Raw genomic sequence first — 57,671 nt, 5'->3', positions numbered from 1 at the left:
GCTTCTCTAAATAAGTTTTTGATGAGTAATCAACATCCATGGATAATACCATTTCTTCCACTCCCCAAAATTTTTTCTGTGTCTACATTGCCGTAATTTCTTCCACAAGTACATCATACCGCCGCCAAAAATTAATTCAACCTTTTCAACAAATGATACGGTCCAATTTTGTGAAAATATGAACATAGTATGAAAAACGGTGTCAATTGTCTGTAAAAATACGTCAATATTAATATATATGTAAAAATATGGGCTGAAGTTTGCGGGAGATATTTGCTGCTTTTCCTTCATCTATTTTGCGCAAAATAAAAAAAATAAGACCGAGAAAAATTCCCCAGTCTTACTTTTAATGAACAGACACAAAGGTATTAAATTTTAAGTATTTATAGTGGAAACGCATATGGGAGAATTCAAAGGGTGTGCCATTATCTAAAAAGAAAATCCCTTCCATAATGCTTACTGGCTCATTCGCCTGCAAATGCAGCAGCTCTTGATCCGTAGCCTCAGAGGGTTCTGCGGATATCGATAAAAAGGATTTGGTTACCGCCAGGTTCCGTGAATCCTCCAAATAATTAAAGATAGATCCTTCAATAATAGTCTGATTTAAGTTCTGCACGATTTTGATTGGGATATAACCTGTTTCAATCATAAAGGGTTCATCATCAAAAAGACGCAAGCGAACGATTTTGTATACAAAATCATGTGGTCCTAAAAACAGATCCCGTTGCAGTTCTTCCGTTGGTGGAATGACCTCGAATTTCAGAACTTTAATCTTTGGCTTCTTCCCATTCATTTGAAAATTGTCGGTGACACCTAAATTAGAGCCTTCGTAGTTAAAAATAGATTCATTTTTTATGTATAAAGGATTTATAAATGTCCCTGAGCCACGCTTTTTAAAAATAATTCCGGCATTTGCCATTTTAGTCAGAGCACTTTTAATAGAACTACGACTCACTTGATAAGTTTCACTAAGCGTTCGTTCATCCGGTAATTTCATATCGGGGAACTGCCCAGCAAAAATTTTCATTTTTAAGTCATCAATAATTTGTTTGTAGACAAACTGTGTCATGAAGTACTCCTTTTCAGGTCGATACAAGTTTTATTTCAATCTTTACTATAACATAATAACCAGACGTTTATAATCTATCCGGCCAGCTTATTTACGTCGGCGATTTGTCATGCGATTGTACATCACTAAACCGGCAATGACCATGCCCAGCGTCCCCATACTACTTGCTGATTCAGCCTGCATACCAAACAAAATACACAGGTTAGTGACCAAGCTTTTTGTAAGTACAGCAACAATAATTAACATCAACGGGCGCCAAATGTTGTATCTTCTCATCCAGGCAACACTCCTAATCCAATTTTCTCAAACTATCGATCGATTTCATCTATTATATCACAAGATGGTAACCGCATTCATTTCCTATAACCGTAAAGGAATCGAAGCCGACCTGCTATTTTTTATTAATTCTATATCTTAAAATGGTTTTCAACTTATCGTGTTCTACTTTTCTAGCATCCGACAGATAAATTTCTCTATGAACAAGCGTTTTTAGCACATAATTGTTTTCATCTATAAACATTTTTAATTGTTGGAATGATTCAGGTTCACTATCATATGAACCAATATGCAAGATTTGCACCGATAAGCCATCTTCTAATTCATCAAAATATGCCTCTTTCAATAGGGGGTGAGGTTTCTTTTTATTTACTATCTCAAAAGCTCTTTCTACCGTCTCTCTTGTTACAAAATCCGGTTGTCTTATCATTATTGTATATAGTAATTCATCTTTTATTAAATCCTTGTGATTTCTACCTTCCTCTGTCAAATCCCATAATCCTTCGAGTGGATATACCGTATAATCAAAATAACCCTCCGGAGTAAATCCATTTTTAGGCATCATTTTCACCGCATAGGACAGAGAGTATAGAACCCCGACTCTTTCTAAAAAATCCTCATGATTAGGATTACCTTTACCTTTTATACAGATGAATTTCTGTTTCCCAACTTCTAATAATTGCGGCTTAGCTTTGGGTTGATATAACTCCTTTTCATGCTTTCTATATTCATGTTTTGGCATTTTGCTTCCCCCTATCTTTTTCTGTATTCTAGCATAGCGAACATGACGTCTATGCGTCATATTCGGTTTCAATTCCTCCGCTCCTCCTATCCGTCAATTACGCCTTTATTCGACTTTTGGTCTGGACTTATCCTTTTTCACGGATTATAATAACGAATGCACACCAAAAGACGAACATTAAGGCGGAAATTATGAGAAAATATATGCAAATATTCCTAGGCACTTCATTTTCTAGCCTATCCCCAAAAGAAATTCAAATTTTAAAGGACCATCTCTTCTGTATCAACACGGATGGGATGATAGAAATGATTGTTGCACCGAAGCACCCCGACTATCAACCCTTGCTTGATGCTTATCAAGGTCAGGACAATTTTCATGTATTAGCTGAAGGCCAGTATTTTTTGCCCGGCTTTATCGACCTGCATGTTCACGCGCCACAATGGGCTCAATCTGGAACTGCATTAGATATTCCACTCTATGATTGGCTAAATACTTATACCTTCCCACTGGAGTCTAAATTCTCGGACCTGGCTTTTGCAAAAAAAGTCTACGATGACGTGGTTGGCACTTTGCTCGCAAACGGAACAACTACAGCACTTTATTTTGCAACGGTGCATAAAGAGGCCAGTTTATTATTGGCTAAAATATGTGCGGAAAAAGGGCAACGTGGACTCGTTGGAAAAGTGGTTATGGACGATCCGCAGGGAAATCCTGAGAATTACCGCGACTCCGACACCCACACCGCACTAGTGGATACGGAAGAATTTATACTAGCTGTACAAGAACTCGCTAAATCTACTAAACAAGGCGTATATCCGGTAGTGACACCAAGGTTCATTCCAAGCTGCACTAATGAGGCTTTACAAGGCTTGGGAGAACTAGCCGCTAAATATGATACGTATGTTCAATCGCACTGTAGTGAAAGTGATTGGGCGCACGGTTATGTGCAAGAACGGTTCCAGAAGAACGATGCTTTTGCCTTGCATGATTTTGGTCTGCTCAGTGATAAATCTGTAATGGCACATTGTAATTTTTTAGATGAAGATGATGTGAATTTGTTTGCAGAGACAGGAACAGCTATTGCTCATTGTCCGATATCCAACGCGTATTTTGCCAATAGTGTTATTCCGATCGCTGACTTCCATGCCAAAGGCGTGGAGATTGGTTTAGGCTCTGATATTTCCGGAGGTTTTTCACCTAGTCTCTTCGATAACATTAGACAAGCCGTAATGTCTTCAAGAATGCTGGAGGATGGTGTGAATCCTTCCCTGTCTGCACCAAATCGCGGAGTACCCGGATCACGGATTACGATCCATGAATCCTTTTATCTTGCTACCGCTGGCGGCGGGGAAAGCTTAAGCTTACCTATCGGCCGGTTACTAGAAGGTTATACCTGGGATGTTCAAATTATTGATACGAAATTACCGTCGGCGAAATTGCCCATCTTTGATGAGAATGAGGATTTGCAAGATATTTTTCAAAAGATAATGTATCTGGCCCGGCCTGAAAATATCCGTGAAGTCTGGGTACAGGGTGAAAAAGTTCATTCGCGTTAAAGATTAATTAAACTAAAAAACTTAAGGTGGGCATCGGAGTGAAAACACAAGCAAACGTACAAGAGCAAGCACATTTGGAATCACAGCTATTAACTGTCCTACCCGATGAAAAAGTTTCATTTAGTAAATCCGTCATTCTCGGTTTTCAACATGTATTGGCTATGGATGTCTATGTAGTGCCATTCCTTATTGCGATGTTAATCGGCTTACAACCCAATCAGTCCAGCGCGTTAATCCAATCCACCTTTATTGCCGCAGGACTTGCAACGATTGTGCAAACCTATTTCTGTATGAAGCTGCCTATCGCTCAAGGTCCTTCTTATGTTCCGCTTGGTGCGATCGTCAGTATTTATGCGGCTAGTGGTGGCGGGGAGCTCGGTTGGAGCTCCGTGTTAGGTGCCAGCTTAATCGGGGCCATCCTGGTTATTATTTTGGGCTATGCTGGAATTTTTAATAAAATCGTCAAAAACTTTATCCCACCTATCGTAGGCGGCACAATCATTTTCATTGTAGGTCTATCTTTATTGCCTGTTGCGATCAGAGATAATATCTACGGAGCCTCCGGCGCTTCAATTAATCAAAACGTATTATTAGCCCTTATTTCAGGCGCTACACTGCTTATTTTTGTGATTCTCGGTACTTTGTTCCGTAATAAAGGATCTATCTTCCGAATTCTTTCCGTAATGATGGCGTTAGTAGTCGGATGTATTTCGGCTAATATTATGGGCGTTTTAGATTTCTCAGCGATAAGCAACGCTAAATGGTTTAGCATGCCGCGGATCGCTTTTGTTGATTTCGGCTTTTCCTTCAACTTTTCAGCTATTATCACCATGGTTATTATTTATATCGTGCTGCTGGCTGAAACAACAGGCACCTGGTTTGCGGTCAGCAATGTAATCAATAAACCTTTGACAGACAAAAATATTAACCGCGGCGTAATTGGAGAAGGAATTGGCTGTCTTATTGCCTCTGTGCTCGGTTCGACTCCTGTTACAGGTTATTCAACTAATGCAGGGATCATCTCCATTACAGGTGTTGCCAGCCGCCGGGTCTTTCTCGCTGTAGGAGGATGGTTTGTCCTCTTTGGTTGTTCTGGTAAACTCGCCGCTTTGATCTCTTCCATTCCATCCGCTGTAATCGGCGGCGTCTTCGCCATCATCTGCGGCATCATCGCAATTAATGGTGTGCAAGTAATGAAGAATGTAACTATCGGCGAAAAAGAAATGTACATTATCGCCTTACCTATGATCATCACATTGGCTTTGGTACTCATTCCTGGTGACTACTTGAACTCTTTACCTACATTCGTGCAGTATTTATTAGGCTCACCTATCCTAGCTGCTTCATTGGCAGCGATCTTATTGAATAAATTATTACCTAGTGGAAAATAGAAAATAAAAAGGAGCAGCCCCTAAAGGAATCGATAGATCTCCTTTAGGGGCTGTCTTTTTTAAAGATCATCCCATATTGGCCCCTGTCCACTGCCTATTTCGATCCTTAAAGGCGTTTGACTAGACCAGGCTAAAGTCCCTGAATATATTGTTATTATTTATCCTATTCAAGGGCTTTTATTAAATGGTGGGGGTGATCATTCTGGCTATCCGTTACAGCATCATAATTCCAACCTATAACCGACTTCAGCAGCTGCTACTTACACTCACTTCATTCGAGACACAGACCTATCCCAAGGATCGATTCGAGGTGATCGTCGCAGATGACGGTTCTACAGATGGTACCAAGGAAATGGTCGAAAGCTTTCAAACTTCTTATCCGCTTATTTATGTCGCTCAGCAGGAACAACGCGGCCGTTCTGCCGTGAGAAATCTGGGGCTGAGTCAGGCAAAAGGGAAATACGTCATCTTCTGCGATGCGGATTTTCTAGTATTCCCTGACTTCATTAGGATCGTAAACCAGTATCACCGTAAATATCCTAAGTCCATAATTTCAGGTATTCCACACTCATGGGATGACGCTTATACCCACTACTACCCAGACTTTTCTCCTGAAGAAAAAGAGCATTGCCGCAATACACTTTCGCCTTCTAACTTATGGAATCCCGACTTCGAATCAGCGACTGAAATCATCCCATTAATCACACCCAATGATATCCTTCAGCAGACGGAGACGTTATCAAAAGTCACCTTTCCCTCAAGAGTTCCTCCAAATACTAAAAAACAATTTGCCAGCACAGATGTAGCCCCTTGGATGTTACTCGTCACACGTTGTGTGTCCATAAGACGCAGCCAATTAACTCGTGCTGGAGGTTTTAATGAACAGTTTATCCTCTATGGACTCGAAGATTGGGACCTTGGGTATCGACTGCATCGATTAAAAATCCCTTTTCACAGCATCAAAGAAGTTGTCGGAGTTCACCAAGAACATCCAACCCACTTCAGAGGCAATCTCATAAATATTGAGAATCTAAAAATTATGTTCAAAAGCTACGGGTTCAATGACTCCTCCCTAAATCTGTTCGCCCTTGTTCCCCCAAACGAAGACTTAGAGAAGTACAAACATACTATACGGGTCTTGCGCAGAGGATACCGAACGAAGTTAACACGTTCATCAGCAATATTAATGAGAAGAACGTTACGGATTGCCGCCAAACAGCTCTATGAACCCAAGGATACCGCCGTATACCAAGAGTCGTTAAGACGGATAAGTGTAAAAGTAAAGAGAAGAAAAAGCCGGGTTGCCCGGGTTTTGCGAGAGATTTTGGTGAAGGCTGAAAAACTGGGAGAATGATATCTAAAAACACATTAAGCCGGGCATCAAATGATGTCCGGTTTTCACTTATTTTCTCAATTTATTGGGTAGCGGAATATGCCTAATCGACTCAATGGGATGATAGAGCAGCATCCACGGACCAGAAAAACGCATAACCCCTTTAATTCTTTGGCGATAATCCGGTTTGTAACAATGAACAGGACATTTGGCACAAGCTGTTTTCTCTTCACCAAATTTACAATAGGCTAGCCTCTTCAGCGCATACTCATTTAATTCCTGACATTCCTCACAAAACCCCTTATGATGATGTTTTTTCTTACAATATATACGAATCATTTTGGTAACAAGCTCTTGCTCTTTTTGAATTTTAGGACCCTCATTTAACTGCCGGTTTACCTTTGTTATCATATATGAACCCCCTTGTAACTTGTACAATAAGATCTCATGTAATTATAAAGGGAAAAACAACTGTGAAACCAGCCTTAACGCTGAACCTCCTTAATTCCCTCACATACCGGGGATGAAAGCGATAATTGTATAAATCAAATTTTTTAAAAAAACTTGTAACGTTTATAGCTTTTTACGGATATATAACTTGAGGAGGTGAATGGATGCAGGACAACGAGCAATTATACAGGGAATATTCAACCCAAGTATATAAATTCGTATTTAGCTTTTGTCATAATCACTTGCTGGCAGAAGAAATTACCCAAGAAACTTTTTATAGAGCTATAAAATCGATAGACAAATACGATGGGACCTGCAAAGTATACGTATGGCTTTGTCAAATTGCTAAACATGTGTGGTATCAGGAGCTGGACAAGCAGCGCAAGCGGAAGTCTGAGGAATTAGAAGACGCTCCTTTGGCTAACGCAAATTCAACAGAATCCCAGTTCATTTTTGCTCAGGATAAAATGGATTTATTTAAACAACTTCATTTACTTGATCCAAATACCAAAGAAGTATTATATCTGCGTTTAACCGGAGAATTCAGTTTTCGGGAAATTGGCGAAATTCTTGGAAGAGACGAAACCTGGGCAAGAGTTACCTTTTACCGTGGAAAACAAAAATTGATGAAAGGAAGATCTTCATGAAATGCGAGATTATTCAGGATTTATTACCTTCCTATATTGAAAAGCTAACCTCTGTACATAGTAACGAAGAAATCGAAAAACACCTGCAATCCTGTGAAAGCTGCCTTCAATCCTATAATGAAATGACCGCCACAGCAAATCTAAGTGTGCCTATTATTGATAAAGAGGAAGTTAACAAACTCAATTATTTTAAAAAAGTGAAAAAAAAGAATATAAAAACTCTCATTTATTCCGTCTTATCGGTACTTATACTGGCTACGGCCCTTATTGGTTTTTTTGTTATCGGTTTCCCTGTATCCTCTAAAGATGTAGTCATAGATTATCAGAAGACAAAGGATCGTTTGGAGGTTCATCTAACTTTGGAAAATGGCAAGGACCTCGTGTTCTCAGGAAAAACTAAATTTATCCGCGATGAGAATAATAATGTAATCGGTTCTGAAACTAGGTATACGCCTAGAGGTTTACTTCATAATCCCTTTGATGATGTAGGAAAAAAAGTTATGTTGGGGACGGAGATTCATACCGATCTGGATTTTCTAAACAAGTTTATTCTTGAATTCAAAGATAAAACTATGACGTTTGTTAATGGTGTTTTAGTGGAGTAGACATGCCGCAAAAATAAAAAAAGACACCTTTCAAGGTGTCTTTCGCTTTACACCTACCAAAAAAGTTAGCATTTTTGTTCGTTTTTTCGCTAAAATATAGGGTTATCGATTTACTAAAAGTATCTTATAATAAAATTACACATGGATATTTCACCCCTTTGTGAACGCGCGTTTATAGATTGACCCATTAACCACTTAATAGGAGGAATGGTTATGCAATATGGTTATTTTGATGAAAAAAACAAGGAATACCTCATTACCAAGCCGAATACGCCTGCCCCTTGGGCGAATTACCTCGGCTCGCCGGAATATGGCGCGATCATCTCAGGTAACGCAGGCGGTTATAGCTTTGTAAAATCTGGCGCAAATGGGCGGCATATCCGTTACCACTTCAACTCTAAGGACGAGCCCGGACGCTATATTTACGTGAGAGATTTGGAGAACGGGGATTATTGGTCCGGCTCCTGGCAGCCTGTGGGTAAAGATCTGGAGCAATATAAGTCCGTATGCCATCATGGAACCGGATACACGAACCTCGTCTCGGATTACGATAACATCCATACAGAATCATTATATTATGTGCCACTGAACAAAACCTACGAGGTGTGGCGCATGAAGGTGCGCAATGATGACTCCAAAGCACGCAAGCTGGCTCTCTTCGGATTTGTTGAATTAACCAACAATAACAACTACGAGCAGGATACCGTCAACCTTCAGTACACTTTGTTTATTTCACGGACCTACTATAAAAATAATATGATCCTTCAAGTCATCAATGAAAACACCCCCGAAGAACAGACCTGGAGATTCTTCGGCGCTGCAGGTGCAGAAGTTACCGCTTATGACGGTGACCGGGATACGTTCCTAGGCGATTACCGCAGTTATGGCAATCCAGCCTCTGTCGAGAACGGCCAATGCTCCAATTCATTAAACTACAATACTAACTCCTGCGGTGCCCTGCAGATTAACGTAGATTTGCAGCCGGGAGAAGAGAAAGAAATCGCATTTCTACTGGGACAGTATGATGAGAAAGGCGCTTCCGAGATTCTCAGCCATTATAAAGACTTGTCCGTGGTAGATAAAGAACTCGAAGAGTTAAAAGCATTCTGGCACAGCAAGCTTAACCGCTTCCAGGTCCAGACACCAAGCGATAACCTGAACAACATGATCAACACTTGGAATGCATATCAATGCTTTATCACTTTCATCTGGTCACGAGCAGCCTCTTTCCAATACTCCGGTCTTCGTAATGGACTGGGCTATCGGGATACGGTGCAGGATATTCAAGGCATCATTCATCTGGATCATGAGATGGCCCTTGAACGTCTTAGACTGATGATATCCGCCCAGGTTTCCAACGGCGGTGGACTTCCGTTGGTGAAATTTGACCACAATCCTGGGCATGAGGGCACACCGGATGATCCGGAATATGTACGGGAAACTGGTCATCCCCATTATCGGGCCGATGACGCTTTATGGCTGTTCCCAACCGTCATTAAATACTTGAATGAAAGTGGCAACTGGGATTTTACAGATGAAATAATCCCTTATTCGGATAAAGGTGAGGGCACTGTGTACGAGCATTTGCGCCAGGCGCTTCAGTTCAGTCTGGATCGTATGGGCGCACACGGCATGCCGGTTGGGCTTCATGCCGACTGGAACGATTGTCTACGGCTTGGAGCGAAGGGCGAGTCGTTGTTCGTCGCATTCCAGCTGTATATGGCATTCAAGGTGTTCATGGAAATTGCACAAAATAAGAACAAGCCTGAAGACATTCAATGGGCGCAGGGCCTGCTTGATGAGCTGGACGATAACATTCAAAAGCACGCTTGGGAGAACGATCAATTCGTCCGCGGATTTACAGAAGACAACTATACCATCGGCTCCTGGGAGAATGATGAGGCCAAAATCTGGCTTAATCCGCAAAGCTGGGCCGTATTAAGCGGTGCAGCCCGCCCGGATCAGGCGAAGCTCTCCATGGACAAAGTGTATGAGAATCTGCGGACCGATTACGGCACTATGTTATTCTACCCACCGTTCCGTGAATACGGTTTGCCAGTAGCGTTGATGGCTCTTTTCAACGCCTCAACTAAGGAAAACGGCGGCATCTTCAGCCAGCCGCAGGGATGGCTCATTCTGGCGGAAACCATGATTGGCAACGGTGGGCGCGCGTTCGAATACTTCCTGAATTGCAGTCCGGCCAGCATGAACGATAAGGCCGAAATCCGCAAACTCGAGCCTTATGTACATGGCCAGTTTGTCGAGTCCAAGGACAGCCCATATCAAGGCCGGGCCCATGTCCACTGGCTGACCGGCACCGCTTCAACCGTAATGGTCTCCTTGGTGGAAGGTATTATGGGGGTTCAACCGCAATTTGATGGCCTTCGCCTCAACCCGTGTGTTCCTTCCGACTGGACAGACTTTTCCATGGTCCGGGAATTCCGTGGGAAGAAGCTGAACATCCAGGTGGAGAACAAGAAAGGTGTACAAAAAGGGGTTACCCATATCGTTATTAACGGTGAAGAAATTCAAGGCAACCTGATCCCCGTCGCCAAAATGGCGCCAGAAAACAACGTGCTCGTTATTATGGGTTAAAGCGTATTTATGAGGAATAGATAGGAGGACGGACCGATAAGGTGCGTCCTCCTGTTTTTACAATTAGAACGAGGTTATTTCAAAATTTTATTTAACTCCTCAGCTTGTTTCCTGCTATTAATTCTGGCGTAGAAATAGAAAGCTATAGTGTGCAGTATAACCGATAACAACAACATTCCAGGCAACCAGGGGCTTATGAAGTTGAACATTTCTTTTGAGAATAACCACACCATTCCCATTCCGCCAAATATACTGAAGGTCGAAGAAATCAGAATATTCCAAAGCGGTCTTAACGTGAAATAGTTCCACAACACATTGTACATCACTCCGAATATCCCCGCGGAAATAATGGCGATACCTGCAATACGCCATAGATATAACATATCAATAGATTGATCCTTGAAAAACACAGTTAACAGTAGCGTTATCCATAAAGAAGTTAAAGTAAACACCTGAAAAAATGAATTTTTTAATTGATTAACCATGATAGTTCCTCCTGAAATTTTTAATATAATAGCGGCTGACAAAATAACAAGAACCATTCGTCAGAATCACTTTTATTCTCGCATTATCCGTTGCTGAGAACTCTTTTATGTAGCTGGTGTTGATTATGGTCTGATTATTAATTTTTATAAACTGAGGTGAATTCAGAACTTCTTCAACAAATTTCAATCGTGTATTAAGAAGAAACATTTCTCCCGTAATTACACGTACACTGCACATACGGCCTTCCGGCTCTATGACCGCGATTGAGCTGGATACAATCGAGACATTGCGATCATTTTTGGCGTTGATGACCATGATCCGTTTCTCCGATGTTTGAATGGCTACTTCGATATTTGCCCAATGTTCCTTTTCAGCCGGGTGGGTTGTTACTTTCGTAGTACCCCGGTCCATTTCTATGTCCTCTTCAAAAATGATTTCCAAGTTGTGCTGCCTCCTCTCAGGTTTCATATTATTATCAAAAAAGGCCTATGACCACTATCTTACGTTTTCTTGCATTAATTTGTCTGTTTGTTGCAAGATAGCTGTTTCCGCTTCCTCCCCGAACGAAAAAAAGACTGCCGGGACCTTCCCGACAGCCTGAACTCATTCTCATAATTGGCAAACCAAGTTTCTTCGCCTGTAACAATCCTCTACAACCTCGGGTCGATCTCTTTCTCTTTCGTTACCTCGAATAACAAGTTTGCTGCAATTTGCTTGTAGTCCTCGTTGTCAGACGAGATCTCATCCAGCTTCACTTCTAGCATTTGTCTGCCCAGCCGGTGTTCGATTAAGGACGTACGAAGCTTAGGAGCGATATTCTTCTGCTTCATCAGCTTGGCATACTTATGTGGAAACTTGTAGTCGTACCCGTAGATGATCGACAGGTAGCCCGGATTGCGGACCTTCATGTATGGGACTACCCCCTGCTGTTCTTGCTCCGGTTTGATTACAATTCCCTCCATATGTTTCTCTACCGTTATCTTTGCGAAATACTCCTCTGCTCTGATGTAAGCATCAGGCTCTTTCAAGTCCAGAACCAGAAATTCATCATCATTTAAAAAACTGTATAGTTCGGAGGTTTTGCCGTCAGGTAACCGTTCAGCGCCATTCTCCAGCACTTCCTTCAGGATTGCAAAAGGTTTGTATGCTAATTCCGCATCACCCGCATACAGCTCCAGTTGCTGCTTGTATACTCGGTAGGCTTCGTCACGCTGGTCAAGATCTACATACGATTCTCTTATGTCACGGACATGCTTAAAAGTCTGGTAAACATGAGACCCATAGTTATTGTTAAGCGTCTCTTTCGACATATGGTGCTGGTCTTGTTCAAACCCGCTTACTTCAAAATCCTGTATCAGTTTACCCAGTGACTCCTCAAATCCATATTGTCTTAAGAAATCCAGCTCTGTCTCCAGCGCTTTGCCAATTGGCCGGAACTGACGCTCAATTAACCCATCCCCAAGCGCTTTCCAAGGCAGAAGCTCGCCATCCAGTAAAAGCACACGGACCCCCTGCTCAGCCATATAGGTTCCGAATTTATGAAGCAGCTGTTCGTAGATAGGCGTCAGATCGACCGCCTGAACCTTATAGCCGTTCCGGCTAATTGCGTAACACTGCTCTATATCCCGATAAAGGTACACACTACAGCGTGATCCCATATATTTAGGCTGCAGGACGACTTCAGATATACGACGCTCGGCAAAATAATCCAACCCTTTTCGCAGAGACTCAAGCTCACCGGCAGCCACATCCTTATCCGCAGGTGACATCGTCCCGGAGATGAAGTTGACCCGGTTCTGCGAGGAATACTGCAGTCTGCGCACAGACTCGTAATCAAGCTCCAGCAAGGATACGGTTTGCTTTTCCCGGAACAGGATAGGTAGCTCTTCGTGCACCGTAGTCACATGCGATTTTTGACTTTTATAGAAAGGTTTAAACGACATGCGAACAGAAGTTAGTTCATTACCCTGCGCACTCCCTGTGTCGAGGTGGAGTTTGTTTTTGATCCGAAAAGTCTGCTTGGCTGCAATATGTCCGAAGAGATGAAAGGGGTGATTACTCACAGCCTCTTGCTTTAGGAAATCAAGCTGTTCCTCAAAGGAAACCTCACGATCCAGCCGAAAGTTACGCTGATGGCGTAGTGAATTCGTATCCAGCTTACCAATGTACTTATTACGGCAAGGAGCATGGGTAACATAAAAAGAAGGACCTTGCATACCGATATAGCGGTAAAAGGGCTGAGATTGCTCCACTAAATCCGAAAATTTACTAAAAAGCGCGGTATCCTCCTTAAGCACTTGGGTGGAATCAAAGTACGTTCTTAGCAGTTCCGGATCGGTTCCTTGAATCTCCCCCTTTACGTATTTGTATACAAAGTTCTCGTGATTGCCCATAACAAATAGGAAATGCTCGCGGTTATCAAATAAGAACTCTATCGTCTCCCGCGTCTTTTTACCCTTATCAATCCAGTCACCAGCAAGAATGACTCGTGTGTTACTGAGCTTATCTGTTGCACTTAACTTACCTTCGTGCTCCCGATAGCCGTAATTACGTAATAGTCCCTGAAGCTCTTCGACACACTCATGAACATCCCCAACCACAATATACTCTTGTGCTTGTAGAAGTACCGTAGATGCGTAAGTATCCCAATCCTGTATAATCACCCGGTAGTCCGGATTAGGTATCCCTTCACCCTCGAGAATAAAATCTTTAGCACGCACTTTATGAATCTTGTTGTAACCTTCCCGTGACAGAACAGGCAAGACTTCTTTTCTGAGCCGGTTTAAATGATTGGAGATCAGCTTCTTCGAGCGCTCTGAGGCGTAGTAATCCTCCCGTTTGCGGTAATCAAACAGAATAACCTCCAGATTGTAATTATTTTGCCCGGCGATCTCACGGACTTTACTACGATAATCTTCGGATAGCCCAATGGTATCCATCACCACAAACTCCGCATTAATCGGAAAAGAAGTGACTAACTTCAATCTCTCAAACAATAATTGAAAGGTATGCGAACTCGCCTCCAGCATAACCTGATCATACTTATCATAGTCGTAGCCCAATATCTCCTGACGGATACTATCCGAGGATAAGTACTGCACATTCGTACGTAACCCTTTAGAAACATCCTCTAGTTTTAACTGCGGGATCAGAACTTCTTTAGCAAAGGTCGATTTCCCACATTCCGTTGCTCCTACAAGCAGAAATATGGTATGTACACGTGTTTGAATTTCCACTGTCTATTCCTCCTTTCTTCGCACAATAGCGCATTGCGTCGTACGGATCTCGCCAACCCGGTCACCAACCATCAAATATTCGACCTCGACTGCTAAACCTTGAATCGTATCCAAAACCCATTGCCCGAACGCTTGCTGTCCCATTTCCCACTTGTGATCCTCATGCCGGAATCCTTCCAGCTCATAATAACGATTGAAATCAGCATTCGGTGTGGTCACAATAAGCTGTTGAAAATTCACATTACCGATTATTTGCTGAATAAGCTCTGCTGCCTCACCTTCGCTCATGTGCTCTACAACTTCTGTTAGAATCACATCAACCTGCTCCCCGTTGTACGACTCCAGAAAATGGTCCAGTGAGCCAAAGGTTGCAATGTTATCAATGTCCTTAGCTTTCGCTTTCCGATTCACAACCTCCAGCAGCTCCTCAGCTATATCTACCGCATAATAGGTACTCTCTATTTTCCCGGCAAACGGAATTGCATAGAAACCTTCTCCGCAACCGATGTCCAGAATCGGCTTATTGAATGGAAGCACACTCGAAATAAAAGTACGCCGCTGCATCGCAGTACCGCCATACTCCAGCCCAATAGAATACTGGTCCGTTTGTTCGATGGAGGCTTTATATCGCTTGAACCGTTCCTTTGAGGTAAGGAAATTCCTTGCAAATAGACTTCTTATATAAAAGGGTGCATCAATGACGTTAAGGCTGCGGATATATTTATCCAAAATAGCATCCGAAATATCTATGTACTCATCCCCAAATATGGATAAGAACAAGGACAGCACACCAACAACATGCAAGAGGTGATACAAGCTTTTATGTGTGGTAATCGTCAGTGAATAGCTCTTATGTGCCTGATGCTGCAAGGAGAAGGTATATCCCTTTAAATGCTTTTGGAAAAATTCAATATAGTGTATCCGCTCAACCTGAACCATATTAATGAAAAAAGAATGCTCATATCCTTCCGCATCCCGTTCATCCTGGGCTTTGAAGGGTGTAGAGAAAAACTCATTGACCGCATTAAGCGGAAATAGAGGTGTATTAAACCGGGAGACATTTAAATACTCAAAGCTCTCGCTTCCGTTCTGCTTGTAGGATATATCGTTATCTGCATCCTTAAAATAAACGTTATAAGTTGCCTCATCAGAATACCATCCATAAGCCACTCCCTGACGAACCGGACGAAGCTGCATACCTGTCACTGGATTTTTTTTAATTAAAAAAGTGAATTTTGGATTCGTAGATTTCAGTTGTACAATAGCCACTACCATCTTCCTCCTATCAATCTTTCTATAGGGCCCGTCCCCATACTTCCTGTAAAGCTTCTCGAAATAGAGCATCCAGCTGATGATCTCTGTTGTTCTCCTTAGCATTCAAGGACGCCGCCACCTTATCCAACACTTGGAACTGTTCTTCTAAATAATCGTTAATCACGGTTAGCTGCGGTCCGTAGTCTAGTTCTTCACCGGATTTTTTTCGTGCCAGCAATTGCTGAATCACCTGCCACAGCTCTTCATCCTTCGGAATAAGCCGCTCTACCAGTACATCGAACTCCATCGGCGGCATCTCTCCATATCGGTGAGTCCACTCACAAGCTAGAACGGGACGAAGCACATAAAAGTACTTTTTGATCTTGACCTGTTCGCCTTGCAGATAATCACGGTAGTTCCCTCTTGCCATGTTTAAATAATGGTACATACAAGACTTCCGCGAAAATGTGTACGGGGAGATGCTTCTAAGCTTCTCTGCTATACTGTACTTTTCTGCATATTGAATGGGTGATTGCAGCCACTCCAGCAGCGGTGGATTTGACTTCCGGAATAAATTCAGTGCTTTCCGCAAATCCCAGCCATTGATATCAAGCATATTGTTAATAGGACGCTCGATCACATCCCGCTTATCAAAAATAGATAGGTACCATTCCGGTTTATGCAGATAAATAAATCTCACATCATAATCACTGTCCTGCGATGGGAATCCCCACGCCCGGCTGCCTGATTCACAGGCATACAATATTGTAACTTGCTCCTCATATTCAATCTGTTCCAGCTGCTCACAGATAAGCTTGTTTATAGGATCCATCTTCATCCCTCCAGATCGGTTACTTCACTATTCTCTACCATTGATACTATTCGAACGCCTCTTCAGAATTGCTTCGGCTTCATGGATCTATCTTCGCTCATCTTCCCTGTAACGAACAGGGCGGAAGTATGGCGGCGGCCAAAAATACTTCCATTTTATTCAACTCTGGTGCTTAATATAATAAGTACTACTATTTCTAATGGATTCGCTACAGGCTGGAGGGATACAAATGGCCCGGGAAAGTTTTGACAAGGAGATTCAATTTCTTCGCATGCTCTCTTTAGCGGGGGGAGCTTACAGCAGACAACAATTCGCCGATCGTCTCGGCATTTCTGTACATACCTATGACAAAACGCTGCGCAACCTGAAGGGCATGGTAACCGTCTTACAACAAGACCTGCCTACAGAACAAGGAACGGAACTCTCTGAGTGGCTCCGCTATAACTATTATGAATCTGCCGACCCGCTGCTCCTGTTCTTGTTCCGGGCGAAGTCGCTTAAGGAAACGGAGAGCATCCGGCTTACTCTACTATTAACTGCGCTTCAGACTCAGGAGCTAACGGCTAAAGATCTACAGGATGTCTGCAGTGAGCAAATGCCAACCGATTGTCCAATGCCCGATGAGAAGACCATCCGTGGAGATCTGAAATATCTTGAAGAAGTTGGCGTTATTCTTCGTGTAAATGAGGGCCGTCCTTATCGATACAAGGCTGCTAACGATCTGATTGATCAATTATCGGGCGATCAGCTCTTGGATCTTTACGACTATGTTGATGTCATCGCCAACACGCAGACTCCGTCGGTGCAAGGTTACCTGCTGCGCGACACCTTAAAAAAGGTCCTGCGGAAGCGGGGTTATAACCCCGAAGCTACGGAAACCCATAGATACAAATATAATTATCATTCACGTATTCTTGACGAGGCACACCTATACACAATTTTTGCAGCGATTCAGCAGCGAAAAAAAATTAAGTTTCTATATCTATCCCCTAAAAAGGGCAAAAACTACGCCTCTCAGAATACCAATCCTCTCTTTGAGCGGGAAACAAGGGGCGTCACAGAAACCGTTCTTCCGCTCCGCGTCATCTATGACCATCAATATGGGCGCTGGTATTTAATCGGACATAATTCACGTATGGGCATCATGAAATTCCGAATGGAGGGCCTTACTCAAATTGAGGAGGGCGACACTGTGGAAGAATCAGAGTTTGCTCAGAAACTCAGCAATCTGGAAGAGCAGATGACAAACAGCTGGGTTATAGATACCACCCGTGCAATTAAAGTGGCTGCGAGATTTTATAACCCCAATCGCTCTGGTGTTAATTTTATTCGGGAGCGGGTTGAAGCGCAGGGACAGTGGGGAGTAATTACGGAAGAGTCCGATTCTACATTCCTTTATGAGATCACAGTGAATGGTATTTATGAAATTAAGCCGTGGTTACGAAGCTTTGGTTCGAGCTGCGAGGTATTAGAACCCCCTTGGCTGCGTAAGCAATTTATCGCGGAGTGGAAGGAGATTCACAGCTATTATGAATCCATTTGAGAAAATATTTAACTTCCAAATCATTTCACGCCTCGACGAAGTGGGTTCATTAGCGTTGACCTCCCAGGAACGTTCCTGGCTGAAAACCATGTTAATGCACCCGGCCTCAGAAGCAGCTTTTACACTGGATACCTTAAGTAAATTGAACTCCATATTGGAGGCAGAAGCGTCCACAGAAGTGCAGGGAATTATTATGGAGAAAGCTAAAAGCAAAGAGCGGCAGGTCTATCACCCAATGCTTCGTACACTCCGCCGTATAATCATGCAGAATCAAGCGATCCTTATTACTTTCCATATTAAGCATGGAGGCCAACGAACTGACCAAACCGGGTTCCCTCATAAGCTGGAATACAACATGTATAAGCGGGAGTGGTATTTGCAATGGTACAGCACCCGGCAACGTTCTCTTATGTCCACTAAACTAAAAAACATTGTTTCTGTTGAAGTAGCTCCCTTCCCTGCCAAACGGATTGATGACTTAAAAGCAAGAATAACGCGATTATTAGAGGATCAGAAAGAATGTGCATGTATTCAAGTCATTCCCACCTTTAATGCTGAGCTGTCCCGAATTCTGTACGCCTTTTCCTGTTTTGATAAATCCGTGTCCTTTGATGAAAATTCGGGCATCTATCGAATCAAAGTCATCTACATGAGAGACGGCAGCGAATTCCTATTGTCCAAAATCCGTTTTCTTGGCCTGCGCGTAAAAATCGTCGAGGGTGAGCATCTTAAGCGGCGCATGCTGAAATCCGCAGCTATGGCGATTGACCGGTATGGGGAATAACCGAGAATTAGTATAGGCTGGTCAACTATCCTGAAGCGCTGAAATGTGCTTATATAGTAAAGTAAAAGACACGGTTAAGATGTCTTTTACTTTACTTACAGCAGCTTTCTTAAAAACTGAGAGGTGGACTTACGGAGTACTGTGATTATTAAACATCAGCTTGATTGCATAATAGCATCCAGCAGCTCCCTGATCTTTCTCTCCTCTGAGCTCTCATTAGTTGCGAACCTTTTTAACTTTATTCCATATGTATTAAAAATAGTATCTTTCATTTTATCCCGCTCTCTCTGTTCCGGTTTATTCTCATGAAAAGCAAATCCGTCTACCTCAATGGCAAGCGCCGCTTTCCGATCCAACTTATGATAAATGACAAAATCCACAGAGGCTCTATTACTGATATATCGCCGCTCCTGGTCTTTCAATCTAGTCACATCCTTGAATAGATTCTTGAGAAGAACCTGATTGCCGAGTGTAAATCCGCTATAAACCGGCTCCTGTAAAAGCCCCTCAAGCAGTGCCTGCATCAGATTTTCCGATTTGAATTTAGATACATTAACTCTCTTAGCCCGTTCTCTAAATGCCCGAAGCTTACCCGAATACTCCTGATACAACAGATCAAATATGGATACTATCTCACTGTCCACCACGTTCTCATCCAGCGTGCTATACTCCATATACCGTGTGAGATCCCCAATTTCATTACCATATTTCCGAAATAGGGCATGATCCGTTATCAGAATAAACTTCTTCTGCGCACGGGATACGGCCACATTAACCTTACAGGGATCATTCACAAATTTCATACCTATTTTGCCAGAGCGTGTCTGATCCAACACTGTAGACATAATCATAATAGACTTCTCCCGGCCTTGATATTTATGTATCGTGTCACTCTCGATATCATCGACAAACTGTCCTGCTGCTTTCTCTACCTGCTTGCGGTAAGGTGTGACGAAGCCAATATCCGATTGACCAGCCGCTACTTCCTCCCAACCCGCAAGGATCTCCCCTTCAATGACATCCAGCTCCCGCTGGTTGAACTTCCCTTTCTTCTCACCAATGGTTACTTCTCGCAAGTGATTACCCGGCGCAGTCCTGTAAATCAGCAGTGGAACTTCTGTATCCTCTTCAGTCGTAAAAGTAATTAAATCGCCATTATAGTACTTTTGATTGCAAAACTGAATGATTTTGGGATGGCACCGATAGTGCTCTTTAAGCATCACTTTGGGAATATCATCTCCATATAGGGCAAGCATGGATGACAGTAGATTGTGTTGAAAATAATTATAAGCTTCGTCGATGTTAGCGGATGCAGCACATCCAACCTTCTTCTCAATCTCCATACTCACAATTTGCGGCAGCTGTTTGGTATCCCCAACAATGATCGCACGTTTGCAACAGGATAGCGCAAGTGCGCCTGTCACCAGATCTACCTGAGAAGACTCGTCAATAATAACGTAGTCAAACAGATCATTGGCCGGCACGCAATTACGCAAAGAATGAGTCGTGCTTAGGACAATCGGATAATATTCGATGAATGACTTAAAGTTTTTGCTCTGCCGATAATCTTTTGCATTACATTTCAACCGAGGGAGATTACGATATTTCTCATACAACTTATGTTGGAAAAGCTGAACGGAACACTGCTGGTGTTCCTTCAGTAAAGGCTGATAGGACGCAGACTGCAGCTCTTGTTCAATCCTTACAATACGACCCGATAGCTCTTCAATCCGCAGAATATAGAACTTCCGCTGAACATTCAGAATCACATCTGCCCCCTGTTCCTTCAAATATTTAAGCTCCGTGAACCCATGTTTGACAAAAAGCTTGAACTTGTACAAAAGACCATTCTCTTTACCTTTTCTCACCGCAAGGTGGCTATCCTTCATGAACTCAAGCATCCGCTCAGGCGTCTCATGATAGAATGACAACTTCTCTAATGGCTCTATATTCTGCTTGGCGTAGTAGTTCTCAAAATGCTTCTGCTCCAGCACATACGCCGACAGCTGTTGCTTCAAACGCGCCTTCTCCATATCCAGTACCATCAGCCGATTAATACGACCATCCAGCTCCTGTATCTTGGATAGTAGCTCCGCCTCAGGCAACTCGCTTTCCCAGCCAGAGACCTCGGCGACAGGCAGATTCGCAAAGAAATTTTCTTTATTCTCATTATTGCCAAGCCCCGCAACCAAAAAGGGATAACCCTCCGCCTCCAGCTTATCGCGCACATTCTGCACCGCCGCATTGTTGCCTGAGACCACAGCCACCTTCTTCTCTTGCATCACAGCCAGGTTGGCCAATATATTGAGAATGGTCTGGGTTTTGCCTGTACCTGGAGGGCCTTCAATGATACTGATCTTACTTCGTAAGGCATGATCCAGGGCCGTCTTTTGGCTAAGGTTATACCTGAATGGGAAGATCGGCTGTAATTCAACAGTGACTTCCTCGCTCACCGGAGACCCATTAACATAGTGACTCAATACACTTTCTGGGTGTACAAAACTGAGCTTGGCAAATTCCTTTTTTAAAAAAGCGTCCATCTCCGGCTGATCTTCTCCGCCCTCAATATGCCCTGAAATGGCACGCCAATACTCCATGACCTTCAACGCATCTGAGCTCTTCACTCCGCTGCTCTCGATTCGAACATGCACGGCTTCATACACCCGATTGGTTCCATCCTTAAAAAACACACGAATCCGAGATCCGAAATCCAGCACTCGCATAACATTGCTAAGAGGGTTATCCCGATGAAACACCACTTGCTCTTTGGTGATTGCTGTAATAACGGGCTTGTCTAGAATCATTACATCACTTGCATTGTAATAATAGGGTTTATTAGAACTGCGATAAATCAACCTTATGTTTACGCCCAACTGTTCATATGATGCGATTTCTGAGGTGCGGTCTTTGTTTTTAACAATAATCAGGTATCTTTCTTCGTCCATGGCTATTCCTTCTGTGTTCGCGTATTTAGAATTAATATGTAGGGAATTCGGTAGAATGTAAGGATATTCCTTCATAGGAAGGACATAGTCTTATTGATAGGCTAAAAAGACACCTTGATTGGTGTCTTGAGGGGAAAGCTAATCCAAGAAAGTATTTGAGGAAACTACTTATGAAGAGAAACTATCCTATTATTAATCATCAACTAAGATTTCAATCATCATTGCCGCTCCGGTCTTGAATCCACACACAAATGCAGCAGTCATCTCCATCCCCTGGGCTTGAGAATACAGTTCCAATAAAGACTCCAGCTCATCAAAATCCCCTTCGGACGGTAGCTGGGATCCTTGGAGATGAAATCCACGCTGGGAAATAAGCTGCCGTGGTATAGAGATTCGAGAATGTTGGGCATAGGAGCCTCCATTTTTAGATATTTGAGGAGATTTATTTTCATTATAGTTTGCTTCTAGTGATACGAATTAAATAAAGGCTCATATCCACCACTTATCCTCAACTTCTCATATGAGATACATTTTTTTGGTGAGAATAAAAAATACGCATTCAATACGCATAAGCGTACCAGTTATGGAATTATTATACGTTACGCTTATGCGTATAGTCAAGATGAAAACTCAGAGTTAGTGAGGGGATTAGAAGTGGGAAAGAGAGTTATAGTAAAAATATCAGAATTGACCAAAAAACATAAGATTTCCCTACGAGAATTGTCCAGAATATCCGATGTCCGACATGCTGCATTAAGTGAGTTAGCTAATGGAAAAAGGGAGAATATTAACTTTAGTCATATAAGCAAAATTGCAGAAGCTTTAAATATTGAGGATATTCGTGAGATTATTGATTTGGTTGATGATAAAGATTAATCAAATCAACACAAAATTGATAGTTTTTCAATCGACAATAACTCAAGTAATAAGACCATAAGAAAAAGCAAAGAAAAGCGACCCCTACAGGTCGCTTTTCTGATACTCCATATTAAAGTAGAGGCGGTCAGTTCCCTATTCCAGCTTCATATAATACAGATTCGCCGTACTATCTTTTGTAATGGTATGCGCACCTGCGGCCAGAGAGACAGTGGCAATGCCATTGGTTATAGGGTAACTTGTTCCATCCACTTTGATTTTCGTTCCCTCTGTGTTGAACACTAGGGTTAGCGCTGAAGCTTTAGCAGAAGTGAATTGAATGCTGGTTGCACTCTCAATTTTTAGACATTGGGATAGGGTTAAACCCTGATATGCCACAGTTCCCTTACTTGTTGAGAGATTGCCTTGGATATTGAAGAAGCTGCTTGTTGTTCCATCCGTAGTAAAGTTGTGAACGGTTGCTCCCGCTGTCGGCACTGGCGTTGTCGTCGGTGCTGGAGTCGCCGTTGGTACAGGAGTTGCTGTTGGAGCTGGGGTCGCTGTTGGCACAGGAGTTACTGTTGGCGTAGGTGTTACTGATGGAGTCGGAGTCGGGTTCGTTGGGTTTGAATTCCCCCCTACAGAGACAAGTCCCGTTGTGTAGCCTCTGATTGCAGACATCAGCGCTGTATTCAGCGCATACGAAACGTCATCCACTGAATCATTAAATTCCCATGTGAAGTCTCCGCCATTCAGACGTCCGGCTTTTGCCATAACAATCTGTTCAACATTGCTTACGTTATCAATATTAGATACGTTCACTCCTGTATTTACGCTCGTGTCGAAGTTATTATAGGCTGTTCCGCCTTTTAGTGCTTTGTATGAGCTTGGGACGGTTTCATTTCTTGACGAAGCTAAGTAAGCATCAAATGAGGTAGCATTAGCAGGAGCTGTCCCTGTGTTTGAATTCGCATAGATGAGACTTGAAGCCTCTACAATAAGATTGTTATAGGCTTTAATCACACCTCCATTTTCGCCTGAGAACGTACCCTCCCCTAAAGCATCTGTACCTTGTAAGGAGATCATCATTGGAAATTTAGCATGTCTAAAATAATTAGATTCTACAAAAGCTGAAGCACCTGTAGTTACACCCACACCGTATTTGGAGATACCATCGAAAAAGTTGTTATAGATATGGACGGAAGCCACTCTAATCCGCGGATGACGGGAGTCCGAATGGTCAAACCAGTTGTGGTGGAAGGTAACAAAAAATTCAGCCGGCTCACTCAAACCAACTAGCGAGGATTTTCCGGAATCCCAGTAATGGTTGTAAGAGATTGTAATATAGTTGGATCCATTTTTAAGGTCTGTGGAACCGTCGCCCTTGGCTTGGTCTGCATCGCCTCCAGCAGCTCCATAAAAAATATCATTATTATGCACCCAGACATTCATATTGCCGGAATCCATTGAAATGCCATCGTCAGGGAATAACATTACACCCAGGTTTCTTACTTCCACATTACCTACATATCTTAGAAGCATTCCCCAACCGTACGCGTAAGCATCATTCCCGATACCTTCAATAGTAATATTCATTTCCGAATAATTGTTTTTACCTTTGACTTCAAGATACCCACTGCTGTTAAGCTGTCCACTCAGATCAGCAGCTGTAACTTTTCCGATAATTCGGATCGCAAGTGGAGTTGTATCATAACCTTTTTGTCTCAGTGTCAGAATACCACCCAGACCAACCCCTGTTTGTACAGCGCCGGAGCTGTTGATTTTCACACCAAGGGTTACGGTTTGCGCATTCTGAGATGTTATATACAGCACTTGAGCACCATTCTTGAGGGTTCCATTCTCATTATAAGCCCCTGATCCTGTACCATATTGCGAACTAGTCGAAAAAGCAAATCCTGAGCGGTCATATGACGTTACGGATAGTGGATTTGAAACCGCACTTACCGTCCCACCCCCTGACAAGGTAGCTTCAACTTTCATCACATAATTACCGGCTGCAAGCCCAACAGCATCTGCTCTCCAGTAGGAAGAATATTTGCGGATTAACTCATTATTAATTTGTTGATACCCAGAATCCGCTGCACTTGCCAATTTAACATAAACGTTATACCCTGTCGCATTGCTTACAGGTGACCATTCCACATATGCCGTTTCATTCCAGCCTCCACTGCCTGTTACCGCAAGACCAGCAGCATGCACCACCGTATTTGTCCATCCACCTACTATTAAAGAAAGAGCAAGAGAAAACAACACAACAATACTGGTTACCTTTGCAACTCTTTTTTTCATTTTATTTCCTCCCGATTTAAATTTGTTGCAGATATCATTGTAACCGCTTGCAAAAAATGAAGTTTCTCTTTTCACCTCCTAAATATTTAGAAAGAGATCCTGCATCTAGCCCCTGTATCCCTTCGAAAATAATACAAATTCTGGAACCAGAACACGTTCAACATATCAAAACTAAAAAAGGTTCCGAAACAATCATTTACTCATATCTCCCATATCTAACCGTGTTCTGAGCTAATGATTATAGGACAGCGAATGGATTGTGATCATACAACACGAATAGCCACACAGTAGCCAGCACATAATAAAATTCTCAACCATTAGGTAAACAAGGAGGAATTTTCAATTGAGCGCAAATAAACCAGACAAGAATCTGATCAACACTGTAAAAGATTTGGAAGCCACGCCCGTAAACAGCCTGGAAGCCCAACAGCAGCAACAAGCCCGTAATGATCGCCGCAAGCAATCTCAGCATGACAGCGACGGCAAATTCACGGAAAATGAAACCGGGAACTTTCATTAAAGTCGGGAATACTGTTGGAATCTTCTTTTTAAGCTGCAATAACGTAAAAAGACACCCTTCAAGGTGTCTTTTCTTTTACTACCTATGGAGCCGCATCATAATGTATTTCCTTTAATCAATACGTATCAACTGCTCATCCTGTAATCCAAGCAATGATTTTTTCACGGTCTCACGCGCCGTTCCTGTCATATCCGCCAGGTGTTGATGCGTTAATTTCAAATCGATTAGAACACCTTCATCAGAGGGCACTCCGTGCTGTTCTGTTAGACGCAACAACACGCGAGCAATACGCGTACGCACGTCGATAACGGTCAAGCCTGTTATTAATTTATTGGCATCACGCAGACGATCTAATGCTGTTTCCAAAATGCAGATTAGTATTTCCGGATTACTTTTTAGTAAAGGAATGAAATCGCGTTTTTTCAAAATACATAAGGTAGACTTCTCAATGGTCCTTGCAGAAGCAGAGCGCGCTCTTTCATTTTGCAACAAAGCCATCTCTCCAAAGAAATCACCTACTCTAAAAATAGAGAGTACTACATCCCTAGAGTGGTTATCTTGATAGATTTGAACAACTCCAGATAAGAACCAGATAGAGCTCCTCTCCCTCTTCACCCTCAAAAAAGATGGACTCTCCTTTTATATAAGTACGCTCGCCACATACCTTAGCAATTTCAGCTAAATATTCATCATCAAGATGTTCAAAGAACGGAAAATCCTGTAACAGTTGTGGGTTCATCTTCTAGAGGTTCCTCCAGTATAAGTAATAAATTTTTTAGGATTGAATCGCGAACCTATCCTATATTGCAATACTTTTAATTCAAGATAAATAGCGACAGCTTCATTAAATTATGATGTATCACAAATTTTCCAAATGCACCATCGTAAAATGGAAGGTTTTGGTTGCTGAGAACAAGAATAAAGTTAAGATTCTAAAATTCAAGAAGTGAGTTGATGAACATGAGTGATAAGATGGTGGCTGTTTTAAGAAGACAGTTTGATCCAACCGTAGAAATGTTGAAGAATCTTATCGAAGTATGTCCTGATCATTTTTGGAAGAATACCAAGCATAAATACTGGAAGCATATATTCCACGCTACAACCAGCATGAAATTTTGGTTTAGGCAGCAGAAGGATGAAGAATTCAAAATACCTGACTTCGGTAAAGATATAACAGAAGACTTAGATAAGGAGTGCTCTGACTACCCTACTAAGGAGGAAATGACGACGTACCTAGAGGAGATATTGAGTGTGGCTCGTAATTTTTTTGATGAACTTACTGACTGCAGATTATTGGAACCATGTGTACTATACGAAGAAATAACTAAAACTGATGTTATCCTCATGCAGATAAGGCATGTTCAACATCATATAGGTTATTGCAACAGCATATTGAATTCGAATCACCTAGAAACAGCAAAGTGGCTATGATAAAATGAGTGACCGAAATCAGCTTCTTTACCACGAGGAGTGTTATTTAATATGGTTTATGAATTTGATAGTGAGATAAAGCTGCTGGAAGGTAAAATGAAATGGAAAGTAGTCTATTTCCCCTATTCAGTAAGGGAGATATTCAATACTAATGGTAAAGTACCTATTCAAATCTCTGTTGACGGGTACGAATTTGACCATACTTTATTGCCGTCAAAGAATGGGCATTATTTTGTTTATAACGAATTTATTCGAAGAGCATTACAAAAAGAGCTCGGTGATACATTACATATAATACTTAAGAAATGCGAGGAAAATCGTAAACTGATTGTGCCAGATTACATTACTACAAACCTTGAAGAGTACCACATGCTGAATACATTTCTAAACCAGCCTGATTACATTAAACGAGAGCAGATTAATTATATTGAGCTTGCTAAAAAGGAAGATACAAAAAATAGACGAATACTAGCTCTAATTGATAAACTTAAGGATTAATAAAGGGACGACAATAAAGTTGAGGTAAAATGAAGACATCAGAGTTAAGCAACGAATATTGATATTTCGCTAAACCCCAACAATCATTTTTAAATGAGCACCAAACTTTAAAAAATCACAAAAAAGCGATGAGAAACAACCCTCATCGCTTTCACATTACTAAAACCAGACTTGTTACAGCAAACCTCTGCCTAGTAATAGGTGATCGTTTAAGAGTCAGCAACCATCTGCCCCCCTTACGTGGTGCTAGCACGTCGATCAGCAAGCGCCATCGCGGCGGCATAGCCGGAGCTCCAGGCCCATTGCAGGTTATAGCCGCCGCAATCTCCATCGACATCCATCACCTCACCTGCCAAATACAGTCCAGGGACTAACTTAGATTCCAACGTTCCTTCGGTTAGCTCCGTCGTATCGATGCCACCAGCTGTTGTTTGTGCATTAGTAAAGCTATTGGTATCGGTCACTTTAAATTCCCAACGCTTCAAGATTTTATAAAATATTTTTTTTGTTTTCCACGAAAGATCCTGACAAAGCAGGTGCAACTGTTGATCAATTCCAGCCTCCTTCAGCAGAACTGGAATCAGTTTCTTGCTGACGATACCTATAAGGGAATCGGCAACCGTCCGGTGTCCGAAGATCCCCCAGTGGATCTCCAGAAAATCAATTAACTCTTCCTCCGTGCGCTCCGGCATTAAATCAACCGACAATGTCACCGATTCTCCTATTCCGAGATTATACGCAGCCTTTCTGCTGAGCTGAAGTATGGGCGGGCCCGAGATACCATAGTCCGTAAAAAGAATCTCACCAGACTCAGTGCGGATGACTTCATTGTTTACGATAACATGGGCCTCTCCCTCAAATTTGATGCCCGATAGTTCCTTCAAATACGGATAATCCAGCTTCAATTGTACAATGCCTGGCACCGGGTTGATCAAGGTGTGCCCCAGACGTTGGACAAGCGTATAACCGGAGCCGTCCGTTCCCGTTTTGGGAGCGGTAAGGCCGCCTGCACATAGAAAAAGATAGTCGCTGGTATACACAACCTGTTCCTCTGTCTCCGTCTGGCAGGTTATCGCGAACCGCGGATGTCCCGCCGAAACGGTAACATCCAACACTTTATGTTTATAATATACGGGAACATTCCGATCCTCCAGCGCCAGCTTAAATACACCCGGCACCGAAGCCGCCTGCAGCGACATCGGATACATCCGGCCATTCTCCAAGCTTACAAAAGGAAGCCCGAGCGAGGAGAAAAATTCGATCGTTTGGCGGACACCGAATTGCCGCAATACATGTATTGGGAATCCTTCCTGATTACTGTGATACTTGCGTGATAAAGCGGCCGCTTCATCCGTACCGGTGGCGGTGGATTGGTTCGTAATGTTGCAACGCCCGTTACCCGTCGTTATTATTTTCTTCCCCAGCCGGTCATTGCTTTCAATAATTGCTGTATCAATACCTTGATCCCTCGCTGTAACTGCAGCCATTAGACCTGCAGCACCCCCACCGATAATGAACAGCTCGTGGTGCTTAGAAGTCTGATCCTTATACATGTTAATTGATGCATCCCTTTTCCTAATAAATTTATTGAATTGACTTAGCTAGCGCCATGGCGGCCACATATCCGGAACTCCAAGCCCATTGTAGGTTATAGCCGCCGAAGTCTCCGTCCACATCCATCACTTCGCCAGCCAAATAAAGCCCAGGTACTAGCTTGGATTCCAGCGTTCCTTCGATTATTTCCGACGTATCGATGCCGCCAGCTGTCACTTGTGCATTCGTAAAGCCATTAGTATCCGTCACCTTAAATTCCCAGCGCTTCAAGATTCGATAAAATTTCTCCTTAGTTTTCAACGACAGAGCCTGGCAAAGCAGCTGTGGCTGCTGATCTAAGCCGGTCTCCTTGAGTAGGACCGTAACAAGCTTCTTGTTAAAGATGCCAACGAGAGAATCTGCAACCGTCCGGTGTCCAAAAGTCTCCCAGAGCCTTTCTAAAAACTCAACTAACTCTTCCTCCGTGCGGCCAGGCATCAGATCCACCGATAATTTCACCTGTTCTCCTCTTGCAAGATGATACGCAGCCTTCCTGCTTAGCTGGAGAATTGGCGGACCAGTAATACCATAGTCCGTAAAGGCAATTTCGCCCTGTTCACTGCCGATGACTTTACCGTTTACAATAATATGAGCTTGTCCCTGAGATTTGATAGTGGACAGTGCTCTCATATTCGGATATTGCAGCTTCAGTTGCACAATGGCCGGTAAAGGCTCAATCAGGGTGTGTCCCAGACGTTCAGCAAGTGTATACCCAGGAGGTTCTTTTCCCGCATTTGGACCGGCAAGGCCACCCGCAGATAGAAGTAGATAGTCGCTAGTATAAACAACCTCCTCCTCTGTCTCCGTTTGGCATTTTATCTTGAAGCGCGGATGATTCTTCGAAACAGTAACATCCAACACTTTGTTATTGAGGTACACCGGAACATTCCGATCCTCCAGCGCAAGCTGGAAAATATCCAGCACCGCTGCTGCCTGCAGCGACATCGGGTACATCAAGCCATCCTTCAATCTTGTAAGCGGAAGCCCGAGAAAGGAGAAAAAATCAATGGTCTGACGGATGCCAAATTGCTGTACTACCTTAAGTGGAAATCCGGGCTGATTACTGTGATACTTACGCGATAAAGCGATTGCTTCATCTGTACCCGTTGCAGTGGATTCATTTGTAATGTTACAGCGGCCATCACCTGTCATTAATATCTTCTTTCCAATCCGGTCGTTACTCTCCAGAATGGCAGTATCGATACCCATATCCCGCGCAGTAACAGCGGCCATTAATCCAGCAGCACCTGCGCCGATAATAAACAGCTTGTGGTGCATAGAAGTCTGATTCTCATACATGGTTGATCAATGCATCCTTTATTCCAATTTTTCTAAAAGCACAGAAGCACTTTATTAAATTATAGCATAAGTGTACTGGTTTTCATTTATCTCCTTATGTACTCATCACATCTTAGGTTAGCCTTTTATCCCTTGACTGCAATTTAGTCCATAAACAAGAAAAAAACCGCTTTATCAGCGGGTTTCAAATAGAGCCGAGGAGTCGAACCCCTATCCAAAGATAACGGCACATAAGCTTCTACGAGTGTAGTTACAGTTTTGATGTCCCCTAGAAGCATTCTATCCAATATTTGATGAGTCATTCTGATTAAGGAGACTGATCATAGGAATAACTCCTTAGTATAGTGATCCAATTATATAAGTTAATCCTGAATATATCGGTTCTTCACAGTGCTTCTTCAATACGCAGAAAGTACCTTTGGCGCTACAGATGATGGCTGGATCCTTTTAATTTTTAGAAGTTGCTAATTCCCTGCGGAATCAAGATACGCTTCAGCTTCTTCTATCGATTCGTACAAGTTTGCAATATCTTTAAACATACGATTCATTTGCGTTTTGTAGAACGCGGTAGGCGCAACATACACCCATTTATGTTTTGTAGAGATTCCAGCTTTCACAGCATCTTCACCAGTTGGAGCAAGAATTGCCATCACCTCTTGCTTAAATACCAGGCCACCAGTAATTACAGTCATACCTGTAAACCCTCGCTTAGTTTTCTTCAGTACTTTCGGAAATTGTTCTGCGTACGCAAAGGCATCCTCAACTTCCATACCGTCCGATGTTACAATAATTCTGTTTTTATTTTTAACATAATCAATAGTAAAACTCATAATAGTAATTCCTCCGAATGTTTTTGCTTTTGAGTGCTTAATGCCATAATCTAATCTTATATCAGTTCGAGCTCTTATAGATGTAGTTTCGGAAAATGTGCCACTAATTATTAACTTCAAAGTGAATGATCTAATTTTAGACGTAGACAACATGTCTACAAAAATGAATATATTAGTTCCCCATAATTCATTGTCTGCATTCGGTCTACAATTCAATCACTAAACAGCAAAAAACCGCTATCTCAGCGGGTTTTTGCTTATGAAGCCGAGGGAAGTCGAACCCCTGTCCGAAGATAACGGCACATAAGCTTCTACGAATGTAGTTACAGTTTTGATGTCACAAAATTCATGACTCCCACCAGAAAATTGTTTACGGTGTAGTTGTAATTCTAAACTCAAAACTGTGCTATAGCGAAAAATCGGTAACACCCTTTTTATAGGAAAATTTAAGGCTATATGTTTCTTCTTTTCCATAGGGCATTGTAGCAATTTTTATACGAGTATAATCAAGCCTGCTATCTCTTAACACTCTCTTTATCAAGGCTATACTCCGTTCTTCTTCCGTAATGATACAAAATATATTAAGAGCATATTTTTTCGGGTCGGAAATGCATTTACCCATATCAAAGCCATCAACACAACCTAAGTTAGTATCTACTAGAGATATGTCCAGGTATTCCATGACTTTATCTCTTAACCAGTTATCACGTTGGCTTCCTTTTTCACTTTTTAGAGGATACTGTACTACTAACCAAAATTTCTCACTCATTCATAATCACCAGCCAATGAAGAGATTTATTATAATAATTATAACAAAGAAACTTTGCAAAAGGGTACCGTTAACCATAGTATGGGAACCATCCTCATGCGGATGGTATTCGTGGTGGTAGAGAAATCTTTTGCAGTTTAAAAATATGCATACCAAACATTCCGAGACCACATAGTAGACATGATAAACCACAAGTACACATTTGAGGAATTGGCTGAAATCATTAAAAGGCATTGCCTAACTTTAATTATGAGGATACAAAAAAGCGACCCCTAAAGGTCGCTTTTTCTAAAACTCCATATGGAGCCGAGGGGAGTCGAACCCCTGTCCGAAGATAACGGCACATAAGCTTCTACGAGTGTAGTCACAGTTTTGATGTCACCCGAGTATCGCCCCGTAACCGGCTATACGTTGGGTCAGCCTGATTGTCTTCTTCAGCTCACCGCAGGCGGAGATGAGACAGCGTATCCCACTATTTGTTAGCCCCTATCCCTGTCACATGGGCGATGCAGAGTAGAAGCACGCACACAGTTTCTTAGGCTGCGAAAGCGTAGTTGTTTTGTTGTTTGCCGTTTAATAGGCTTTAGCGTTGATGAAGCGGACGCGTCCCCACTACTCGCTACTCATGCTCGAACTACCCCCGTCGAATCCAAGAACGGCCCCTCATTAAAAAGGGCGCTTCGGATCAAGCGGATCTTCCAAGCAAGAGAGATCCAATCTACAGCTTCTTATTCAAGAAAACTGTAACGAAGCAATAACTAACTTACTTACTCAGTATAGCACATTTATCAACACTTTAACACGTGGGTTAAAGGAATTGAAGGTTGAAACTGGAACTCATTTGAATCGTCTAGTTCTCCCAGATTATCTGGCGATCTTTTGCTTATCACGTAGTACACGCTGGATATCACGTTGAGCATCTCGCTTGGCAGCCGAGTCACGTTTGTCATACTCTTTTTTACCTTTACCAAGACCAATCAGCAGCTTCGCATAGCCATTCCGCACATAAATCTTAAGTGGCACAATCGTAAACCCATCTCGCTTGGACAAGCCCAGCAGTTTATGAATTTGCTCCTTATGCATTAACAATTTACGTGTGCGTGTGGGATCAGTAGGATTGGCACGATTACCTTGTTCAAAAGGGCTGATATGCATGTTGTGAATCTGAATCTCACCATTGCGGATCGTAGCAAAAGCATCTCCAATATTAGCGCGGCCATTACGCAGCGACTTGATCTCTGTACCCGTCAGCACCAAGCCAGCTTCATAAGTATCCTCGATAAAATAATCATGGGAAGCTTTCTTGTTCTGGGCAAGTACTTTCCCGTCTGCTTTTTTACCCATGAGAATCACTCCTTGAATCATATTCATAAGTTAAAGTAACCATGTCTGTCTAATCTTAAACGACACAGCCATCGAATGTCTGATCTATATTGTAACAAATGGAATCAAGTGAGCGCAAGGAACCTTCAACCAAATATACCTCACCTAATTTGTCATAGAGTTGTCAGTAACATTACCCAATATCTAGCATTTGTTACAAAAAAGCATTAAGCTGAGTTGATCTGGAGTTTTTCAACAAATAGCGAAGTTACCCTTTTACTTGAGCGCCTTAATTAACAGATAGTTATCCACTAATCTCCACATATCTATATCCATCTCCCCTATTTACTTATTACCTATTTGTTCTCAATTATCCGCTTCCCTCTTCTTGGATATACATCTATTCGACGCCTATTCAAATAGTGCTGCTTTTACCTATACTGTGCAATCCTATACTGTACCTATCCTATCCTATCCTATCCTATCCTCTAACTATTCACTTGCTATCACCTACGTTTTTCTATATAAATGTATTTCGTGCAACTATTTAAGCCTTATCACCGCCAAAAAACTAATTAGTTGCACTTTCTGCAGCTAAAAAAGCGAAATCAGACCAATTATGGGTAACTGATCAGATTTAGATGTACAAAATGCAATTAGCTACCACTTTTACTACATAACCCAAATTTAACTGCACATAATGCAATTAACCAAGTTGATTATTAGTTAAAAAGCACCGCCACAGGAGGGACGGTGCTTAGTATCGTTATAGAGTTATGCAGCGCATAACCGTCATTTATTTCTTTTTACGCTTACGTGGTGCTCCTTCTGGAGCGCCGCCATTATTGTCACTTCGTTTAGAAGTGACTTGCTCAGATGTCTCTACGTTGCCTGGTGTCACGGACTGGCCGATGAACACCCCGCCCTTGGTTTTCTTTTTGCGGCGGCCTTTGCCTGTAGGAGCGCCGTTACGGCCTTCTCCACCGCCAAAGTTACCCCCGCGATCCTCGCGGCTGCGGAACTTCGTGCTGCCGTCCACGCCCCGCGCTTCGCCGCCGGAGGAGTCGGACGCAGGAGCGCCGTATCCGCCTTTGCCGGAGCCAAAGCCGAAGCTGATGCCGCATCCACCACCGGCACCGCCGGTGTCTCCGCCGCGGCCTCGCCCGCCGCTGCGCTCACGCGGCGCGCCTGCGTTGCCGCCGGCTTCGCCTCCGCGCTCTGCGCCCGGCGCAGCAACTACCCGGCTCGCATCCTCGCCGACCTCGCGCCCGCGCTTCCGCTTACCGCGTCCGCCCGCTGCGCCAACACCGGCCGCTTCGCGCGGTCCATCACCGGCGCGCACACCTGCACCCGGCTTGCCCTTGCCCACGCCTGCAGCAGCGCCGCCGGGCTTGCCTTTACCGCCGCGTCCCTTGCCCGCGGCGCCTTTGCCCCCGGCCGGCTTAATGAAGCCGCCGCCCGAACGGCCACCCTTGCCTCCGCGGCCGCCCGCAAAGCCACCACCGCGGTGCTCGCCTGGCGCGCGTGGCTTCATGTCGACCAACTCGAAATCGATCGTGTGGTCATCCATATTTACTTTGGCGACTCGGATCTTCACCTCGTCACCAATGCGGAACACACGCGATGTGCGCTCGCCAATGAGCGCCATATGACCTTCGTCGAAGTGATAATAATCGTCGCTCATTGCACTGAGACGAATAAGACCTTCGACGGTATTATCCAGCTCGATGAACATTCCGAAGCTGGTCACACTGCTGACCATAGCCTCGAATTCCTCGCCTACTTTATCCTGCATGTATTCTGCTTTCTTCAGTTGCTCCGTATCGCGTTCAGCTTCTACCGCCACACGCTCGCGTTCCGAAGACTGCTGAGCAATGTCAGGCATCCGGCTAGACAAATAATCATGCCGCTTCTGGGTCAGTGCCCCTCCATTCTCAATCACTTCACGCATTACGCGGTGAATGACCAGATCGGGGTACCGGCGAATTGGAGAAGTAAAGTGAGAATAATATTCCGCAGCCAGTCCGAAATGGCCCGTGCTCTCTGCATCATACTTTGCCTGCTTCATGGAACGCAGCATCATCGTACTGATGACCGTTTGTTCCTTTGTGCCTTGGATTTGCTCCAACAGATCCTGCAAAGCACGTGGATGAACCGAATTGCCACGGCCCTTCACGTGATATCCGAAGTTGGCCGCAAAAGCCATGAAATTCTGCAGCTTCTCTGGGTCTGGATCTTCGTGAATCCGGTAAAGGAACGGAACCTTCAACCAGTGGAAATGCTCAGCAACTGTTTCATTTGCCGCCAGCATAAACTCCTCGATAATCTGTTCCGCTACAGAACGTTCACGCTTCACGATATCTACAGCCTTGCCGTTCTCATCCACGATGATTTTGCTCTCTTCAAAATCAAAATCAACCGCACCCCGGCGCATCCGCGCATCGCGCAGCTTCATCGCCAATTCCTTCATGAGGCGGAAATCGTCAATCAGTGGACTATAACGTTCCAACAGCTCTGGATCTTCGTCTTCGAGAATTTTACGAACATTGGAGTAAGTCATTCTCTCTTTGGTGCGAATCACGCTCGTAAAGACATCGTGCTTCACAACCTTCATTTGCTCGTTAAATTCCATTTCACAGGACATTGTTAACCGGTCTACCTGAGGATTCAAGCTGCAAATCCCGTTCGATAGGCGGTGCGGCAACATCGGAATAACCCGGTCTACCAAATACACACTACAACCGCGGTCATAGGCTTCTTTATCCAGCTCAGAGCCTTCACGCACATAATAACCTACGTCTGCTATATGGACGCCCAGCTTGTAATGTCCATTCTCCAAGCGCTGTACGTTTACCGCATCATCCAAATCCTTAGCATCTTCGCCATCAATCGTAACAATGTTCAGTCCGCGCAGGTCGCGTCTTCCTTGCTCCGCAATCTCCTCTTCTGTAATTGAATCAGGAGCGCTATCGGCTTCATCCAGTACTTCAGCTGGAAATGCCTCAGGTAATTGATGTTTGCGGATAATGGAAAGAATATCAACACCCGGATCATCCTTATGTCCGAGAATCTCAATAATTTCACCTTCTGCCGCTGCTCGGCCTTCCGGATAACTCACAATACGCACAACGACCTTTTGACCATCAACAGCACCTTTAAAGGATTGCTTCGGAATAAAAATATCACGATTAATCCGCTTATCATCAGGCAGCACAAAACCATAGGTCTCCAGGTTCTGAAATACACCTACCGTCTGCAACACGCCACGTTTTACAATACGTACTACTTCGCCTTCCATACGTCCGCCGGACGGACTTTTAGAGGTAATACGAATCAGAACGATATCGCCATTCATAGCTCCCTTAAGATCATTTGCATGGATATATACGTCAGGATGATCACGATCATCCGGGATTAGAAAAGCAAAACCCTTCGCATGTGCTTGTAAACGTCCACGCAGCAAATCCATCCGTTCTGGCACGCCATAACGTGCAGTACGGGTTAATACAATTCTTCCATCCTGCTCTAATTCAATCAGCAGTTCCTCGAACTTTTTAAACCCCTCGCTATCCTCTAGAGCAAAATGACTCACCAGCTCTTCATAAGTCATTGGTTTATATGCAGTTTCCCGCATGAAATCGAGTAATATTTCTTGTGTTATCATGTTCGTCACCCCAGCCCTCCGCGGCTTCAAGCCGCTGGCAAATATGTATATCTTGTCCTGCCCTGCAGTAATGCCAAGTAAATTTTACCTTTACTACTTCATACCCTAGTATACACGAAATCAATCCTGCGCATCCCTGTTACTGTCATCCAAAGGTTAACACAGTACAAAATTTCCTTTAAATGCTGAAATACATCCATGCCGACTGCAGGTTTACTTCCTATCGATCCAGCCTTTTTCTTTGCGAATATGAAAAGAAAAGCACCCTTAGGTGCTTTTTAACTCCTTTTAATATAACAAAAAAGCCTCCGCTCTATTCCATTTAGAACAGAGCGAGGGCTTACGGTAGATCTTTTAGTCGATTAGAACTGCAGCTAGAATCGCCATGATAAAGAAACCAGCAGCAAGTCCAACAGTTACACGTTGTAGTACGAGCTCCATACCACGAGCTTTTGTTTTACCAAAGAGATGCTCAGCACCGCCAGAGATGGCACCGGAAAGACCCGCGCTTTTCCCCTTTTGCAGAAGAACGACCGCAATAAGACCGACGGAAAAAATCAGGAGCACAACTTTCAAAAAGATATCCATTCACTTCCACCTCCTACGCCTAAGCATCACTATCTATGGTAATTTAGGTTATCACGATACATAAACAGTATTCTTATTTTATCATAGCGCTGTCGGTAATACAACAGCTTAGACTGTTAAGTCGTAGCTTTTCTTGCAAGATAAGGATAAACCTATTGAAGTCTATCTTCTTCAAATCATAAAAAAGACCCGCCATAACGGCGGGTCTTCGAAGTCTGCTATAAAAGCAGATTATCTTTTGAGGTTGTAGAAGGATTTCAGGCCGTTGTATTGAGCCAATTCACCCAACTCATCTTCGATGCGAAGCAATTGGTTGTATTTAGCAACACGGTCTGTACGGGAAGGAGCACCTGTTTTGATTTGACCAGCATTAGTCGCAACAGCGATGTCAGCGATTGTGCTATCTTCGGATTCACCGGAACGGTGGGAGATAACTGCTGTGTAACCAGCACGTTTAGCCATTTCGATAGCATCAAAAGTTTCAGTCAATGTACCAATTTGGTTAACCTTAACCAAGATGGAGTTACCGATACCTTTTTCGATACCTGTTGCAAGACGCTCAGTGTTAGTTACGAACAAGTCGTCACCAACCAATTGGACTTTGTCGCCCAATTTTTCAGTAAGCAATTTCCAGCCATCCCAGTCGTCTTCGGACATACCGTCTTCGATTGTGATGATAGGATATTTTTCAACCCATGAAGCAAGAAGGTCAACATACTCAGCGGAAGTGTAAGATTTACCTTCGCCAGCAAGGGTGTATTTACCGTCTTTGTAGAACTCAGTGGAAGCAACGTCCATACCCAAGAATACGTCAACACCTGGTTTGTAACCAGCTTTTTCAATAGCTTCGATGATTGTAGTGATTGCTTCTTCATTCGAACCAAGGTTCGGTGCGAAACCACCTTCGTCACCAACAGCTGTGTTCAGGCCTTTGGATTGAAGTACGGATTTCAAGTTGTGGAAGATTTCAGCACCTGTGCGAAGAGCTTCTTTGAAGCTTGGAGCTCCTACAGGAAGAACCATGAACTCTTGAACGTCGATGTTGTTATCCGCATGCTCACCACCATTGATGATGTTCATCATTGGTACTGGAAGAGTTTTAGCGTTGAATCCGCCCAGGTATACGTACAAAGGAATATCCAAAGCTGCTGCAGCTGCACGAGCTACTGCCATGGATACAGCTAGGATTGCGTTAGCGCCCAATTTACCTTTGTTAGGAGTTCCGTCCAAAGTAATCATCAATTTGTCGATGCCCACTTGGTCAAGAGCGTCCATACCGATAACTTCTGGAGCGATGATTTCATTTACGTTCTCAACAGCTTTCAGAACGCCTTTACCCATGTAACGGGATTTGTCGCCATCACGAAGTTCTACAGCTTCGTGAGCACCAGTGGAAGCGCCGGAAGGAACGATAGCGCGGCCTTTAGCACCGGATTCCAGATAAACGTCAACCTCTACTGTAGGGTTACCACGGGAGTCAAGGACTTCGCGAGCATATACATCAGAAATAATAGTCATGTAAGTTAATCTCCTTTTAACATTGTTTTGGTCTTACTTGTATAGCTTAAAATCAAAGGCGTTATACCTTACCTTACTTACGGCTAGCAATCATGGATTGTCCGGTCATTTCCGCAGGTTGAGGAAGTCCCATCAAATCTAGGATTGTTGGTGCTACGTCTGCAAGAATACCGGATTCACGCAATACAACATTCTCAGTAGTCACGATGAACGGAACAGGATTGGTTGTATGAGCTGTGAACGGGCGACCGTTCTCGTCAAATACCATATCTGCATTACCATGGTCAGCGATAATAATTGCAACGCCACCTTTGGCAACAACCGCATCCACTACTTTACCCACACACTCATCCGTCACTTCTACAGCCTTGATTGTTGGTTCCAGCATGCCGGAGTGTCCAACCATATCAGGATTGGCAAAGTTAAGAATGATAGCATCCTGTCTTTCCGCTTCGATTTCCGCTACGCAGGCTGCAGCCACTTCGTATGCGCTCATCTCAGGTTGAAGATCATAGGTTGCCACTTTAGGAGAGTTGATTAAGATCCGGGTTTCACCAGGAAGCTCCTCGTCACGTCCACCGCTGAAGAAGAAGGTTACATGCGGATATTTTTCAGTTTCCGCGATGCGCAGTTGCTTCTTGTTTTGTTGAACAAGCACTTCACCCAATGTGTTATCCAGGTTCTTCGGTGAGTAGGCTACATAACCTTGTACCGTTTCGCTGAAAGTAGTTAGGCATACGAAGTGCAGGTTTTGCGGGAACAAAGGACCACGGTCGAAACCGCGGAAATCTTGATTCGTGAACACTTGTGACAATTGAATAGCACGGTCAGGACGGAAGTTGAGGAACACGACGGAATCGCCGCTCTCTACTGCCGTTACAGGTTTGCCTTCACTGTCTACAATTACACTAGGTTCAACGAATTCATCAAATACCGAGTTTTCATAAGATGAAGTGATGGCTTGCACAGCATCCGTGTATTTAGGACCTTCACCATAAACCATAGCACGGTAGGCTTTCTCTACACGTTCCCAACGTTTATCACGATCCATTGCGTAATAACGTCCGGACACCGTTGCAATTGTACCCACGCCAATCTCTTCGATTTTAGCTACTAGATCTTGGACAAACTTCTTCCCACTATCAGGAGCTACGTCACGGCCGTCCATAAAAGCATGGATATACACTTCATGCATATCTTCTTTTTTAGCCAGGTCAAGCATAGCAAACAGGTGGTTAATATGGCTATGTACCCCTCCGTCGGATACAAGCGCATATAGGTGAAGCTTTTTGCCAGTGTTCTTAGCATTTCTCACTGCACTAACCAGGGTTTCGTTATCGAAGAACTCGCCCTCGCGGATCGATTTATCGATACGAGTCAAATCCTGATAAACGATCCGGCCTGCACCAATATTCAAATGCCCTACTTCGGAGTTGCCCATTTGCCCTTCCGGAAGGCCTACAGCTTCACCGCAAGCAGTGAGTGTAGTGTTAGGATATTGTTTCAGGTAACGGTCATAGTTAGGTTTGTTGGCTTGAGCAACGGCATTACCTTCTGTCGTTCCACGCAAACCAAAACCATCCATGATGATCAAAGCTACGGGTTTTGGAGCTGACATCTTACTTCGCCCCCTCAACCAATTGAACGAAGGAATCCGGTTGTAAGCTGGCACCGCCAACAAGCGCACCATCGATGTCGCTTTGGCCCATGTACTCAGTTACATTCTCAGGCTTCACGCTGCCGCCGTATTGAATACGAACAGCTTCAGCTGTTGCTGCATCATACAGATCTTTTACAAGACTGCGGATGTAAGCAATAACTTCGTTAGCATCTTGGGAAGTGGAAGATTTACCTGTGCCAATAGCCCAGATAGGTTCGTATGCAATAACAACTTTTGCTGCTTGCTCGGCACTAAGACCTTGGAATGCAGCTTCAGTTTGTACTTTACATACTGCTTTAGTTTGATCAGCTTCACGCTCTTCGAGCTTTTCGCCAACACATACGATAGGAGTAATTCCGTGACGGAATGCAGCATGCATTTTCTTATTCACGATTTCATCCGTTTCGCCAAAATAAGCACGACGCTCAGAGTGGCCAATGATAACATAGTCCACACCAAGATCACTTAGCATTACACCACTGATCTCGCCTGTGTAAGCACCGTTATCTTCAAAGTGTAGGTTTTGTGCACCAATCTTGATGTTAGTACCTTTTGCAGTTGCTACAAGTGCAGGCAGGTTAGTAAATGGAGCGCAGATTACAGTCTCAACGCCTTCTACTTCTGCTTTGCCTTTAATTTCAGCAATAAAGCTTTCTGCTTCAGGAACTGTTTTGAACATTTTCCAGTTACCTGCAATAATAGGTGTTCTCATGACTTATGTTGCCTCCTTCTTAGGTCTTACTTATCGTTCAGTGCTTCTACGCCAGGAAGCGCCTTGCCTTCCATGAACTCAAGGGATGCACCGCCACCAGTGGAGATATGATCCATTTGATCAGCCAGGTGGAATTTCTCTGCTGCTGCTGCGGAATCTCCGCCACCAATAACAGTGTAACCTTCAGTAGTTGCACAAGCTTTTGCTACTGCAAGTGTACCTTCAGCGAATTTATCGATTTCGAATACGCCCATAGGTCCATTCCAGACAACCAGCTTGGAGTTCTTGATAATATCGGCATAAAGTTCACGAGTCTTAGGTCCGATATCAAGTCCTTCCCAACCTTCTGGGATTTCATTGTAATCAACGATCTTAGTGTTAGCGTCAGCACCAAATTTATCAGCAACAACAACATCAACAGGAAGCATGAAGTTTTTGCCAAGTGCTTTTGCTTTTTCGATGAATCCAAGAGCAACGTCAAGTTTGTCGTTGTCTACTAGTGATTTACCGATTTCAAAGCCTTGTGCTTTAGTGAATGTATAAGACAATCCACCGCCGATCAGGACGTTATCAGCCAAAGACAACAAGTTATCAATAACATCAATCTTGTCTTTAACTTTCGAACCACCGATGATCGCAGTGAAAGGACGTTCTGGGTTAGAAAGAGCTTTACCAAGAACGGACAATTCTTTCTCCATCAAAAGACCGGATACAGCCGGTAGGAAATGAGCGATACCTTCTGTCGATGCATGTGCACGGTGAGCCGCGCCAAACGCATCATTAACAAACAAATCAGCCAGTTCAGCGAATTGTTTAGCCAGTTCAGGATCGTTTTTCTCTTCACCTGGGTAGAAGCGAACATTCTCAAGTACAAGTACGTCGCCTTCGCCTAGCTCAGCGATTTTTGCTTTTACAGCTTCGCCAATTGCTTCGTCAGCTTTAGCTACTGGTTTGCCAAGAAGCTCGGACAGACGTTCAGCAGCAGTAGTCAAACGCATGGAATCTACGAATTCGCCTTTAGGACGACCCATATGACTCGCAAGAATGATCTTTGCACCGTTCTCGATCAAATATTTAATGGTTGGAAGTGTTTCGCGAATACGAGTATCATCAGTAATTTTACCGTCTTCTACAGGTACGTTGAAATCCACGCGTACAAATACGCGCTTACCCTTTACTTCTACATCACGGACGCTTTTTTTGTTCATGATTAATTCCTCCACACCCAAAATTGTTTCTAGCAGGAAACAAGAAATACATTTAGAAAGAGCGGAAACAAGGAATTTCTGTTTCCGCTCTATAGATGTTGCTTATATCAAGTCAATTACTTAGCGATTTTAGCGAATTTCTCCAAAGTACGAACCAATTGTGCAGTGTAGGACATTTCATTGTCATACCAAGCAACAGTTTTAACCAGTTGTTTGTCGCCAACAGTCAATACTTTAGTTTGTGTAGCATCGAACAGGGATCCGAAAGTCATACCTTTGATGTCAGAAGATACGATTTCATCTTCAGTGTAACCATAAGTGTCTGGATCGGAAGCTGCTTTCATTGCTGCGTTGATTTCTTCAACAGTAACGCTCTTATCAAGAACAGTTACAAGCTCAGTCAGGGAACCAGTTGCAACTGGAACACGTTGAGCTGCACCATCCAATTTACCTTTAAGTTCTGGAATAACCAGACCGATTGCTTTAGCAGCACCAGTAGTGTTAGGAATGATGTTCTCAGCTGCTGCACGAGCGCGTCTGAAGTCACCTTTAGCATGTGGAGCATCCAAAGTGTTTTGGTCGCCAGTGTAAGCATGAATTGTAGTCATCAAGCCTTCAACGATACCGAACTTGTCGTTCAGTACTTTTGCCATTGGAGCTAGGCAGTTAGTTGTGCAAGATGCGCCGGAAATAACAGTCTCAGTACCATCAAGAATGTCATCGTTAACGTTGTAAACGACAGTTTTCATGTCGCCAGTAGCTGGAGCGGAGATAACTACTTTCTTAGCTCCACCTTTCAAGTGTTTTTCAGCTGCTTCTTTAGTTGTGAAGAAACCTGTGCACTCAAGTACGATATCAACGCCTAGGTCGCCCCATGGCAATTCTTCAGGGTTGCGGTTAGCAAGAACCTTAACTTCTTTACCATTGACTTTGAAGAAGCCATCATGCACTTCAACATCACCTTGGAATTTACCTTGAGTTGTATCATATTTAAGCAAATGAGCAAGCATCTTAGCGTCAGTCAAGTCGTTGATTGCTACCACTTCGATACCTTCTACATTTTGAATACGGCGGAAAGCAAGGCGTCCAATACGTCCAAAACCGTTAATTCCAACTTTTACACTCATTGAATAGTTCCTCCTAGAATTCGTTTTATTTATTCAAAACAGACGGTGAGGTCTGTCATGACAACAATGTTAAGTATGATGCAAGAAGTATGTTGTATTGCCTGCAATCTAAAAACTACGAAGATAGCTGTAGTTGATTGTCAATTTCCTTGCCTATTTCTACTGCGGCAGCCTCGTCCGTGACGAGAATATTCTCCTGCCCGAAACGCAGCATAGCATGAATGGCTTTGGCCTTGGGTTTGCCTCCTGCAATACCGATGACTTTCTCTGTCCGAATAATATCTTCTAGACGTAGACCCATCGTAAGCATGGTATGGACAACCTGACCCTCTTCATTGAAATAATAGCCAAAAGATTCGGCCACTGCCCCTTCACCCTGGATTTCCGAGACTGTAGCCTCGTCCAGTTTGCGGCGGCGGGTCATTTCAATGGCATCCCCAATCCCATGTACAATAATACGCGAACTGCGGATGGTTTGTACAATCTCTCCAATATTAGAGTCAAGTGCCAGCGATTGGTATGCATCCCCACTAAGCAAATCAGGGACATGCAACAACCGGTAGTTGGCTCCAACCCGCTTTGCCATTGTTGAGGCAATCGTGTTGGCTTGAATCTCCATACTCTCTCCTAATCCTCCACGCGCCGGAACAAACCAAGCGTTCTTATAGGAAAGGGACAACGGCGGTGTCAGTTGATCAGCCATATCAGCAAGCGTCGATCCACCTGTGACGGCAACTGTATCATCTGCGCGAAGTATACTCAGCAGCGCTTTCGCACCCGCCCGGCCAAGCTCTCGTTTGGTGAACGGCGATGACTCACAATCACCCGGTACTACAATAACTTTATCCAGACCATACGTTGCTCGAATTTTCTCTTCCAGCTCATCCAGACCAAATAGGCTCTTAACAACCGGCTCTAGCAAATCAAGCAGTCTACGTCCAGCAACGCTAATGCGCATGCCAACACTCTCGATCTCAATAAGCCCTTGCGATTTCAGAAGATCCGTCTCGGCACGCAGTACCCGCTCAGTCATATCTAGCGAAGCGGCTAGCGTTCTGCGCCCAATAATATCGGACAGCATGATCTGATGAAGAATCGTGTACCGTCTCTTAAGGGTTTCCATGAGATCAGGCAGAAGCTGCTTTTGGATATCTAATAAATTACGCATACTTTCACTCCTGCAACTTCGTCTTCCTCTATTCCCTTGTTCGTGGTCTCAAAACGTCCCGGGTAAACTTTTTAAGTCCCACCCATATTCTAACCAAATATTGCTCGAAGCGCAAGTCTTCCGAGAGTAGAATTCTCAAGCGCTTGTCTTCTTATACATTAATAAGGTCAGAAAAAGATATAGCGCCCGATGCCTGCCCCTAGAGCGCTTGTCCAGTATTAATATTACATTGCAATTGTGTAAAAATTGTATTATAATCATTTTTGTTGCGCCCGTGGTCCAATGGATATGACGTAGGCCTCCGAAGCCTGAGATCCAAGTTCGATTCTTGGCGGGCGCGCCATTAATTTCATTTTTGCACATAATTTAGTAGTGCCTATACTACTACTTAACCAAAGAGCCGCTTGTCGGCTCTTTTTTTTGAATATAAGTTTGACTTTCTTTGACTTTTTGTTTGAATTTGTTTATCATGTGGGTAATACGGCAAGAGTAAAAATGAATACATTTGAAGAACCAATATCAAGGAGGTTTTCCACGTGAGTTATATTCCTATGGTAGTAGAACAGAGCAACCGCGGCGAGCGCGCTTATGACATCTATTCCCGCCTGCTGAAGGACCGCATCATTTTCCTTGGAACGGAGGTTAATGACGTGGTAGCCAATTCTATCATCGCACAAATGCTGTTCTTGGCTGCCGAAGATCCTGACAAGGACATTCACCTTTACGTGAATAGCCCAGGCGGTTCCATTACTGCAGGTATGGCTATTTTTGATACAATGCAGTACATTAAACCAGACGTTTCCACCATCTGTGTGGGTATGGCAGCTTCCATGGGAGCTTTCCTGCTAAACGCTGGCGCCAAAGGCAAACGCTTCGCACTGCCTAACAGCGAGATCATGATCCACCAGCCTCTGGGTGGTGCTCAAGGTCAAGCAACGGACATTGAAATCCGTGCCCGCCGCATCCTCAAATTGCGCGATAAGCTGAACCGTATTCTAGCAGAACGTACGGGTCAACCTCTAGAACGTATTGAGAAGGATACAGATCGCGACTACTTCATGACTGCTGCAGACGCGGCTGAATATGGTATCGTAGATAAAGTAATCGAGAAGACATTGCCTAGCGGTGTGTAAGCTATAAAGTAAAAATATAAAGAGGCTGTGCTCTAACCATAACGGATAGGGCACAGCCTCTTTATATTTTATAGAAGACCTAAATCCAATCAATTCAGCCCGCCATAACCTAGTGCATCCAGCTTCTCGGCAATTACGCGATAACCCCGGCCATTCGGATGCAAATGATCAATGGATAACAGCCCTCTCTCATTTCCTGCGAACTCACTGTAAATCGAAGCAAATCCACAGACTCGGCTGCTGTACTGTGCTGCGTATTGATTAAACTGTCTGACCCACTCTGTCGCACCAACCACCTGAGGATAGGGATTATATAATCCCACAATTCTAATGATAAAAGGTCTACGCGTCCTCGCCTTCAATTGTATAAGGATATTCATAATTGCAGAGAAATTTTGTTTGCATTCCTGAAGCGATCTGCGCAGTTCTGCGGATAAGTTCCCTTGCTGTCTTGCTGCTGATTTGGCCGCGTGAATCAAATCATTACCACCGATAGACACAGTGATGATATCGGCTTCTCGAACGGCCTCACGCATCATGGAATTTCCGCGCAGCCGCTGCTCCAGCTCTGAAGTAGTCATTCCGTTCACGCCTAAATTCGTAGAGGCTACAGTAGTCCGCAGTCTCCCTTCTGCCATTCTACGGTACACCGGAACAAAACCGTTACCTGGCAGAGCACCAAATCCAGTCGTCAAGGAATCGCCAATTGCAGTATATTGGTAGCCCATAGCTCTCCCCCGTTCATAAACTAGTTACTCCCTTTAGCATATGAACTAGAGACAACTCCGGTAAGGGGGAGATGCCTTGTGCTGACATTAGCGGAGACGAGGTATCTCCATTTATTTCATGCCAGCAAACGGGCTGCTGTCATCCGGCAAAAGCTCTTTGAAACTAAAGGTATACTCAGGGAAGCCTGCAGCATACGCTGTGTACTCATATAATTGGAAGAACAGAACAACCTTGTCATCCTTCAGATAGAAATATTTCTCCGTATTCAATCCGTTGAATCCTCCCAAATAACTATCCTCTGCCTTCAGCAGCTTGCTCAGCTTAGCATTCAGCTGTTTTTTGTAGTTTGGATTAGCTCCAAACAGGTCGCCCAACAATAGACGTTTACCATCTTTAAGCGAGAAGGTGAATGCCTCACGGTTAGTCATTCCATGAGCGCCGCCCGTATCACTATACTGATGCATCACTATGCTGATCACACCATTCTGATTGTAGGTCACTACATAACCTGAATCATAGGTGTATTTGGGCTCTGCTCCATCTCGATCGGAGATATCCTGTTCTGCACCCGCCACGAATTTCATAACACTTTCCTTCAAATTATTATTAATAGCTTGTTGCGCACTGGAATTGCCCAATCCACTGATCTTCGGATAATCAAGCTGAATAAAAGCTTCTGCCCGATCTTTAGCATAAGTTTCCGTGGTTACCGTCAGCGCGTTCTGCGGTCTGTTCACCACATTCAGCTTACTGGCGGCCCGACTCCAATCTACCTTATAACCCATATAATCATTTAACAATCCTGATGGAACATAGAGGCGATTATTAATTAACTTCCCTTCATACTCTCGAATGAAATAGTTATTCACCCACACAGAAGTACCGTAACTGGATAACATCAACTTCGCCTTGGCCGATCCTTTTCCAATCATGTACGCATTTTCCTTCTTATCATACGCAAGCGGTAATCCCAACACATCTCGCATAAAAGTTATGGGAATCCAGGCCTGTCCTTCCTTCAAAATACCTTCCTGTAACGAATTTATCCCGTTTGCCTTTAAAACGATACGCGAATCAATAGCTTTATTCTCCGTTTTACTAGCTGCTGCATAACCCGTTTCGCTGGGCAGCAGACCTCCACCAAACAATAAACCTGCCGACATCAGACCTATGCCCCATTTGCGTACTGATTCTTTTGAAATAATATTCATCATCTTATTTTTCCTCTCCTTTCCAATTTATTAAACAGAATCGTAGAGAACTTACACAAAAAAAGAGGCGCCCCCCACTATTACTAGTGGAAGATCACCTCTCCTCTCTGCATTCACCTTGTTCTGATACTATTTCAATTCATACATTACGCTTAGCTGAGTTGTAACTTTAACTACTCCGGGTTGCACGGATGTGCTTGCACCAGCATCTGCTGCAGCCATATTCATTTTTAGATTCTGTTCAAAATAAACCGGAGTGACATCGCCATCATTTTGGCTGACCGTGATCACTTGACCCAAGCTGCGTTTAGCTGCCTTAGCAATAGCCCCTGCTTTAACATCTGCATTCGCCATCGCTTTTTCAATCACCTGAGCTTCAAATGCAGAAGTATCTTCCACAGAAAAACGTGCATTTCCGATATTATTCGCCCCTGCCGCAGATGCAGCGTCCAGCAATTCACCAACCTTGGTCAGATCTCTATAAGACACTAACAGCGTATGATTGGCGTTGTACCCCTTCACTTGCTGTCCTTCTTTTTCGCTGTAACTATAATTGGGTTGCACATAAAACTGCGTGCTTTGAATATCTTTATCTGCAATTTTCCAAGTATTCTTCAGTAAAGTCATAATCTTCTGAATTTTAGCGGCATTGGTCTTCTGCGCTTCTTGCGCAGTTGTGGCCGTAGTATCCACACCGATGGTCAAGTATACGATATCCGGCTTGAGGGACAATTCGCCTTTACCTACTACACTAACGACATTTTTCTGCACTTCATCTGCGTAAGCCTTTGCAGGACCTTGGAAAACACCACTCATGCTGATCCCTCCAATTAACAAGCTCCCTACAATCATCACTGAACCAATTTTCTTCAATAAACCTTTCATATTTGCCAGCCCCTTTCATTTCTTGTGATTTGTTATTATCCTCTAGACGAGTCATTTTGGTAAATGTTGCACGTCTCAATCTATTTTTTGGTATTAAAAAAAGCCCCGAAGGGCTTTTGGTCATGCGATAAATAAAGTCTTCCTAGCAGAAACGATGTTGTCTTCCTATTATTGGTTCTCAAGCTCTTCTTTGCTGACCAGACTTGTCAAAGCGTTTACAGCTTGATCGGCATCCGCACCGTCCGCGCTAATGTAAATCTCCGTGCCGGAACTGATAGCGAGGCTCATAATCCCCATAATACTTTTAGCATTTACTTTTTTATCATCTTTTTCCACGAAAATCTCCGACGAAAACTTGTTAGCTTCTTGCACAAACAATGCTGCCGGTCGGGCATGAAGCCCTGTCTTCAACCGAACAACTACCGGGTGCTTTGTCATGAAACGCTTACCCCCTAATTGAGTTCTCCCCAAAAGTTTCACATTAATTTTATATTATTATATCATTATAACGTAAACCACACTAGAAAAAAAGTAATTAGCCGCCTCGAACCTTGTCCGCCAGCTCATCAATCTTACGAAGCCGATGATTTACTCCCGACTTACTGACTGTACCTTTGAGCATTTCACCAACCTCCTTGAGGTTGATATCTGGATGCGCCATTCGAATTTCTGCTACTTCACGCAGTTTATCCGGCAAATTCTCCAGTCCCATTTCTCGCTGCAACAGCTTGATATTCTCAATCTGCCGCACCGCAGCACTTATTGTTTTGTTGAGATTTGCGGTCTCGCAGTTCACGATCCGATTCACGGAATTACGCATATCACGCATAATTCTTACATCCTCAAATTTGAACAACGCCTGATGCGCTCCAATCAAACTTAAGAATTCAATGATCTTCTCGCCTTCTTTAATGTAAAGAATGAATCCTTTTTTACGTTCAATACAGCGTGCATTTAAGTGGAATTCCCCAGCCAGATCCACTAATGCTTTACAATGTTCCTCATACATCGAGGAAATCTCCAAATGGTAGGAGGAGCCTTCCGGATTATTAACCGATCCGCCAGCCAGAAAAGCACCGCGCAAATAAGCACGCTTGCAGCAGTTATTCCCAACAATCTCATCATCAATACCATCGGTAAAAATAAATCCTTCCGACACAATTCTAAGATCCTTTAGGATCTCTTGTACACGGTTTGGAATTCTGACGATATAGACGTTATTTTTCTTCAAACGCATTTTTTTACGCACGAGTAGCTCAATATGGACCTGGTAATATTTCTTAAGTAAAGAATATACCCGCCTTGCAATCGCGGCGTTCTCCGTCGAAATGTCGAGAATAACCTTTTTGCTTGAAAGCTGCACAGATCCATTCATACGGATAAGCGCTGACATTTCCGCCTTCTCGCAGCAGGGTTCACTCTCCACCATCGTCAGCTCTTTTTTGGTAAGGGCCGCAAAAGACAAGGGTCTCACCTCTTTCTTGATAAGTACTTCATTCTCATCTATAAGTTATACCCTAGGGTTTCTGTTTATCCAATCCTGCACAAGCTGATAAATGTGATGGCTAAGCTTATCGGTATCATGTCTCAAATAAGTTCGGAATAAAACCAGTTTATCGGCTATAACCTTGTATCCATTGCCATCCAGCGCTTCTTTATCAAGCTGCACCGGGCGCGCGCCCTTCTCGGCGTACTTCGTCTGGACCTGTTCCGGAATCTCACCGTCATTAACAATAACATAATCGAATAAATCGATCCCGATATGATCATATACAGCTTGAAGATGATCGCTGACGGTATAGTTATCCGTTTCACCCGGCTGAGTCATTACGTTGCAGACGAAAATTTTGATAGCATTCGAAGATACAACCGCTTCTGCCAGTTTCGGAACAAGCAGGTTGGGAAGAATGCTCGTATACAGACTGCCAGGACCCAGCAGGATCGCATCTGCATTCCGAATCGCCTCAAGCGCTTCGGGCAACGGTTCTACATCTGGCGGCTCCAAGGACACTCGTCTGATGATCCCGCCAGCTTCAGGGATTTTGGACTCCCCCGTGATAATCGTGCCGTCCGACATTTCTGCATGCAGGATTACAGCTTCACCGGCCGCAGGCAATACCCGGCCGCGAACAGCGAATAATCTACTGAGCTCCCGAACAGCCGTAACGAAATCGCCAGATATATCCGTGAGCGCAGCAAGAATCAAGTTGCCGAGACTATGACCAGCTAGTCCCTCACCCGTGTTGAAACGGTATCTCATAATCTCTGCCATGAGCGGCTCAACATCAGCCATTGCTGTCAATACGTTGCGGATGTCCCCAGGAGGAGGCATTTGCAGTTCACTGCGTAAAATACCAGAGCTTCCCCCATCATCGGCAACGGTAACAATAGCAGTAATATCTAATGGCTTCTCTTTTAAACCACGAAGCATGACAGATAACCCCGTGCCACCGCCCATAACGACGATACGTGGACGCTGTCTTTGTTCTTCAGCCACTATGACCCCTTCTCTCTAGTGCCGATCACGCTCGGAATCCCTATGACTAACGGTTACGGATTCCGTCTCGCTAACGCCCAGCATTTTACCCAAATACTCGGATATGGCTACGGAACGGTGTTTACCTCCCGTACAGCCAATGCCAATGATAATCTGGGACTTACCTTCCTTACGATATTGCGGAATTAGAAAATGAAGCATATCGAGCAGTTTGGTCAGGAACACCTGTGTTTCAGGCCACTTCATTACATAATCGTAGACTTCACTATCCTGGCCGGTTTTAGGCCGCAGATGGTCCACATAATGTGGGTTAGGCAAGAAGCGGACATCGAAGACAAGATCTGCATCAATAGGAATACCGTACTTAAATCCGAAGGATGTAATATTGACGGAAAGCGTACTTTTTCCTAGATGCGAAAACCGTGAAATGATCTTCTCCTTAAGCTGCACGGGCTTCATACTGCTGGTATCTAAACATAACGTAGCTGAATTTTTCAATTCTTCAAGCATCTTACGTTCTAGCTTGATACCATCAAGCGGCAGCCCCTTAGGTGCTAATGGATGATGACGTCGACTTTCCTTGTAACGCTGAACAAGTACTGAATCTGTAGCATCCAAAAACAAGATCTCACAGCCAATGGTTGACTCATCCTTGATATAGGCAAGAGACTCAGACAAAGCAGTGAAGAATTCTCGACCACGCAGGTCAATTACAAGGGCTACCTTGGCAATCTTACCCTTCGACTGTTCAATTAGCTCTGCGAACTTGGGAATCAGCACCGGTGGTAAATTATCGACACAGAAGAACCCTAGGTCTTCCAGACTCTGTACAGCAATTGTCTTCCCCGCACCTGACATTCCCGTAATAATAATCAGGGTGGCTCCAGCCGTTGGGGTATTGTCCAATTCGGTCATAAAAGCGTCCCCTCCCTAGATTTAGTATATGAATACTTCCCGTCTTTTAAGAACGCAGCAAAAGGCCGGCAGCCCCAACAATACCTGCGTCATTGCCAAGCTCAGCTGGAATAATCGATACACCAGTTTGAAGCGGAGCCGGTGTCAATTTCGCAAACACACGACGAACCTCATCAAATAGAATATCTCCAGCCTTAGACACACCGCCGCCAACGATAAATACTTCAGGGTTAAGCACAGCCGCAACAGAAGCCATGGATTTACCCAGATAGTACGCTGCACGATTCACTATACGGATAGCTACTTCATCGCCAGCCTTAGCCGCATCAAAGACTTCTTTCGCAGCAATCTTCTCTACCATAGAGAGGGAAGTACGATCGCCACGAGCTACTGCATCATTAGCCATGCGGATAATACCTGTAGCGGAGGAAACGGTTTCCAGACAGCCCATGTTGCCACAGCCGCATTGAATAGCTTCCAGATCCGGCACTACTGTGATATGTCCAAGCTCACCAGCTAATCCCGCAAAACCTTGATAAATCTTTCCATTAATAATGATTCCGCCACCGACACCTGTTCCAAGCGTATAGCAGACACAGTTATCAACGCCACGTCCCGCACCACTCCAAGCTTCCCCCAGTGCAGCCACATTCGCATCATTGTCTATTTTGACAGGCTTGTTCCAACGATCTTCCAAAATGGAACGGATCGGCACATCTCTAAATCCTATGTTAGGCGCAAGGATGATGATTCCTTCACGAATATTTGTGAACCCGGCTACACCCGCTCCTACACCTGCAAGCTGATCCCAAGAGTACGGGGAATCCTCCACAATTTGGCGTACATACTTCTCGATATTATCGATAACAGTATCGACACCCTCTGCAGTTCCTGTAGGTCCCTCATAAGTATGTAGCAGGGTACCTTCAGCATTACAGATTCCAACCTTAATTGCAGTTCCACCCAAATCCACGCCAACGTAGATATTCTCAGACATGTAACAAGCCACCTTTTTTTATACTAAAATAGTTAATCCTAAGTACCAACTATAATAGAAGCCCTCTCTGTGGTCAAGGAAAGACAACACACCCGGGAATTCCTTATTTTAAGAGTATACTCTATTATATTCTAAAAAGACCCCCTTACGCCTAAGTAAGAGAGTCTCGTACCTATATTATTATCTGGAAAATAACCCAACGTACCGATTTATTCTGATAAAATGCGCTTTTGTCCCTCTAGTGCTCGGATTGGAGCGATATTCTGTGTGAACTCTAGCGTGCCCATATATTGGCCTGACTCGTCTCGTACAGCGAAGTAACGGATGTAGATAAACTTATCCTTGATGTTGATCCAGAAGTCTTCAGCATCCTTACGACCTGCCTTAAAGTCTTCCAAAAGCTTCTCTACCACATGAACACTTTGCGGGGGATGACAGTTCTGTACTGTACGGCCGATAACCGCTTTAGTTCGAGCAAAGATACGTTCCTTCCCGTGTGAAAAATATCGAACGACATCATTCTCGTCAATGAAGGTTAGATCTACAGGCAGATGGTTGAGTACGGTCTCGAGCTGATGCAGTGACAACAACCCTGTCTCAAAACGGATGAACCCGCCTTGCGGCGTCGCTCCTTCTGTTTCTTCCGGCACTGCGCCTTCCGGCTCTGCAGCCCGCTCAGGGATCCACTCCTGCTCTGGTGCCGTTAGGCAGAACCCGATCTCATCGCTCTCCCGGGCGATTTTGACCCATTCATCTTCCGTCAGTTTGTCCAGGGCCATGGGCAGTAGAATATTTTCTTCCTTAAAGATCATTTCGTTAACTTCCTTGATGATCTCCTCAAGCTGAACGCCTATTTCTGCTGCATTTCCGCTATAAGTGCTGAGCGCTGCTTTTGCCTCTTTAATCATACGGCGGATATTATCATCCACTCCCCACATTACCTTGGTTGGGCCATAAATGCCGTATTTTTCGAGGTATGGGAACAGCAGATTTTCTTTTCGGCTATAGTGCTTATCAAGATCCAGCAGCAAGCTAAGATCCTCCAACAACTTGAAGATCAATTCCTCACTATCGTTCTTTTGAAACTTTGTTGCGTGCAGATCCATGCGGAAGTTAACAAGTCTTTCGATCTCACGATTCTCCAATTTGAAGGTGTGTACTGGATGGCCTGGCTGCTCCTCGGGCTTAGACGAGCGGTGAATCTGCTCAATAGAGCCTTTAAAGATGGCTGTATGCACCGAACAAAGACGTTGGACCTCGGATACCGGAATTCCTTCTTCGGTCATTAATGAATGCTCCATCGCGGAAATCTCCGCTACGGTAACATCACCCACAGCTTCGGCGAACCGCGCCTTAACCTCTTCTACACTTTTGCCTGCATGCAGCTCTTTAATAATTTCCTTAAGCATAGCCTGGCGACGAGTCTGTTCCGGCACATCAACTTCACGGTTGTTAATTAGTTCGCTCATATTAACACTCCTTTATTAAATAATCTCGAAACCATGACGTTCAAAAGTTAGCTTCACGTGCTCGAGATCCATTTTCTTCAGCTTAATTCCTTTGGATAAGGTCATGAAACGGCCAGCGGTCTGCAGCATGCCAGGCTTGGCAATATCCTTAAAGCCCAGCTCTACCATAATCTCGATGACCTCCGGATGCCGTGATACCATCTCGAATATAGATTCATCCAAACTCAGCACTTTTTCCATTTGACTCTTCTCCTTTATGTGAGAACTATTCTCAATAAAAGATTAGCACAGGCCGTAGAGGACCATTGTGATTGCAATCACTAATTCAAAAGAAAGCATTTATCGTTCTTTTAAGACGGATTATGTATGCTGTGAACCTAAAAAAACTGTCCCCTACGCTTAAAAAGCATAAGAGACAGCCTGATTTGTAATTAATTATTTATTATAGCGTTACTCCTGTTTTGAATATGGAAATCTCACGGAAATTATTCTTTTCATTATTAACCCATTCACCGCTGGCGACCGCAATAATATAGTTTATGAAGCTGCGCAGGACCTCATCTGGAGAACCATCTTCCACCAACACACCTGCATTAAAATCGATCCAGTGACGTTTACCTTCATACAATGGGGTATTGGTAGACACCTTCATCGTTGGCACGAATGTACCAAAAGGCGTTCCCCGTCCGGTCGTAAAGATCACCAATTGGCAGCCTGCAGCAGCCAGTGCAGAGGATGCCACAAGATCATTGCCAGGCGCGTTAAGGAGATTTAAGCCTTTGTTAGTGATAAGCTCTCCGTACTTGAGTACATCCATCACCGTAGAGTTACCGGATTTTTGAGTACAACCCAGCGATTTATCCTCAAGCGTAGTAATTCCTCCGGCTTTATTCCCTGGAGAAGGATTTTCATATACCGGCTGTTTATAGTCCATAAAATACTGCTTAAAGTCATTAATGAGATCGACAATTTTGTGGAAAATATTTTCGTCCGCAGCACGTTCCATTAGAATTTTTTCGGCACCAAACATTTCAGGCACTTCAGTCAGTACAGTGGTCCCGCCTTGAGCAGCCATATAATCAGACAGACGTCCAAGGAGCGGATTCGCAGTAATACCGGATAAACCGTCGGAGCCTCCACATTTCAGACCGATCTTCAGCTCGGAGAGTGATACTTCTTCCCGTTGATCGCCTTGTACATTATTGTAGATTTCCTTCAGCAGCTTCACGCCTTCTTCAATCTCATTCCCAACCTCTTGGGAGACAAGGAAACGCACACGATCCTCATCATAGCTGCCAAGCATATCTTTAAAAATATGCAAATTGTTATTCTCACAGCCCAATCCGAGCACAAGCACGCCGCCCGCATTCGGGTGTTTAACCGCGTTAGCCAGAATCGTTCGCGTATTGTCATGATCATCGCCCAGCTGGGAGCAACCGTAATTATGCTTAAGCACGAGCACGTTATCGAAAGGTGCGATATCCCCAACCTCTGCTTTGAAAATATTGATGATCTGCTCCGCCACTCCATTCACACAACCAACAGTAGGGACGATCCACAGCTCATTGCGGATACCTACAGTTCCATCAAAGCGGCGATATCCCTTAAAGGTCAAATTCTCCGCTGCAAAAGGATTCGGCGTCAGCTTCTGCTCAAAGGTATATTCCTCTACCCCTGTTAGGTTTGTCTTAGTGTTATGGGTATGCACCCACTGCCCCGGCGCGATAGACGCTATAGCATGACCAATGGGGTAACCATATTTCAATACGTTTTCACCTTCGCTAATGCTGGATAGTGCAATTTTATGGCCTCTAGCGATATCTTCAGTAATTTTAATCTCTTTTGAACCAATCACAATGGTGTCGCCTGCTTTATAGTCTTTAAGTGCAACAGCGACATTATCAGCCTCATTAATCTGCAATACTTCTTTCATCGTCTTGATCATCTCATTGTCACCTCCAGGGTATTAGTTGTGTGCCGGTCTCTTCACGAACGCTTTTAAGGCTTGCTTCATGCCATTTTTCTCAATCGCAATCAGTCCTTCTGTCACCTTGTCAGTAAGTCCAGCCACTTCATTCAGATCACAGCCCCAGCGATTGGTTGCGGCAAGTACTTCGACGGCCAGTGCGCGCAGCCCGGTGTCTGTGCCATCCCACCCTCCCCATAAGGAGGCGAACCATTCCAAAATATCCGCATCATCAGCCAGTTGAATGTCTTCTTCCCCTCTGCGTCCTCTATAGAAGGCAATTAATGCGCTCAATGAGAAGACAAGCTTTTCAGGCAATTGTCCTTTGGCCTCTACATATCGCAGTAAAGAAGGCAGATCTCTTGTCTTAAACTTCGATATAGAATTGAGGGAAATGCTCATCAAGTAATGCTGCACATAAGGGTTCAGGAATCTTTCTAATACCGCGTCTGCAAAAGAATTCAATTCCTCTGCCGGCAGATCCAGCGTTGGAATAATCTCATCGTAGATTAAGGACTTCGCGTACGCCCCAACCTCTTCGTGCTCAATGGCCTCAGCAACCGTATCAATACCGTACAAATACGCTACTGGTGTCATAGCTGTATGAGCTCCGTTTAAAATCCTCACTTTACGAGTCCGATAAGGGGCCATATCATCCACCACCAACACATTAAGACCTGCTAGTTCAGCCGGGAACTCCTTTTTAATCCACTGTGGTCCTTCAATTACCCAAAGATGGAATTGCTCGCCGACAACGACCAGCTTATCCTCATAACCCAACTCTTCTGTAACCTCGGCAATGCTGTCTCTTGGATAACCGGGAACAATGCGGTCCACCAGACTGCAGCAGAAGGTATTAGCTTCATTCAACCAGTTCACAAAACCTTCTCCAAGATTCCACAGCTCAGCATATTTCAAAATAACCTTTTTGAGCTCATCACCATTCCGGTCAATCAGCTCACATGGAATGATGATAAAACCTTTAGAAGCATCCCCATTAAAAATTTGATAACGTTTGTACAATAAGGCCGTCAGCTTGCCCGGGAAACTAC

At 43.8% G+C, this 57,671-nt stretch carries 53 protein-coding genes, 1 tRNA gene and 1 other RNA gene (2 of these 55 running past the window's edge); 14 read left to right on the top strand and 41 right to left on the bottom strand.

The genetic code is table 11. The features are described 5' to 3' along the window. From MKX34_RS01115 to MKX34_RS01100, 4 genes are all read right to left on the bottom strand, one after another. Positions 1–52: the 5' portion of a phosphoketolase family protein gene (locus tag MKX34_RS01115; protein ID WP_170914216.1), read on the bottom strand. Its footprint begins 2,330 nt before the window's first position; the window shows 52 of its 2,382 coding nt (coding positions 1–52); the start codon lies at positions 50–52; its stop codon lies beyond the left edge, outside the window. Between the two features lie 294 nt (positions 53–346). Then, positions 347–1,069: a GntR family transcriptional regulator gene (locus MKX34_RS01110; protein ID WP_036687196.1), complete on the bottom strand. Its 723-nt coding sequence runs from the start codon at positions 1,067–1,069 to the stop codon at positions 347–349. Positions 1,070–1,156: 87 nt separating this feature from the next. Further along, on the bottom strand, positions 1,157–1,345 hold the full coding sequence (locus tag MKX34_RS01105) for a hypothetical protein (RefSeq protein WP_036687195.1): 189 nt from the start codon (positions 1,343–1,345) through the stop codon (positions 1,157–1,159). Between the two features lie 115 nt (positions 1,346–1,460). Beyond that, on the bottom strand, positions 1,461–2,159 hold the full coding sequence (locus MKX34_RS01100) for a GyrI-like domain-containing protein (RefSeq protein WP_235219546.1): 699 nt from the start codon (positions 2,157–2,159) through the stop codon (positions 1,461–1,463). Positions 2,160–2,278: 119 nt separating this feature from the next. Between MKX34_RS01100 and guaD the strand changes: the two genes are divergently transcribed. The 3 genes from guaD to MKX34_RS01085 all read left to right on the top strand — a co-directional run bounded on the left by guaD (position 2,279) and on the right by MKX34_RS01085 (position 6,388). Next, complete coding sequence (guaD, locus tag MKX34_RS01095) at positions 2,279–3,643, top strand: guanine deaminase (protein ID WP_038568158.1); 1,365 nt, start codon at positions 2,279–2,281, stop codon at positions 3,641–3,643. 38 nt (positions 3,644–3,681) lie between these two features. Further along, a complete protein-coding gene (locus tag MKX34_RS01090; protein ID WP_036687191.1) occupies positions 3,682–5,034 on the top strand; it encodes a solute carrier family 23 protein in 1,353 nt (450 codons plus the stop codon). A 202-nt stretch (positions 5,035–5,236) separates the two neighbouring features. Further along, positions 5,237–6,388, top strand: a complete 1,152-nt coding sequence (locus tag MKX34_RS01085) for a glycosyltransferase (protein ID WP_076274191.1) — start codon at positions 5,237–5,239, stop codon at positions 6,386–6,388. Between the two features lie 48 nt (positions 6,389–6,436). Here MKX34_RS01085 and MKX34_RS01080 read toward each other — a convergent pair whose 3' ends face one another. Then, positions 6,437–6,778 carry a nitrous oxide-stimulated promoter family protein gene (locus MKX34_RS01080; RefSeq protein WP_036687189.1) on the bottom strand — a complete coding sequence of 114 codons (342 nt, stop codon included), beginning with the start codon at positions 6,776–6,778 and terminating at the stop codon, positions 6,437–6,439. A gap of 203 nt (positions 6,779–6,981) precedes the next feature. Here MKX34_RS01080 and MKX34_RS01075 point away from each other — a divergent pair, with 203 nt between their 5' ends. From MKX34_RS01075 to MKX34_RS01065, 3 genes are all read left to right on the top strand, one after another. Beyond that, positions 6,982–7,464, top strand: a complete 483-nt coding sequence (locus MKX34_RS01075) for a sigma-70 family RNA polymerase sigma factor (RefSeq protein WP_036687188.1) — start codon at positions 6,982–6,984, stop codon at positions 7,462–7,464. Further along, positions 7,461–8,069 (top strand): zf-HC2 domain-containing protein, encoded by a 609-nt coding sequence (locus MKX34_RS01070; protein ID WP_076297220.1) that lies wholly within the window; start codon positions 7,461–7,463, stop codon positions 8,067–8,069. Before MKX34_RS01075 ends, MKX34_RS01070 begins: the two co-directional genes overlap by 4 nt. Before the next feature lie 213 nt (positions 8,070–8,282). Next, positions 8,283–10,664, top strand: coding sequence for a N,N'-diacetylchitobiose phosphorylase (locus MKX34_RS01065; RefSeq protein ID WP_076297219.1), 2,382 nt, complete (start codon positions 8,283–8,285; stop codon positions 10,662–10,664). Positions 10,665–10,738: 74 nt separating this feature from the next. Here MKX34_RS01065 and MKX34_RS01060 read toward each other — a convergent pair whose 3' ends face one another. The 5 genes from MKX34_RS01060 to MKX34_RS01040 all read right to left on the bottom strand — a co-directional run bounded on the left by MKX34_RS01060 (position 10,739) and on the right by MKX34_RS01040 (position 16,472). After that, positions 10,739–11,149: a hypothetical protein gene (locus tag MKX34_RS01060; RefSeq protein WP_036687183.1), complete on the bottom strand. Its 411-nt coding sequence runs from the start codon at positions 11,147–11,149 to the stop codon at positions 10,739–10,741. Next, positions 11,142–11,591 (bottom strand): LytTR family DNA-binding domain-containing protein, encoded by a 450-nt coding sequence (locus tag MKX34_RS01055; protein WP_038568151.1) that lies wholly within the window; start codon positions 11,589–11,591, stop codon positions 11,142–11,144. Before MKX34_RS01055 ends, MKX34_RS01060 begins: the two co-directional genes overlap by 8 nt. Before the next feature lie 209 nt (positions 11,592–11,800). Beyond that, positions 11,801–14,386, bottom strand: coding sequence for a metallophosphoesterase (locus MKX34_RS01050; RefSeq protein ID WP_076297218.1), 2,586 nt, complete (start codon positions 14,384–14,386; stop codon positions 11,801–11,803). Positions 14,387–14,389: 3 nt separating this feature from the next. Beyond that, positions 14,390–15,655: a class I SAM-dependent methyltransferase gene (locus MKX34_RS01045; RefSeq protein WP_036687179.1), complete on the bottom strand. Its 1,266-nt coding sequence runs from the start codon at positions 15,653–15,655 to the stop codon at positions 14,390–14,392. Between the two features lie 25 nt (positions 15,656–15,680). Next, entirely contained in the window at positions 15,681–16,472 is a 792-nt protein-coding gene (locus MKX34_RS01040; RefSeq protein WP_076105209.1) for a nucleotidyltransferase domain-containing protein, read from the bottom strand. A 229-nt stretch (positions 16,473–16,701) separates the two neighbouring features. Between MKX34_RS01040 and MKX34_RS01035 the strand changes: the two genes are divergently transcribed. Then, positions 16,702–18,015 (top strand): WYL domain-containing protein, encoded by a 1,314-nt coding sequence (locus MKX34_RS01035; protein ID WP_076148225.1) that lies wholly within the window; start codon positions 16,702–16,704, stop codon positions 18,013–18,015. Further along, positions 18,002–18,799: a WYL domain-containing protein gene (locus tag MKX34_RS01030; RefSeq protein WP_076297217.1), complete on the top strand. Its 798-nt coding sequence runs from the start codon at positions 18,002–18,004 to the stop codon at positions 18,797–18,799. Before MKX34_RS01035 ends, MKX34_RS01030 begins: the two co-directional genes overlap by 14 nt. 155 nt (positions 18,800–18,954) lie before the next feature. Here MKX34_RS01030 and MKX34_RS01025 read toward each other — a convergent pair whose 3' ends face one another. Together MKX34_RS01025 and MKX34_RS01020 are read right to left on the bottom strand one after the other, a co-directional pair. Next, entirely contained in the window at positions 18,955–21,744 is a 2,790-nt protein-coding gene (locus MKX34_RS01025; RefSeq protein WP_076297216.1) for an AAA domain-containing protein, read from the bottom strand. A 192-nt stretch (positions 21,745–21,936) separates the two neighbouring features. Next, the gene (locus tag MKX34_RS01020) at positions 21,937–22,041 is read right to left on the bottom strand and encodes a DUF6809 family protein (protein WP_327196848.1); all 105 of its coding nucleotides are present in this window, start codon (positions 22,039–22,041) and stop codon (positions 21,937–21,939) included. A gap of 357 nt (positions 22,042–22,398) precedes the next feature. Between MKX34_RS01020 and MKX34_RS01015 the strand changes: the two genes are divergently transcribed. After that, positions 22,399–22,620: a helix-turn-helix transcriptional regulator gene (locus MKX34_RS01015; protein WP_036687168.1), complete on the top strand. Its 222-nt coding sequence runs from the start codon at positions 22,399–22,401 to the stop codon at positions 22,618–22,620. A gap of 135 nt (positions 22,621–22,755) precedes the next feature. Here the strand turns inward: MKX34_RS01015 and MKX34_RS01010 are convergent, their stop codons facing one another. Then, on the bottom strand, positions 22,756–24,909 hold the full coding sequence (locus MKX34_RS01010) for a pectate lyase (protein WP_076101088.1): 2,154 nt from the start codon (positions 24,907–24,909) through the stop codon (positions 22,756–22,758). A 343-nt stretch (positions 24,910–25,252) separates the two neighbouring features. On the opposite strand from MKX34_RS01010, the gene MKX34_RS01005 reads away from it, so the two are divergent. After that, positions 25,253–25,429: a hypothetical protein gene (locus tag MKX34_RS01005; RefSeq protein ID WP_169744731.1), complete on the top strand. Its 177-nt coding sequence runs from the start codon at positions 25,253–25,255 to the stop codon at positions 25,427–25,429. A 111-nt stretch (positions 25,430–25,540) separates the two neighbouring features. On the opposite strand, the gene MKX34_RS01000 is transcribed toward MKX34_RS01005, so the two are convergent. Together MKX34_RS01000 and MKX34_RS00995 are read right to left on the bottom strand one after the other, a co-directional pair. Then, on the bottom strand, positions 25,541–26,044 hold the full coding sequence (locus MKX34_RS01000; protein ID WP_178420376.1) for a Crp/Fnr family transcriptional regulator: 504 nt from the start codon (positions 26,042–26,044) through the stop codon (positions 25,541–25,543). Continuing rightward, entirely contained in the window at positions 25,983–26,168 is a 186-nt protein-coding gene (locus MKX34_RS00995) for a hypothetical protein (RefSeq protein ID WP_081389226.1), read from the bottom strand. Before MKX34_RS00995 ends, MKX34_RS01000 begins: the two co-directional genes overlap by 62 nt. 221 nt (positions 26,169–26,389) lie before the next feature. Between MKX34_RS00995 and MKX34_RS00990 the strand changes: the two genes are divergently transcribed. Then, positions 26,390–26,860, top strand: coding sequence for a DinB family protein (locus tag MKX34_RS00990; RefSeq protein ID WP_176462614.1), 471 nt, complete (start codon positions 26,390–26,392; stop codon positions 26,858–26,860). Between the two features lie 51 nt (positions 26,861–26,911). Beyond that, a complete protein-coding gene (locus tag MKX34_RS00985; protein WP_036687161.1) occupies positions 26,912–27,358 on the top strand; it encodes a YdeI/OmpD-associated family protein in 447 nt (148 codons plus the stop codon). A 236-nt stretch (positions 27,359–27,594) separates the two neighbouring features. On the opposite strand, the gene MKX34_RS00980 is transcribed toward MKX34_RS00985, so the two are convergent. From MKX34_RS00980 to MKX34_RS00915, 14 genes are all read right to left on the bottom strand, one after another. Further along, positions 27,595–28,911 carry an NAD(P)/FAD-dependent oxidoreductase gene (locus tag MKX34_RS00980; RefSeq protein WP_036687159.1) on the bottom strand — a complete coding sequence of 439 codons (1,317 nt, stop codon included), beginning with the start codon at positions 28,909–28,911 and terminating at the stop codon, positions 27,595–27,597. Between the two features lie 31 nt (positions 28,912–28,942). Then, on the bottom strand, positions 28,943–30,250 hold the full coding sequence (locus MKX34_RS00975; RefSeq protein WP_081382602.1) for an aminoacetone oxidase family FAD-binding enzyme: 1,308 nt from the start codon (positions 30,248–30,250) through the stop codon (positions 28,943–28,945). Between the two features lie 464 nt (positions 30,251–30,714). Continuing rightward, complete coding sequence (locus MKX34_RS00970) at positions 30,715–31,080, bottom strand: hypothetical protein (RefSeq protein ID WP_036687158.1); 366 nt, start codon at positions 31,078–31,080, stop codon at positions 30,715–30,717. 406 nt (positions 31,081–31,486) lie between these two features. After that, on the bottom strand, positions 31,487–31,849 hold the full coding sequence (locus MKX34_RS00965; RefSeq protein ID WP_036687156.1) for a hypothetical protein: 363 nt from the start codon (positions 31,847–31,849) through the stop codon (positions 31,487–31,489). Between the two features lie 298 nt (positions 31,850–32,147). Further along, positions 32,148–32,512, bottom strand: a transfer-messenger RNA (tmRNA) gene (ssrA, locus tag MKX34_RS00960). Between the two features lie 201 nt (positions 32,513–32,713). Then, positions 32,714–33,193, bottom strand: a complete 480-nt coding sequence (gene smpB, locus MKX34_RS00955; RefSeq protein ID WP_036687155.1) for an SsrA-binding protein SmpB — start codon at positions 33,191–33,193, stop codon at positions 32,714–32,716. Positions 33,194–33,968: 775 nt separating this feature from the next. Beyond that, positions 33,969–36,836 (bottom strand): ribonuclease R, encoded by a 2,868-nt coding sequence (rnr, locus tag MKX34_RS00950; RefSeq protein ID WP_076297319.1) that lies wholly within the window; start codon positions 36,834–36,836, stop codon positions 33,969–33,971. A 354-nt stretch (positions 36,837–37,190) separates the two neighbouring features. Beyond that, positions 37,191–37,424 (bottom strand): preprotein translocase subunit SecG, encoded by a 234-nt coding sequence (gene secG / locus MKX34_RS00945; RefSeq protein ID WP_036687153.1) that lies wholly within the window; start codon positions 37,422–37,424, stop codon positions 37,191–37,193. Between the two features lie 231 nt (positions 37,425–37,655). Next, the gene (gene eno / locus MKX34_RS00940; protein ID WP_036687130.1) at positions 37,656–38,942 is read right to left on the bottom strand and encodes a phosphopyruvate hydratase; all 1,287 of its coding nucleotides are present in this window, start codon (positions 38,940–38,942) and stop codon (positions 37,656–37,658) included. A gap of 73 nt (positions 38,943–39,015) precedes the next feature. Then, positions 39,016–40,560, bottom strand: coding sequence for a 2,3-bisphosphoglycerate-independent phosphoglycerate mutase (gpmI, locus tag MKX34_RS00935; protein ID WP_076101073.1), 1,545 nt, complete (start codon positions 40,558–40,560; stop codon positions 39,016–39,018). Between the two features lies 1 nt (position 40,561). Then, on the bottom strand, positions 40,562–41,314 hold the full coding sequence (gene tpiA, locus MKX34_RS00930) for a triose-phosphate isomerase (RefSeq protein WP_076297215.1): 753 nt from the start codon (positions 41,312–41,314) through the stop codon (positions 40,562–40,564). Between the two features lie 26 nt (positions 41,315–41,340). Further along, complete coding sequence (locus MKX34_RS00925; RefSeq protein WP_036687122.1) at positions 41,341–42,522, bottom strand: phosphoglycerate kinase; 1,182 nt, start codon at positions 42,520–42,522, stop codon at positions 41,341–41,343. A 116-nt stretch (positions 42,523–42,638) separates the two neighbouring features. Beyond that, complete coding sequence (gap, locus tag MKX34_RS00920; protein ID WP_036687120.1) at positions 42,639–43,649, bottom strand: type I glyceraldehyde-3-phosphate dehydrogenase; 1,011 nt, start codon at positions 43,647–43,649, stop codon at positions 42,639–42,641. A gap of 115 nt (positions 43,650–43,764) precedes the next feature. Next, positions 43,765–44,817, bottom strand: a complete 1,053-nt coding sequence (locus MKX34_RS00915) for a sugar-binding domain-containing protein (RefSeq protein WP_076297214.1) — start codon at positions 44,815–44,817, stop codon at positions 43,765–43,767. Between the two features lie 268 nt (positions 44,818–45,085). Between MKX34_RS00915 and MKX34_RS00910 the strand changes: the two genes are divergently transcribed. Together MKX34_RS00910 and clpP are read left to right on the top strand one after the other, a co-directional pair. After that, positions 45,086–45,160: transfer RNA gene (locus MKX34_RS00910), tRNA-Arg, on the top strand. A gap of 193 nt (positions 45,161–45,353) precedes the next feature. Then, positions 45,354–45,950 carry an ATP-dependent Clp endopeptidase proteolytic subunit ClpP gene (gene clpP, locus MKX34_RS00905; protein WP_036687113.1) on the top strand — a complete coding sequence of 199 codons (597 nt, stop codon included), beginning with the start codon at positions 45,354–45,356 and terminating at the stop codon, positions 45,948–45,950. 89 nt (positions 45,951–46,039) lie between these two features. Here clpP and MKX34_RS00900 read toward each other — a convergent pair whose 3' ends face one another. The 12 genes from MKX34_RS00900 to MKX34_RS00845 form a co-directional block, all read right to left on the bottom strand. Next, entirely contained in the window at positions 46,040–46,678 is a 639-nt protein-coding gene (locus MKX34_RS00900) for a GDSL-type esterase/lipase family protein (RefSeq protein ID WP_036687110.1), read from the bottom strand. A 111-nt stretch (positions 46,679–46,789) separates the two neighbouring features. After that, positions 46,790–47,893, bottom strand: coding sequence for a DUF4163 domain-containing protein (locus MKX34_RS00895; RefSeq protein ID WP_076297213.1), 1,104 nt, complete (start codon positions 47,891–47,893; stop codon positions 46,790–46,792). A gap of 126 nt (positions 47,894–48,019) precedes the next feature. Further along, positions 48,020–48,775 carry an SIMPL domain-containing protein gene (locus MKX34_RS00890; RefSeq protein WP_036687108.1) on the bottom strand — a complete coding sequence of 252 codons (756 nt, stop codon included), beginning with the start codon at positions 48,773–48,775 and terminating at the stop codon, positions 48,020–48,022. Positions 48,776–48,943: 168 nt separating this feature from the next. Beyond that, complete coding sequence (locus MKX34_RS00885) at positions 48,944–49,213, bottom strand: HPr family phosphocarrier protein (RefSeq protein ID WP_036687106.1); 270 nt, start codon at positions 49,211–49,213, stop codon at positions 48,944–48,946. 97 nt (positions 49,214–49,310) lie between these two features. Further along, entirely contained in the window at positions 49,311–50,240 is a 930-nt protein-coding gene (gene whiA / locus MKX34_RS00880) for a DNA-binding protein WhiA (RefSeq protein ID WP_036687104.1), read from the bottom strand. A 45-nt stretch (positions 50,241–50,285) separates the two neighbouring features. Continuing rightward, the gene (locus MKX34_RS00875; RefSeq protein WP_169744815.1) at positions 50,286–51,233 is read right to left on the bottom strand and encodes a YvcK family protein; all 948 of its coding nucleotides are present in this window, start codon (positions 51,231–51,233) and stop codon (positions 50,286–50,288) included. Between the two features lie 54 nt (positions 51,234–51,287). After that, entirely contained in the window at positions 51,288–52,187 is a 900-nt protein-coding gene (gene rapZ / locus MKX34_RS00870; RefSeq protein ID WP_036687099.1) for an RNase adapter RapZ, read from the bottom strand. Positions 52,188–52,233: 46 nt separating this feature from the next. Continuing rightward, on the bottom strand, positions 52,234–53,184 hold the full coding sequence (locus MKX34_RS00865; protein ID WP_036687097.1) for an ROK family glucokinase: 951 nt from the start codon (positions 53,182–53,184) through the stop codon (positions 52,234–52,236). Positions 53,185–53,393: 209 nt separating this feature from the next. Beyond that, positions 53,394–54,653, bottom strand: coding sequence for a DUF438 domain-containing protein (locus MKX34_RS00860; RefSeq protein ID WP_076105203.1), 1,260 nt, complete (start codon positions 54,651–54,653; stop codon positions 53,394–53,396). A gap of 15 nt (positions 54,654–54,668) precedes the next feature. After that, the gene (locus MKX34_RS00855) at positions 54,669–54,893 is read right to left on the bottom strand and encodes a DUF1858 domain-containing protein (protein ID WP_036687092.1); all 225 of its coding nucleotides are present in this window, start codon (positions 54,891–54,893) and stop codon (positions 54,669–54,671) included. A 202-nt stretch (positions 54,894–55,095) separates the two neighbouring features. Then, positions 55,096–56,586: an altronate dehydratase family protein gene (locus tag MKX34_RS00850; RefSeq protein WP_076297318.1), complete on the bottom strand. Its 1,491-nt coding sequence runs from the start codon at positions 56,584–56,586 to the stop codon at positions 55,096–55,098. Between the two features lie 33 nt (positions 56,587–56,619). Further along, positions 56,620–57,671 carry the 3' portion of a tagaturonate reductase gene (locus MKX34_RS00845; protein ID WP_076297212.1) on the bottom strand. 418 nt of this gene lie beyond the right edge of the window, so only the last 1,052 of its 1,470 coding nucleotides appear in the window; its start codon lies beyond the right edge, outside the window; its stop codon occupies positions 56,620–56,622.

Source organism: Paenibacillus sp. FSL R5-0636 (assembly GCF_037974255.1).
Taxonomy (GTDB): domain Bacteria; phylum Bacillota; class Bacilli; order Paenibacillales; family Paenibacillaceae; genus Paenibacillus_AQ; species Paenibacillus_AQ odorifer.
Note: the sequence above shows the minus strand (reverse complement) of the source record. Positions and strands in the feature narration are given on the sequence as shown.

Coding starts and splice junctions, on each gene's coding strand:
- MKX34_RS01110 (WP_036687196.1), bottom strand. CDS start 1,069: ATGACACAGTTTGTCTACAAACAAATTATTGATGACTTAAAAATGAAA.
- MKX34_RS01105 (WP_036687195.1), bottom strand. CDS start 1,345: ATGAGAAGATACAACATTTGGCGCCCGTTGATGTTAATTATTGTTGCT.
- guaD (WP_038568158.1), top strand. CDS start 2,279: ATGAGAAAATATATGCAAATATTCCTAGGCACTTCATTTTCTAGCCTA.
- MKX34_RS01080 (WP_036687189.1), bottom strand. CDS start 6,778: ATGATAACAAAGGTAAACCGGCAGTTAAATGAGGGTCCTAAAATTCAA.
- MKX34_RS01075 (WP_036687188.1), top strand. CDS start 6,982: ATGCAGGACAACGAGCAATTATACAGGGAATATTCAACCCAAGTATAT.
- MKX34_RS01070 (WP_076297220.1), top strand. CDS start 7,461: ATGAAATGCGAGATTATTCAGGATTTATTACCTTCCTATATTGAAAAG.
- MKX34_RS01065 (WP_076297219.1), top strand. CDS start 8,283: ATGCAATATGGTTATTTTGATGAAAAAAACAAGGAATACCTCATTACC.
- MKX34_RS01060 (WP_036687183.1), bottom strand. CDS start 11,149: ATGGTTAATCAATTAAAAAATTCATTTTTTCAGGTGTTTACTTTAACT.
- MKX34_RS01040 (WP_076105209.1), bottom strand. CDS start 16,472: ATGGATCCTATAAACAAGCTTATCTGTGAGCAGCTGGAACAGATTGAA.
- MKX34_RS01035 (WP_076148225.1), top strand. CDS start 16,702: ATGGCCCGGGAAAGTTTTGACAAGGAGATTCAATTTCTTCGCATGCTC.
- MKX34_RS01030 (WP_076297217.1), top strand. CDS start 18,002: ATGAATCCATTTGAGAAAATATTTAACTTCCAAATCATTTCACGCCTC.
- MKX34_RS01025 (WP_076297216.1), bottom strand. CDS start 21,744: ATGGACGAAGAAAGATACCTGATTATTGTTAAAAACAAAGACCGCACC.
- MKX34_RS01010 (WP_076101088.1), bottom strand. CDS start 24,909: ATGAAAAAAAGAGTTGCAAAGGTAACCAGTATTGTTGTGTTGTTTTCT.
- MKX34_RS00995 (WP_081389226.1), bottom strand. CDS start 26,168: ATGAACCCACAACTGTTACAGGATTTTCCGTTCTTTGAACATCTTGAT.
- MKX34_RS00990 (WP_176462614.1), top strand. CDS start 26,390: ATGAGTGATAAGATGGTGGCTGTTTTAAGAAGACAGTTTGATCCAACC.
- MKX34_RS00985 (WP_036687161.1), top strand. CDS start 26,912: ATGGTTTATGAATTTGATAGTGAGATAAAGCTGCTGGAAGGTAAAATG.
- MKX34_RS00980 (WP_036687159.1), bottom strand. CDS start 28,911: ATGTATAAGGATCAGACTTCTAAGCACCACGAGCTGTTCATTATCGGT.
- MKX34_RS00975 (WP_081382602.1), bottom strand. CDS start 30,250: ATGTATGAGAATCAGACTTCTATGCACCACAAGCTGTTTATTATCGGC.
- MKX34_RS00970 (WP_036687158.1), bottom strand. CDS start 31,080: ATGAGTTTTACTATTGATTATGTTAAAAATAAAAACAGAATTATTGTA.
- MKX34_RS00965 (WP_036687156.1), bottom strand. CDS start 31,849: ATGAGTGAGAAATTTTGGTTAGTAGTACAGTATCCTCTAAAAAGTGAA.
- smpB (WP_036687155.1), bottom strand. CDS start 33,193: ATGGGTAAAAAAGCAGACGGGAAAGTACTTGCCCAGAACAAGAAAGCT.
- rnr (WP_076297319.1), bottom strand. CDS start 36,836: ATGATAACACAAGAAATATTACTCGATTTCATGCGGGAAACTGCATAT.
- secG (WP_036687153.1), bottom strand. CDS start 37,424: ATGGATATCTTTTTGAAAGTTGTGCTCCTGATTTTTTCCGTCGGTCTT.
- eno (WP_036687130.1), bottom strand. CDS start 38,942: ATGACTATTATTTCTGATGTATATGCTCGCGAAGTCCTTGACTCCCGT.
- gpmI (WP_076101073.1), bottom strand. CDS start 40,560: ATGTCAGCTCCAAAACCCGTAGCTTTGATCATCATGGATGGTTTTGGT.
- tpiA (WP_076297215.1), bottom strand. CDS start 41,314: ATGAGAACACCTATTATTGCAGGTAACTGGAAAATGTTCAAAACAGTT.
- MKX34_RS00925 (WP_036687122.1), bottom strand. CDS start 42,522: ATGAACAAAAAAAGCGTCCGTGATGTAGAAGTAAAGGGTAAGCGCGTA.
- gap (WP_036687120.1), bottom strand. CDS start 43,649: ATGAGTGTAAAAGTTGGAATTAACGGTTTTGGACGTATTGGACGCCTT.
- MKX34_RS00915 (WP_076297214.1), bottom strand. CDS start 44,817: ATGCGTAATTTATTAGATATCCAAAAGCAGCTTCTGCCTGATCTCATG.
- MKX34_RS00900 (WP_036687110.1), bottom strand. CDS start 46,678: ATGGGCTACCAATATACTGCAATTGGCGATTCCTTGACGACTGGATTT.
- MKX34_RS00895 (WP_076297213.1), bottom strand. CDS start 47,893: ATGATGAATATTATTTCAAAAGAATCAGTACGCAAATGGGGCATAGGT.
- MKX34_RS00890 (WP_036687108.1), bottom strand. CDS start 48,775: ATGAAAGGTTTATTGAAGAAAATTGGTTCAGTGATGATTGTAGGGAGC.
- MKX34_RS00885 (WP_036687106.1), bottom strand. CDS start 49,213: ATGACAAAGCACCCGGTAGTTGTTCGGTTGAAGACAGGGCTTCATGCC.
- MKX34_RS00875 (WP_169744815.1), bottom strand. CDS start 51,233: ATGGGCGGTGGCACGGGGTTATCTGTCATGCTTCGTGGTTTAAAAGAG.
- rapZ (WP_036687099.1), bottom strand. CDS start 52,187: ATGACCGAATTGGACAATACCCCAACGGCTGGAGCCACCCTGATTATT.
- MKX34_RS00865 (WP_036687097.1), bottom strand. CDS start 53,184: ATGTCTGAGAATATCTACGTTGGCGTGGATTTGGGTGGAACTGCAATT.
- MKX34_RS00860 (WP_076105203.1), bottom strand. CDS start 54,653: ATGAGCGAACTAATTAACAACCGTGAAGTTGATGTGCCGGAACAGACT.
- MKX34_RS00855 (WP_036687092.1), bottom strand. CDS start 54,893: ATGGAAAAAGTGCTGAGTTTGGATGAATCTATATTCGAGATGGTATCA.
- MKX34_RS00850 (WP_076297318.1), bottom strand. CDS start 56,586: ATGAAAGAAGTATTGCAGATTAATGAGGCTGATAATGTCGCTGTTGCA.